This is a genomic window from Burkholderia lata (genome assembly GCF_902499335.1).
In the GTDB taxonomy this organism is placed as follows: Bacteria; Pseudomonadota; Gammaproteobacteria; order Burkholderiales; family Burkholderiaceae; genus Burkholderia; species Burkholderia lata_B.
In genome coordinates this window covers 57,672-115,342 of record NZ_CABVQK010000016.1, presented here as the reverse complement: position 1 = coordinate 115,342, position 57,671 = coordinate 57,672, and the positions used below count along the sequence as shown (strand labels likewise).

Genomic DNA, 57,671 nt, shown 5'->3' with positions numbered 1-57,671 from the left:
TCGCCCGAAGCGATTCCGAACCGGCTCGCGCGCGGTGAGCCCGCCGACGCGGTGATCATGGTCGGCTACGCACTCGACGACCTGATCAGGCAGGGCAAGGTCGTCCCGGGATCGCGGGTCGAGCTGGCGGATTCGCGCATCGGCATGGTCGTGCGCGACGGCGCGGCCAAGCCCGACATCAGCTCCGCCGAAAGCCTGAAGCAGGTGCTGCTGCATGCCAGGTCGATCGCCTATTCGGACAGCGCGAGCGGCGTGTATATCGAACGCGAGCTGTTCAGGAAGCTCGGCATCGAGGAACAGGTGAAGTCGAAGGCGAAGATGATTCCGCGGATTCCGGTGGCATCGGTCGTCGCGAACGGCGACTACGAAATCGGCTTCCAGCAGGTGAGCGAGCTGCTGCCGGTCAAGGGGGCGACCTACGTCGGCAAGATTCCCGAATCGTTGCAGTCCGTGACGCGCTTCGCCGCCGGCATCCCCGTTGGCGCGCAGCATCCGAAGGAAGCGAAGGCGCTGCTCGACTATCTTGCGTCGCCCGACGTGCAGGCGGGCGTGAAGTCGACCGGACTCGATTCCGTTTCCGCTCACTGAATTCCGTCGACGGGAAGGCGTGCGTCAGGCGGCCTTCCCGCTACCGTCGGCATCGGCCGCGGCACTGCCTTCATCGGCCCCGTTCGCGGAGGCCGAACCGGCCACGGCGAGCCTCTGCGCAAGCAGCGCACGATCGCACGCGCCTTCCCACATCGAAACGAAGATGACCGCGCAGGCATTGCTGATCACGCTCGTCAGCGCACGCGCCTCGGACATGAAGCGATCGATGCCGACCAGCAGTGCGACCCCGGCAACGGGCAGGTCGGGCATGACGACGAGCGTGGCGACCAGCGCAACCAGCCCGCTGCCGGAAACACCGGCCGCGCCCTTGGACGTCAGCAGCATGACGGCGAGCAACATCGCGATCTGCGACGCGGAAAGGGGCACGTCGCACGCCTGCGCGATAAACAGCGCGGCGAGCGTCAGGTAGATCGCGGTGCCGTCCAGATTGAACGAATACCCCGCCGGAAGCACGAGCCCCACGACGCCCCGGTCGCAACCCAGCGATTCCAGCTTGACGATCAGGCGCGGCAGAACGGGCTCCGACGAGGACGTCGCGAGGACGATGAGCAATTCTTCGCGCAGGTAGCGCAATAGCCGCCACAGCGCGAAGCCGTGCAGGCGCGCGAGCGGTGCGAGCACCAGCGCGACGAACAGCGCGCATGCCACGTAGAAGGACAGCATCAGCTTCGCAAGCGAGCCGACCGAGCCGATACCGAAGCGGCCCACCGTGAACGCCATCGCGCCGAATGCGCCGAGCGGCGCGAGCCGCATGATCATCGCGAGCACGCGAAAGACAACCTGGGCGACCCCGTCGATCAGTGCAAGAACGGGCCGGCCGGCCGCCCGGTGTGCATTCAGCGAGAAGCCGAACAGCAGCGACAGCAGCAGCACCGGCAACACCTCGCCTTGCTCGAACGCACCGAGCATCGTATCGGGAATCACGCTCAGCCCGAACGCCACGAGCCCGCGTGGTTGCGCATCCTTTGCGTACTGTGCCAGGAGGCTCGAATCGAGATGGTGTACGTCGATGTGCAGGCCGGCGCCCGGCCGCAGCACGAACGCGGTGACGAGCCCGATCGCGAGCGCGATGGCGGTCAGCAGATAGTAGAGCGCCAGCGCCCGAACGATCGTGCGGCCGATTGCCTTCCCGTTCGCGAGCGACGTGATGCCCGAGACGATCGTGCAAAAGACGATCGGCGCGATGGTCATCCGCACAAGGCCGACGAACGCATCGCTGAGGGGCTTGAGCATCGCGCCTGCGTCCGGCCAGACGTGACCGACGGTCACGCCGAGCATCATCGCGAGCAGGACCTGCACATAGAGCGATTTGAGCAGCCTGGCCAACCTCACGGGACGATCATCCTTCGTGTCTTTCCTGTCGTTGTCACACCGATGCACCGCTGCTCGCGATACTGCCACGCTTCGCGTCGATGATCATCCGGTGAAACGCTTCGGCGGCCGGCGTGAGCGGTCGTCCGCGCCGCTTGACGATGCCCACGCGCCGTTTGACGACCGGCTCGACGAGCGGCACGCTCGTGAGAATGGGATGGTCGTGCCCGGGCATCGCCATCGAGGGCACCGCGGCGACGCCGAGCCCCGCCTCGATCAATCCGAGCAAGGTCGTCACGTGGCGCGCCTCGCACACGCTCGGCCCGCGCGGTGCCACGGCGGCAAGCGCCTGGTCGAGCAACAGACGGTTACCGGAAGTCTTGTCGACCGACACATAATCGTGCTCGTACAGTTCGTTCCAGGTCACGCGTTTCTTGCGCGCGAGCGGATGGTCGCGGCGGCAGGCAGCGACGAAGCGCTCCTGGAGCAACACCTTGAACTCGATGTCGGCTTCCTGGCTGCCGATGAAGCTCACGCCGAAATCGGCCTCGCCGCTGATGACGGCGCCCAGCACCTCGTTCGCGCCCGCGTCCAGCAGCTTGACCCGGATGCGCGGAAAGCGCTGATGATAGCGCGCGATGATCGCGGGCAGAAAGTAGTAGGCCACCGAGGGTACGCACGCGATGGTCACATGGCCCAGGCGGCTCGACGACACGTCGCGAATGCCGAGCAGCGCGGCGTCGAGATCGTCGAGCAGTTGTTCGGCACTCTGGGCAAACACGCGGCCGACCGTCGTGAGCGTGACGCGACGCGTGGTGCGCTCGAAGAGGCGCACGCCGAGCGCGTCCTCGAGCTTGTCGATCCGGCGACTCAACGCAGGCTGGGAAATGCTCACCGTCTCCGCGGCCTTTCGGAAACTTCCCGTTTCCACGACCGCGCGAAACGCCTGCAAGTCGTTCAAATCGAAGTTGATTCCCACGGGCTAGTCTCCGCATCACAGATGCGGAGTATTTTCCACGATTCCCGCGATCCTGCCTTGCCGGCGTTGCACGCAGCCGTGCAAGGTCAGTCGAGCCCGCCCTGGCACAGGTACTTGATCGACAGGTAGTCGTCGAGGCCGTAGCGCGAACCTTCGCGGCCATAGCCCGACTCCTTCACGCCGCCGAACGGTGCGGCCTCGCTCGCGAGCGCGCCTTCGTTGATCCCGACGATGCCCGTTTCGAGCCGTGCCGACACGCGCGCGATGCGCCGCACGTCCTGCGTGTAGAAATACGCGGCGAGCCCGAACGGCGTGTCGTTCGCGGCGCCGACGGCTTCGTCCTCGGTGTCGAAGCGAAACAGCGCGGCGATCGGGCCGAACGTTTCCTCGCAGGTCAGTTGCATGTCGGCGGTGGCGTCGGCGAGCACCGTCGGCGCGTAGAAGTTCGGGCCGAGTTCGGGCAGGCGCTTGCCGCCGGTGAGCACGCGCGCGCCGCGCTCGATGGCGTCGCCGACGTGCCGCGCGATCTTGTCCACCGCACGCGCGTTGATCATCGGGCCGATCTGCGCGGCCGGATCGGTCGCCGGCGCGACCTTCAATGCGGCGACGCGCGCCGCGAGCTTCGCGGCGAAGGCGTCGTAGACGCCCGCCTGCACGTACACGCGATTCGGCGACACGCACGTCTGGCCGCCGTTGCGGAACTTGGCGGCCATCAGCCCGTCGACCGCGGCGTCGAGCTCGGCATCGTCGAACACGATGAACGGCGCATTGCCGCCGAGCTCCAGCGACAGCTTCTTCAGCGTGGCGGCCGACTCGCGTGCGAGCAGCTTGCCGACGGGCGTCGATCCGGTGAACGTGATCTTGCGCACGCGGCCGTCGGCGAGCCAGTCGGCCACCGCGTCGATGCCGCGCTCGCGCGACGCGGTAATCATGTTCAGCACGCCGGCCGGCACGCCCGCTTCCTGCGCGAGGAAGGCGAGCGCGAGCGCGGTCAGCGGCGTGTCCTCCGCCGGCTTCGCGACCACCGTGCAGCCGGCCGCGAGGGCAGGCGCGATCTTGCGCGCGATCATCGCGAGCGGGAAATTCCACGGCGTGATCGCGGCGACGATGCCGATCGGCTCCTTGATCGCGGCGAGGCGTTTGCCGCGCTGCTGCTGCGGAATCAGGTCGCCGTACGTGCGCGTCGCTTCCTCGGCGAACCACAGCACGTACGACGCGCCGTAGGCGACTTCGCCGCGCGCTTCGGCGAGCGGCTTGCCCTGTTCGCGCGACATCAGCTTCGCGAGATCGTCGGTATGCGCGAGGATCGCCGCATGCCATGCACGCAGGATCGCCGCCCGTTCGCGAGCGGGCGTCGCGCGCCATCCGGGCAGCGCGCGCGCGGCCGCGTCGGTCGCCGCGCGTGCGTCGGCCGCGCCGCTGTCGGGTGCGTCGGCGGCGGTGTCGAGCGTGGCAGGATCGGTGACGGCGAAGCGACGCCCGTCGAGCGCATCGCGCCAGGTGCCGTCGATCAGGTTGGCGGTGCGCAGGAGTTCGGAGCGGGACAGCGTAAGCGGCATGACAGGTCCTTGGATGAAGCGGTTCGGGGGCGGCGCGCGCGCGGCTGCCCCGCGCGGGCAGCAGGGTGCCGCGCGGGCGGTGGCCGCCGGCGGTCCGTCAATGCCGTTCGCCGAACAGCGATTCGAGCGGGTAGTGCCGTTTGACGAACGGCGACTTGATGATCACGTAACTGAAATACTTCTCGATGCCGATGTTCTGCTCGAGCAGCCCCTCGACGATCGTCTGGTAATGGCTGACGCTGCGCGTGATGAACTTCAGCAGATAGTCGTAGCCGCCGCTCGCGAGATGGCACTCGACGATCTCGTCGACATTGCGGATCGCCGCGACGAAACGGTCGAAGTCCTCGCGCCGGTGGTCGGCCAGTGTGACCTCGGTAAATACGACCTGCACGTCGCCGAGCTTCTCGAGCTGGATGTGCGCGCCGTAACCGCCGATGTAGCCGGCCTTCTCGAGCCGCTTGACGCGGATCAGGCAGGGACTGGGCGACAGCCCGACCGCATCGGCCAGCTCGACGTTGGTCATGCGGCCGCGTTTTTGCAACTGGGAGAGGATGCGCAGGTCGATGCGATCCAGCTTGCTGTCCGTCATGGTCCGGGAGAGGGCAAAAAAATGGAATGTCCGGTTACTTTAGAGTCGAACGGGGGCCGTCACAAGCCCCGCTTTCCCTTGCCGCGCTCACGCCGGCTGCGCGTGTGCGGCGTCGAGCGCGCGCTGCACGCCGGGTTCGGCCAGTACGTCGTCGAGCGTCTTGCGCACGCGCTCGAACAGCAGGTCGAACTCGCCCGCGGTGAAGCTCAGCGCCGGGGCGAAACCGAGCACGCCGTCGCCGAACGCACGGAACACCACGCCGTTTGCATACGCGGCGGCCGCGATCCTGTCCGGCACGTTCAGGGCCGGGTCGAAGCGCGTCTTGCGTGCCTTGTCGGCCACCAGTTCGAGCGCGCCGAGCAGGCCGACCGAACGCGCGTCGCCGACGAGCGGATGCGCGCGCAGCGCGTCGAGGCCCGCGCTAAAGCGGGGCGCCATCGCCTGGCCGTTCGCGAGCAGCCCGCCTTCGTGATAGAGCTTCAGCACTTCGAGGCCGATCGCCGCGCTGACCGGATGCGCGGAATACGTGTAGCCGTGGCCGACCGCGGCCGATTCGGCGCGGCTGCCTGCGATCCCCTCGTAGATTTCGTCGGACATCAGCACCGCGCCCATCGGCGCATAGCCGGCGGTCAACCCTTTCGCGACGGTCATCAGGTCGGGTTCGACGCGCTCGGTTTCGCACGCGAACAGCGGGCCTGTGCGGCCGAAGCCGGTGATCACCTCGTCGGCGACGAACAGGATGCCGAGGCGCCGGCACGCGTCGCGCATCGCCTTCAGCCAGCCGGCCGGCGGCACGATTACACCGCCGGAGCCTTGCACGGGCTCGCAGAAGAATGCCGCGACGTTGTCCGCGCCCAGTTCGGCCACCTTCGCGTCGAGCGCGGCGACCGACGCGGCGATCAGCGCCTGCGAATCGTCGCCGAGCGGATGGCGGTACGGGTAGGGCGACGGGATGTGGTGCTGATCGGCGCGCGGCAGGTCGAAATGGCGATGGAACGCGGGCAGCGCGGTGAGGCCGGCGCCGACCGACGATGAACCGTGATAGCCGCGTTCGAGCGCGATCATCTGCTTTTTCGACGGCCGGCCGGTCGCATTGAAATAGTGCGTGATGAAGCGCACCGCGGAATCGATCGCATCCGACCCGCCGAGCGTGAAGTACACACGGTTCAGCGACGGCGGCGCGAGCGCCGCGAGCCGTTCGGCGAGCTCGATCGCCGGCTGCGACCCGAAATGGAAATAGCCGGTCGCGTAGGGCAGCTTCGCCATCTGGTCGGCGGCGGCTTTCACGATGCTGTCGCGGCCGTAGCCGACGTTCACGCACCACAGGCCCGAGAACGCGTCGAGCAGCGTATGGCCCGCGGCGTCGCGCAGGAACACGCCGTCGGCGGATTCGAGCACGGTGACGCCGCGCGCCTCGTGCGCACGGTAATTGACGACGGGGTGGATCAGGTGTTGACGATCGGCTTCGATCAGCGCGGCTTGGTTCATGGGAAGGCGGGACTCTCGTCAGGTGTCAGCGGTGAGTTCATGCTAACGGGCGAGAAATCCGCATGCGTTTTCAATTTGCGGCCCGAAACGTACGCACGCGGCGTTTGCACGGGGCGCTTCGGCATTTTCTGCTGCGCGCCCCGTGCGGCCGGACATAGACGTCAGTAGCCGCGCGCGCGATCGACGACGCCGATCATCGGCTGTCCAGCGCGATGGCGGGCGAGGTTCGCGAGCACTGCATCGACCGCGGTGTCGGGGCGCGTCGCGCTCGCGATGTGCGGCGTGATGCGAATGCGCGGATGGGCCCAGAACGGATGGCCGGCCGGCAACGGCTCGGGGGCCGTCACGTCGAGGATCGCGCTGTCGAGGCGGCCGCTCGCGAGCGCCGCGAGCAGCGCCGCCGCATCGAGCTGCGGCCCGCGCCCGACCTGCACGAGCGACGCGCCGGCCGGAAGCGCGTCGAACACGCGCGCGCCGAGCAGGCCGCGCGTGCCGTCGGTGAGCGGCAGCAGGCAGATCAGGATGTCGGTGCGCGCCAGGAACGTGTCGAGTGCCGCATCGCCCGCGTAGCAGTCGATGCCGTCGAGCGTGCGCGGCGTGCGGCTCCAGCCGGCGCACGGGAAACCGAAGCGCCGCAGCGTGTCGAGCACGGCCTGGCCGAGCGTGCCGAGGCCGAGCACGCCGATGCGACGCGACGCGGCGGCGCGCACCGGCTTCTCGTGCCACACCTGGTCGCGCTGCTGTGCCGCATAGTCGAACAGGTCGCGATGGATCGTCAGCACGGCCTGCGTCACGTATTCGACCATCCCTTCGACGATGCCCGGCTCGATCATCCGCACGACGGGGATGTGCGAAGGCACGCGCGACAGGTCGAACTGATCGATGCCGGCGCCGACCGAGAACACGACTTCGAGATTCGGCAGCAGCGCGACCGGATCGTCCGGCGGCTGCCATGCGGCGAGATAGCGGACGGCTGCCGCGTCGCCGAGGTCCGGCCAGATCCGGAACGGCAGATCGGGCGCCTGTTGCGCGAAGCGCGCTGCCCACTGCGCGCCGCGCACGGGGTCGGCCTTGTACAGGAAGCTCATCGGTGTGCCCCTCAGCCGAGCGCCTGGCTCACGATCGCGAACGCGCGCAGCGCCGGGTCGCCCACCGGCACGGCGCCGCGCGCCATCGCGACGACGGTATCGACGCGCGGCAGCCCGAGCCCCTCCAGCCAGTCGGACAGCCCGCTGTCGCTCGGCAAGTCGAGCCGCACGAATATCCCTTCGTTCAACGCCAGCCAGTGGCTGATCAGTGCCTGCGCGCGCCGCGCATCCGGCGCGATCACCGGGCCGATCACATGGCCGCGGCCGAAGCGGCGGAACAGCGCGAATCCGAGCAGCTCGCCGTCGCGATCGAGCGCGATGCCGTTTGCGACGTCGAGCAGCGCGTCGGTCACCGCGCCGCGTTCGTAGCCCGCCGCACGCGTCGCGAGCGCGGCGAGGCGCGGCCCGTCGTTGGTGCCGAGCGGGCGCAGGCGCTCGCCGGGCGGCAGCGAGATCAGCGGCGGCCGGAACGCCGCGCCCTGGTGCTGGTCGATCGTATCGATCGGCTCGAATCCGAACGCCGCGTACAGCGGCTCGCGTTCCGGCGTCGCATGCAGAAAGACGGTGCGCGTGCCGAAGCTGTCAAGCGCGTGGGCGAGCAGTTCGCGCTCGATCCCGCCGCCCGCGCGCTCGGGCGACACGATCAGCATGCCGAGCGCCGCGTGCGCTTCGCCGAGACGCCAGCCGAGCGCGGTACCCACGACGCCGGTCTCGCCTTCGGCCACGAAACCGCCGCCGAGCTGGCGCACGAAGCGCCAGTCTTCGAGCCGGTGCGGCCACTTGACCGCCTCCGACAGTCGATGAGCGGCGGGCAGGTCGGTTTCGGCGAACGGGCGATAGGTGAGCGTGCGGGAAGGGTTGAGGTCGGACACGCCGGACTCCGGATGGGTGGAAATGACGCATTCACTCTGCCAGCGCGGTGGCGGCGCGGATAGGACGATTCGCCTGTTTTCCGGCGGCGGCGGGCGCGCCCGCGAGATCGATGCAAACCGGCTCGATCGGCACGAACGAACGCGCGAATCGTGCCGGCGCGGCCGGTCAATCCGACCACGCGTGCTGTGGAATGCCACTACGATCAATGCACGGCATCGCTTCCGCCTGCCGAATACCGCACAGGCCGCGCCCCGCCGCGCCCCGCCGCGCGCGATCGCGCGGCAGATCGTGCTGCATGGGGCCGGCAACACGCGGCGATTCTGCGTTTTGAGCGGCGCCGAACGATGCGCGGACGACTTTTTGCCCTGATTCAATTTCGTCAAACCCAGCCCATCCCCGGCCCTGCCGGGGCTTCACACCGACAGGACGTCACCATGATCCAGTTTGAACCGAAGTACATCACCTTCGACTGTTACGGCACGCTGACCCATTTCCGGATGGCCGAGACGGCGCGCGAAATCTATGCGGATCGGTTGTCGCCGGCCACGATGGAGGCCTTCGTGCGCGCGTTCGCCGCCTATCGGCTCGACGAGGTGCTCGGCGCGTGGAAGCCGTACCGCGACGTCGTCGTCAACGCGGTCCGCCGCACGTGCGCACGGGTCGGCGTGACGTTCGACGAAGCCGAGGCCGAGCTTTTCTATCATGCGGTGCCGACGTGGGGCCCGCACCCGGACGTGCCGGCCGGGCTGTCGCGGCTGGCGTCGAAGTACAAGCTGGTGATCCTGTCGAACGCGATGGACGAGCAGATCATGAGCAACGTCGACAAGCTCGGCGCGCCGTTCCATGCGGTGTTCACCGCGCAGCAGGCGCAATCGTACAAGCCGCGGATGCAGGGCTTCGAATACATGTTCGACAAGCTCGGCTGCAAGCCCGAGGACGTGCTGCACGTGTCGTCGAGCCTGCGCTACGACCTGATGACGGCCGAGGACCTCGGGATCAAGCACAAGGCGTTCGTGAACCGCGGCCACGAGCCGGGCACGCCGTTCTACAACTATTACGAAGTGTCGGACATCGGCCAGCTGGCGACGCAGCTCGGGCTGTAAGCCGGCTGCGCCGGCAGATCCATCGAGTGCCGGGACGCGGCCGTGATGCCGGCGCGTCCCGGCGCGTTCGGTCAGCGCACGAAACGAGGGTAATTACCGATATCGAGTCGTTCAAGGCGGGGCCGCCCGGGTCGATATATGTACCGAACGGTTAATATTTGGAGGCCCCCGCATGAAGTTGTCCACCAAACTGCTGATGCTCGTCGCCGCGGCGCTGCTCGGCGTCGTCCTGCTCGCTGCGTTGTCGCTGCACACGCTGCGCGACGCGCTGATCGACAGCCGCCGCGAAGAGATCGTCATTCTGCTGACCAAGGCCGAGCATCTGGTCGATTCGTATCGCGCGATGCAGACGAACGGCACGCTCACGCAGGAGCAGGCGCAGCAGCAGGCCAAGGCCGCGCTGGCGGCGCTCAATGCGAATTCGAAGAGCTACTTCTGGGTCACGACGTCCGACGGCGTCAACCTCGTGCACCCGAACGCGAAGTTCATCGGCACGCGCGCGAAAGGCAACCGCACGACCAGCGGCATGACCGACAGCGAGGCGTACCGCGCGGGGATGGCGCAGGCGCATTTCGCGCTCGTCGACGTGCTGATCAAGCGCAGCCCCGACGCGGACCTGGAGCCGAAGCTGCAGGGCGTGGTCGCGATCCCGGACTGGAACTGGTGGATCGGCACCGGATTCTTCTACGACGACATCAATGCAGCGTTTGCCCGGCTCGCGACGGTGCTGGGCGCGATCACGCTCGTCATCGCCGCGGCGCTCGCGGCCATCGCATGGGGCGTGCTGCGCAGTGTCAGGCGCACGCTGGGCGGCGAGCCCGCGCATGCGACGCAGATCGCCGCCCGCATCGCCGCCGGCGACCTGGACGTGCAGTTCGATACGGCGCACGCCGCGCCCGGCAGCCTGCTCGTCGCACTGGGCGACATGAAGGCGCGGCTGACCGACACCATCGCCGAGATCCAGACCACGACCCACTCGATCGCCACCGGCACCGGCGAGATCGCGCAAGGCAACCTGGATCTGTCGCAGCGCACGGAGCAGCAGGCCGCGTCGCTGCAGGAAACGGCCGCGAGCATGGAGCAGATCACGTCCACGGTCAAACAGAACGCCGACAACGCACGCCAGGCGAATGCGCTCGTGGCCCAGGCGAAGGAGGCGACCGAACTCGGCGGCGCCGCCGTGCAGGCGGTCGTCGAAACGATGCGGCAGATTTCGGATGGATCGGTGCGGATCGCCGACATTACCGTCGTCATCGAAAGCATCGCGTTCCAGACCAACATTCTCGCGCTCAATGCCGCGGTGGAAGCCGCGCGGGCCGGCGAGGAGGGGCGCGGGTTCGCCGTCGTCGCGTCGGAAGTCCGCTCGCTCGCGCAACGCAGCGCAGCGGCCGCGAAGGACATCAAGGGATTGATCGACGCGTCGGTCGAGCGGGCCGGCAGCGGCAGCCGGCTCGTCGAGACAGCCGGCGAGCGCATGACGGAGATCGTCCGGTCGATCGACCGGGTGGCCGACATCATGGGCGAGATTTCGGCGGCATCGGCCGAGCAATCCACCGGCATCGAACAGATCGGGCTGGCGGTCGCGCAAATGGACGAAGTCACCCAGCAGAACGCCGCGCTTGTCGAGCAGGCGGCTGCGGCCGCTTCGTCGCTGGACGAGCAGGCGGCGCGCCTACGGGCCGCCGTATCGGTATTCCGGCTTGCTGCGTGACGGCTTCGCGCCGTCCGCCGGCGGACGGCGCATCCTCCTGCCCCCTGGGCGCCGCGCCGGCACCCACCCGGCGAGCGCGCCGACATGCCGGTGACGCACACGCCGCCGCACGCGGGCGCGGCGCCTGACGGCTGCACGGTCCCGTTTTCCGGGCAGTCCCGCCATCTTCCCGTCTTCCCGCCAAGCCGTTTCGATCGAGCGGCATTCTTCTGATCTTTCCTGCGCGACGTCCCGTCGCGATCCCCACCGTCGACGCCCGTGGACGCTTGTGCATTCGGCGATCTGCCGCAACGTGCCGCGCGTTGCGGCCGTCGCCGGCAGGCGCGCATGCATTCGACACAAACGTGCGGTTTGCGTGAGCCAAACGCGCACCGGATGCCGAACGGGCAATTTTGTCGGCGCAATCTGCGGCGGCTGCGGCTTTACGATTTCCTGGATCGACACGCGTTCGGCAGCCGCCGCGACACGCCGCCGGGCACAAGGCGACACGCGCGCGCACGCAGCAATTCATGCTGCGCGGGCGGCTCAAAACGATCGATTCGTATCGTGCGGGCCGCCCGAATCGCGACAAACCGCATTTTGGCGATGCTTAAATGAATTGCATGGACACGACGCCACACCCGCTACCAGCAAGCGGGCGCGGCCGGATTGAACAACCACGCTGGACCCTTGGACCCACTTTCCACAGTCAGGAGCAGTTCGGATGAGCGACGATATCGACAACGGCGGCAAGGGCGGCTTCACGCGCCGCGACATGATGAAGGTCATGGCGGCGGGCGGCATGATGGCCGCGGGCGGCGGCGGGCTGCTGATGGGTGCGCAGTCGGCGTTTGCCGCGCCGGCGCCCAAGCGCGGCGGCAAGATCCGGGTCGCGAACGAATCCAGTTCGACGGCCGATACGCTCGATCCGGCCAAGGGCTCGACAGGCGCCGACTACATTCGTTTCTTCATGTTCTACAGCGGCCTCACGCAGCTCGATGCGAGCCTGACGCCGCAGATGAATCTCGCCGAGTCGCTGCAGACGACCGACGCGAAGACGTGGATCATCAAGCTGCGCAAGGGCGTCACGTTCCACGACGGGAAACCGGTCGGGCCGGCCGACGTCGTGTATTCGCTGATGCGTCACAAGAATGCCGCCACCGCGTCGAAGGTCAAGCCGCTTGCCGACCAGTTCGCGGACGTGAAGGCGAGCGGCCCGGACGAAGTCACGCTCACGCTCGCCAGCGCGAACGCCGACCTGCCGGTCATCCTCGCCACGCCGCAGCTCGTGATCGTCAAGGACGGTACGACCGATTTCGCGACCGGCATCGGCTGCGGGCCGTACAAGCTCAAGTCGTTCAAGCCGGGTGTATCGACCGTCGGCGTGCGCAACGACAGCTACTTCAAGCCGGGCATGCCATATCTCGACGAGATCGAGCTGATCGGCATCAGCGACAGCGCCGCGCGCCTGAACGCGCTGCTGTCGGGCGACGTGCACCTGGTCAACGCGATCGACCCGCGCTCGACGCAGCGGGTCGCGTCGACGCCTGGCTACGCGCTGAAGGAAACCAAGTCGGGGCTCTATACCGACCTGATCGTGCGCAGCGAGAACCCGATCACCGCGAGCCCGGATTTCGTCGAAGGGATGAAGTACCTGTTCGATCGCGAGCAGATCCGCACTGCGGTGTTCCGCGGCTATGCGGTGATCGGCAATGACCAGCCGATTCCGCCGGGGCATCGGTACTTCAACGCGTCGGTGCCGCAGCGGCCGTACGATCCGGAGAAGGCCAAGTTCCTGTTCAAGAAGGCCGGCGCGCTCGGCACGGCGCTGCCGCCGATCTACGCGACCTCCGATGCGAACGGGTCGATCGAAATGGCCGTGCTGCTGCAGCAGGCCGGCCAGAAAATCGGGCTGAACCTGCAGGTGAATCGCGTGTCGCCTGACGGCTACTGGTCGAACCACTGGATGAAGCACCCGCTCGGCTTCGGCAACATCAACCCGCGCTCGAGCGCCGACGTGCTGTTCACGCAGTTCTTCAAGTCGGACGCATCGTGGAACGAGTCGGGCTGGAAGAACGTGAAGTTCGACCAGTTGCTGCTCGCCGCGCGCTCGGAAACCGACGACGCGAAGCGCAAGCAGATGTACGGCGAGATGCAGGCGATCGTCGCGCAGCAGGGCCGGGTCGGCATTCCGTCGTTCATCAGCTTCCTCGACGGCTACGACAAGCGGCTCGCGGGCCTCGGCTCGATTCCCACCGGGCCGATGATGGGCGGCATGTTCGCCGAGCACGTGTGGTGGAACGCATGACTTTGTCGCTGGCCGCCGTCGCGCGGCCGGTGCGGACCACCGCGCCGGCCACGCGCGGGCTTTTCAGGAGTGCCGCCCCGTGAACCGAATTCTCATTGGCCTGATCGGCCGGCGCATCGCGGTCACCGCGCTGACGCTTCTGATCGTGTCCGCGATCATCTTCACGATCACGAACCTGTTGCCGGGCGACGCCGCGCAGGCGGCGCTCGGCCAGTCGGCGACGCCGGAGACGGTCGCCGCGCTGCGCCAGCAGTTCGGCCTCGACATGCCGGCCCACGTGCGCTACCTGCACTGGCTCGCGGGGCTCGTGCACGGCGATTTCGGCCGGTCGCTGTCCGGCGACATGCCGGTGTCGGAGATGATCGGCACACGCCTGCCGAAATCGCTCGCGCTCGCGGCCATCACGACCGCCGTGTCGGTGCCGATCGCGCTGCTGCTCGGCATCCTCGCGGCCGTCAAGCGCGAGTCGGTGGTCGACCGCATGATCAGCCTCGGCACGCTGTCGCTCGTCGCGACGCCGGAGTTCCTGATCGCGACGGTCGCCGTGCTCGTGTTCGCGGTGAAGCTGCGCTGGCTGTCCGCGTTGTCGTACAGCGGGCCGATCGACAGCGTGCACGATTTCCTGCGTGCCTATGCGATGCCGGTGCTCACGCTGTGCGCGGTCGTGATCGCGCAGATGGCGCGGATGACGCGCGCCGCGGTGATCGAGCAACTGAGCGCGTCGTATGTCGAGATGGCCGTGCTCAAGGGCGCGAGCCCCGCGCGCGTCGTGCTGCGCCATGCGCTGCCGAACGCGATCGGGCCGATCGCCAATGCGATCGCGTTGAGTCTGTCGTACCTGCTCGGCGGCGTGATCGTCGTCGAGACGATCTTCAACTATCCGGGCCTCGCGAGCCTGATGGTCGATGCCGTCGGCAACCGCGATTTCCCGCTGGTCCAGGCGTGCACGCTGATCTTCTGCGTTGCGTACCTGACGCTCGTGCTGTTCGCCGACCTCTGCTCGATCGTGTCGAACCCGCGACTGCGAACCTGAGCGTTCCGTCCACCTTCCGAGATGCCGCCCATGCACCCGACCGAACCCGTTCAACGCAGCAGCGCGCTGCCGCCGCCCGGCGATCCGCACCCACCGTGGGGGGCGCCGACGCCGCCCGCCGCGCCCGCTCCCGACGAGCCGCGCAAGCGCCGCGGTGTACGCGTCGCATTGACGACCGGCGGCCGCGTCGGCCTGTCGATGGTCGGCCTGATGCTGTTCGTCGCGGTGTTCGCACCGCTGCTCGCGCCGCACGACGTCGGCACGATCGTCACGCCGGACGTGTTCGCGCCGTTCAGCGCGAAGCTGCCGTTCGGCTCGGACTTCCTCGGCCGCGACATGCTCAGCCGCATCCTGTACGGCACGCGCCTCACCGTGCTGCTCGCGCTCGCCGCGGTGCTGCTCGCCGCGCTGACCGGCACGACGCTCGGGCTGCTCGCGACCGTGTCCGGCCGCGCGGTGGACGAGACGATGAGCCGGCTGCTCGACGCGCTCACGTCGATTCCGTCGAAGATGTTCGCGCTGATGTTCGTCGCCGCGTTCGGCTCGTCGCTGCCGCTGCTGGTGCTCACCGCCGCGGTCAGCTACATGCCGGGCTCCTACCGGATCGCGCGTGCGCTGGCCGTCAACATCAGCACGCTCGAATTCGTGCAGGTGGCGAAGGCGCGCGGGGAAAGCGCGCTGTACATCGCATGCGTCGAGATGCTGCCGAACATGATCCATCCGATGCTGGCGGACACCGGGCTGCGCTTCACGTTCGTCGTGCTGCTGCTGAGCGGCCTGAGCTTTCTCGGGCTCGGCGTGCAGCCGCCGTATGCGGATCTCGGTTCGCTCGTGCGCGAGAACATCGCGAGCCTCGGCGACGGGTCGGCCGTCGCGATCATGCCCGCGGTCGCGATCGCGATCCTGACGGTGGGCGTCAACCTGTTGATCGACGGCCTGCCGCATCGCGGCCGCCGCAAGGGCGCGGCCACGGCCGCGGGAGAACACTGATGCGAGATGAATCGACTCCGCTCGTCCAGGTGCGCGGGCTGCGCGTGGTCGGCGGCCGCCCGGGCGGCGAGGAAACGACAATCGTCCACGGCGTCGACTTCGACATCGGGCGCGGCGAGGTGCTCGCGCTGATCGGCGAATCGGGCTCCGGCAAGACGACGATCGCGTTGTCTCTGATGGGCCATGCGCGCACCGGATGCCGGATCGCCGGCGGCTCGGTGAAGCTCGACGGCACCGACGTGTGCGCGCTTTCCGCAGCGGCGCTGACCGCGCTGCGCGGCCGCAAGGTCGCGTATATCGCGCAGAGCGCCGCCGCTGCCTTCAACCCGTCGCGCACGATTCTCGACCAGGTGATCGAGAGCGCGCTGATCCACAAGACGATGACAAAGCGCGACGCGCAGGCGAAGGCGATCGAGCTGTTTCGCGCGCTCGCGCTGCCCGAGCCGGAGACGATCGGCAAGCGCTATCCGCACCAGGTATCGGGCGGTCAACTGCAGCGGCTGATGGCTGCGATGGCGCTGATCACCGACCCGGAGCTGGTGATCCTCGACGAGCCGACCACCGCGCTCGACGTGACCACGCAGATCGACGTGCTGCAGGCGTTCAAGAGCGTGATCCGGCGCTACGGGATGAGTGCGGTGTACGTGTCGCACGACCTGGCCGTGGTCGCGCAGATGGCCGACCGGATCGTCGTGCTGAGCGACGGCGTGATCCGCGAGGCGGGCGCGACCGAACAGATCCTGCATGCGCCGACGCACCCGTACACGCAGAGCCTGATCGCGGCGGTCACGCCGAACGATGCCGAACGCGACGTAGAAGCACAACGACCGGCCGCGCCGGCGCCGCTGCTCGACGTGCGCGGCGCGATCGCGGGCTACGGCGGCCGCACCGCGAACGGCTGGCCCGCGAAGGTGATCCTGCGTGAAGTCGACCTGCGCATCGGGCGCGGGCAGACGGTCGGCGTGATCGGCGAATCGGGCTCCGGCAAGACGACGCTCGCGAAGGTGATCGCGGGCCTCGTGCCGGCGACCGGCGGCGAGATCCTGCTCGACGGCGAGCCGCTCGCGCGCGATATCGGCAAACGGACGAAGGAGCAGCATCGCCGCGTGCAGATCGTGTTCCAGAACGCCGATACCGCGCTCAACCCGGTGCATACCGTCGAGCGCACGCTCGCACGGCCGCTGGCGTTCTACCACGGGATCAAGGGCGCGCGTGCACGCCAGCGCGTCGCGGAACTGCTCGAGCTCGTGCGGCTGCCGCCCGCGGTGGCCGCGCGGCGTACCGGCGAGCTGTCGGGTGGGCAGAAGCAGCGCGTGAACCTCGCGCGCGCGCTCGCGGCCGAGCCCGACCTGATCCTGTGCGACGAGGTCACGTCCGCGCTCGACACCGTCGTCGGCGCCGCGATCATCGAGCTGCTGCGCGACCTGCAGGCGAAGCTCGGCGTGTCGTACGTGTTCATCACGCACGACATCGCGAAGGTGCGCGCGATCAGCGACGACATCGTCGTGCTGTATGCGGGCCGTCGCGTGGAGACCGGCAGCCGCGACGCGCTGTGCGCGCCGCCTTATCACCCGTATTCGCACTTGCTGGTGTCGTCCGCGCCGGAGCTGCGGGCGGGCTGGCTCGACGATGCGGCCGAGCGTTGCCACCGGCCGCTGGTGCCGATCGGTGAGCGCGAGAACGAGGCCGAGCTGTGTCCGTTCCTGTCGCGCTGCGCGATGCGCGTGGACGGCGTGTGCAACCGGACGGCCCCGTCGCTGCGCACGCTCGGGAACGGCGCGCAGGTGCTGTGCCATCGCAGCGAGGAAGATCTCGCGCGCTTCCAGGCGGAGCCGATTCCCGCCGGTGTCACGCCGGTGCAGCTGTAGTGCGTGGCGCGCGAATCGTTCATCGCGTGGTGCGGTGAACGGCCCGCGGCATAGTCTGCCGCGGCGGTCGCGCAAAACGGCAATTTGTACGCGTGCCGCGCGCGAATACGCGGCAACTGCGGTTATTGACGGTGATTAAATGATTCTCATTGAACGGTCGCCGATCGTCGTCGCCGGAATGCTCGAGAAGAACTCGATGAAACTGGAATCGTACTGGCTGGATACCCGCCCCGCGTTTCGCGCCGCAAGCGTTGGCCCCGTCGAAGGGCGGGCCGACGTCGTCGTGATCGGCGGCGGCTTTACCGGCTTGTCTGCGGCACTCGCGCTCGCGCAGCGCGGCGTGTCGGTGGTCGTGCTCGAAGCCGCGCAGGTTGCCGGCGAAGCGTCCGGCCGCAACGGCGGCCAGTGCAATACGGGCGTCGCGCAGGACTACGCGTCGCTGGCCGCGCGCATCGGCGCCGCGCAGGCGAAGCAGTTCTATCGCGCGTACGAAAGCGCGGTGAAGAGCGTCGAGACGATCGTGACCGAACAGGCGATCGACTGCGATTTCCGGCGCGCCGGCAAGCTGAAGCTCGCCGCGAAGCCGCAGCATTTCGCCGGTCTCGAAAAGACCTTCGACGCATTGCGGCGCGACGTCGATCCGGACATCGAACTGATCGAGCCGTCGCGCATCAGCGATGAAATCGCGTCCGACGGTTTCTATGGCGGGCTCCTGCAGCGCAACGGCGCGCAGATGCACATGGGCAAGTTCGGCGTCGGCCTCGCGCAAGCGGCCGTGCGTGCCGGCGCACGCGTGTACGAGCACGCGGCCGTTACGCAGCTCGACCGGCTCGACGGCGAGCGCCACCGGATCACCTCCGCCCGCGGCACGATCGTCGCCGATCGCGTGCTGGTCGCGACCGGCGCATCGCAGCACGGGCCGTTCGCGTGGTTCCGGCGGCGCATCGCGCCGGTCGGCAGCTTCATCGTCGTGACCGAGCCGCTGCCGGACACGCAGCTGAACCGGCTGTTCCCGCATCGGCGCGCATACGTCACGTCGCGTCAGATCGGCAACTACTTCCGCGTGACGCCCGACAATCGGCTGCTGTTCGGCGGCCGCGCGCGTTTCGCGATGTCGAGCCCGCGCTCCGACGCGAAAAGCGGCGACGTCCTGCGCGCCGGCATGGCCGGCTATTTCCCGGAACTGGCCGGCGTGCGGCTCGACTACTGCTGGGGCGGCCTCGTCGACATCACCGCCGACCGGCTGCCGCGCGCGGGCCAGCACGACGGGCTCTATTACTCGATGGGCTACAGCGGCCACGGCGTGCAGATGTCGGTGCACATGGGCCGCGTGATGGCCGACGTGCTGTATGGCGCGGCCGCGTCGAACCCGTGGCGCGAGCTCGACTGGCCGGCGATACCCGGCCATTTCGGGCACGCATGGTTCCTGCCGCTCGTCGGCGCGTATTACCGGATGCAGGATTTCCTGCATTGAAGCGAGCGCCGGGAGAATTCGATATGACAGTGCAATTCGTTGGCTCGCCGCGTGTCGCGCAGCCCGTGTCGCCCGCGATCGGCGACGTGCTGCGCACGATCGACGCGTCGTTTGCGCAGCCGCTGAACCTCGACACGCTCGCGGCCGTGGCCGGGTTGAGCGTGTCGCGTTTCACCGCGCGCTTTCGCAGCGAAACCGGGCTGTCACCGCACCGGTATCTGTGTCTCGTGCGGATACGGCGGGCGCAGGACCTGTTGCGCGCTGGTCTCGCGCCGTCGGTCGTCGCGACCGACGTCGGCTTCTTCGATCAGAGCCATCTGTGCCGGCATTTCCGGCGCGTGCTCGGGATCACGCCGCGCGATTACGTGGTCGCCCGCGCGGGCGGCGCACCGGTGCGAGCGCCATCGACGCGCCTGCGCAGCGAACGCCGCGATGCGTCGTGTCACGCGGCGTAAGCACAGGCATGGACGACACGCCCCGCTGAGGATGTCCGGCAGCAGAGCCGGCGAACGACGATTTCCGATATCGCGTGACCGATTTCGAACGAATCCGTCACGCACTGCACAGGAGCAGAAATGACCGCAGTTTTCGTGTTGCACCGGGCCGACGGTGCGCCGTCTTCCACCGCGTTCCGCAAAGAGGCGTTCGGCGCGAGCGATCCGTTCGCGTTGCATCGCGAGGTCGCGTGGGAAGGCCCCGACGCGATGGCCGCGGGGCGCATCGGCTTCATGGGCGAACTGGACGTGGCGAGCTTTCCGCACATCGAAACCCTCGTCGTCGTCCAGGGCGAGCTGACGCTCGAAGCGGCCGGGGCCGCACCGCTGGTGGTCGGCCCGGGACAGGGCGCCGTCATCGGCGGCGGCACGGCGCTGCGCATCGCCGCGCAATCGCCGGTGCGGCTGATGTTCTGCGCGGCAGCGTGCGCGCAACCGACGAAACGCGGCGTTTTCGCGCTGCACGCCGACGCGGACTTCAAACCGTCCGCCACGCTGCCGGCCGAGGTGCTGCTCGGCCCCGCGCCGCAATGCCGCAGCGACAACGTGTTCACCGACGACGGCGCCGGGTACTGCGCGGGCACGTGGGATTCGACGCCGTATCACCGGATCGTCCGGCCGCATCGCGCGAACGAGTTCATGTTCCTGCTGGACGGCGGCGTCCGGTTCGCGGCGCCCGACGGCAGCGTGCTGTCGCTCGGTGCGGGCGACGCGCTGTTCGTGCCGCGCGGCGCGTCGATGGGGTGGGAAAGCAGCGAACGCGTGGCGAAGTTCTACGTGATGCAGAACGTCAAACCCTCCACCGAACGAGACTGAGCATGTCCCCTCCGCTGCGCCATATCGAAACCTTGTCCACGCCGCCGGCCGCGGCCGACGTCGTCGTGATCGGCGGCGGCATCATCGGCGTCTTCACCGCCTACTATCTGGCCCGGCGCGGCGTATCGGTCGCGCTCGTCGAGAAGGGGCGCATCGGCGCCGAACAGTCGAGCCGCAACTGGGGCTGGTGCCGGCAGCAGAACCGCGACGAACGTGAATTGCCGATGGCCAGCAAGAGCATCGACCTGTGGGAGCGCTTCGCCGCCGAATCCGGCGAAGACACGGGCTTTCATCGCTGCGGACTGCTCTATCTCAGCAATGACGAAGCCGAATTGTCACGCTGGGCGAGCTGGGGCGAATTCGCGAAGACGGCGGGCGTGACCACCTACATGCTCGACAGCAAGCAGGCCGCCGAGCGCGGACGGGCAACCGGGCGGCAGTGGAAAGGCGGCGTCTTCTCGCCGACCGACGGCACGGCCGATCCAGCGAAGGCCGCACCGGCCGTGGCCGCCGCACTGATGAAGCTGGGCGGCAGCGTCCATCAGCACTGCGCGGCGCGTGGCATCGAACTCGAAGGCGGCCGCGTCGCGGGCGTCGTCACCGAGGCGGGCGTTATCAAGACGCGAACGGTCGTGATGGCCGGCGGCGCCTGGGCGTCGTCGTTCTGCCGCCAGCTCGGCATCCGGTTTCCGCAGGCGTCGATCCGTCAGTCGATCCTGAGCGTGTCGCCCGTCGAAACGCCGCTGCCCGATGCGATGTACACGTCCGGCGTGTCCATCACGCGCCGCAGCGATGGACGCTACGCATTGGCGATCAGCGGCCGCGCGCGCGTGGACCTGACGCCGCAGTTCCTGCGCTTCGCGCCGCAATTCGTGCCGATGTTCGCGAAACGCTGGCGCAACCTGCTGCCGGGCGGCCTCGAAGGCGTGCGCGGCGGCCACGAAACGTTGAAGCGCTGGCGCCTCGATGCGCCTACGCCGATGGAAGCCGTGCGCATTCTCGATCCGAAGCCCGACATGCCGACGGTCGCCGAAACGTACCGCCGAGCGTCCGAACTGTTGCCCGAACTGCGCGAAGCGAAGATCACGCACGCGTGGGCCGGGTTTGTCGACAGCACGCCGGACGGCGTGCCGGGCATCGGCGAAGTACCGGGCGTGCCGGGGCTGATCCTCGCGGCGGGTTTTTCGGGTCACGGCTTCGGGATCGGCCCGGGCGCCGGGCACCTGATCGCCGATCTGGCGTCCGGTGCGCAACCTTTCGTGGACCCGGCGCCGTACCGGCCCGGCCGGTTCAGCGAGTCCGCCTGGGGCAAGGTCGCGGATTTCTGATGCAACGCCGTCACATGGATGAGAGGCCGCCTGCATACGACGCGCATCGAGCCGGACCGCCCGCGAGCGGCCGGATCGGTGCGGTGAACGTTCGCCGGCCCGGCCGTGCGATGCGACAGCTTGGGAGTGCCTGATGCGTTTCAGTTCGTACTGGCTCGATACGTCGGAGCCATTCGTGAGCCACTCGCCGGAATTGCACGGCGGCAGTTGCGACGTGCTGGTGGTGGGCGGCGGAATCACGGGTTCGGCCGCCGCGCTGGCGCTGGCCAAGAAAGGCGCGCGCGTGATCGTCTGCGAGGCGGGCGCCGTCGGGCAGGCGGCCTCGGGACGCAACGGCGGCATGTGCAACAACGGCTTCGCGCAGGATTATGCGTCCCTGTCGCAACGTCTCGGCACGGAACTGGCGAACCGGCTCTATCTCGCGTTCGACGCGGGCGTCGACACGGTCGAGCGGCTGGTCAGGGAGGAGTCGATCGATTGCAATTTTGCCCGCACCGGCAAGCTGAAGCTCGCGGCGAAGCCCGAGCACTATGACAAGCTCGCGCGCAGCCAGGCATTGCTCGCGGCGAGCGTGGACCCCGACACGCGCCTCGTGACGAAGGCCGAACTGCGCGACGAGATCGGCTCGAACCGTTATCACGGCGGGTTGCTGTTCGGCAAGAGCGCGGGGATGCATGTCGGCCGATATGTGCGCGGCCTGGCGAGCGCCGCCCAGGCGCGCGGCGCACACATCGTCGAGCATGCGCCGGTGCTGGGATTGAAGCGGGACTCGCGTGGCAGCTATGCGGCGCGGACCCCGCTTGGCGAGATCCGTGCGCGCCAGGTCCTGCTCGCGAGCGGCATTTCGCACGTCGGGCCCTTCGGCTGGATTCGCCGCCGGATCGTGCCGGTCGGCGCATTCATCATCGTCACCGAGCCGTTGCCGCGCGAACTGCTCGACCGCTTGCTGCCGACGCGCCGGATGGTCACCGACACGAAGAATTTCGTGAATTTCTTTCGCGTCACGCCCGACAACCGGATGCTGTTCGGCGGGCGGGCGCGTTTTGCGGCGTCGAACCCGCGCTCCGACGAAAAGAGCGGCGCGATCCTGCGGCAGCAGATGGCCGCCGTGTTTCCGGAGCTGGCCGACGTACGCATCGACTACTGCTGGGGCGGGATGGTCGACATGACGGCCAACCGGCTGCCGCGCGCGGGCGAGCGCGACGGCGTTTACTACTCGATGGGCTATAGCGGCCACGGCACCCACATGGCGACGCTGATGGGCACGCTGATGGCGGAAATCATGGACGGACGCGCGGAGCTCAACCCGTGGCAGGGCTTCGACTGGCCGGCCATTCCCGGGCACTTCGGCAAACCGTGGTTCTTGCCGTTCGTCGGCGCCTGGTATCGACTCAAGGACACCCTCTCATGAATTCACCTGTTGATCACCTGCTGCAAGCCGGCAGGCTGGAGCGCTTCTTCATCGACGGCGACTGGGTAGCGCCCGACGGCGGCGACCGGTTCGCGGTCGTTTGCCCGTCCACCGAACACGCGTTGTGCGAAATCCCGCTCGGCAGCGCGCGCGACGCCGACCGGGCCGTCAGCGCCGCGCGCCGCGCGTTCGAGCGATGGTCCGCGACTTCACCGGATGAACGCGCCGCGCTGCTCGACCGCGTGCATGCGTTGATGGTGGAGCGCGCCGAACTGTTCGCGTTGGCGCTCGCGATGGAAATGGGCGCGCCGATCGGCTATGCGCGCGGCGCGCACGTACCGCTCGCGGCCGAACATATCCGGGTTGCACGCGACAACCTGGCGAGCTACGCGCTCGTCAGGCAGCGCGGCACGACCGCGGTCGTGCGCGAGCCGATCGGCGTATGTGCGCTGATCACGCCGTGGAACTGGCCGATCTACCAGATCACCGCGAAGGTCGGGCCGGCGCTCGCGGCAGGCTGCACGGTCGTGCTGAAGCCGAGCGAACTTTCGCCGCTCAGCGCGCTGCTGTTCGCGGAAGTGATGGCCGATGCGGGCGTGCCCGCCGGCGTATTCAACCTCGTGAGCGGCAGCGGCGATACGGTGGGCGCCGCGCTGTCGTCGCACCCGGAGGTCGACATGGTGTCGATCACCGGATCGACGCGCGCCGGCGTGCTGGTCGCGCAGGCGGCGGCGCCGACCGTCAAGCGCGTCGCGCAGGAACTGGGTGGCAAGTCGCCGAATATCGTGTTGCCGGATGCGGACCTGTCGCGTGCGATCCCGCCCGGCGTGGCTGCCGCGTTCCGCAACATGGGGCAATCGTGCAGCGCGCCGACCCGCATGATCGTGCCGCGCGCCGTGCTCGGCGCGGTGGAGGCGCTGGCCGTCGCGACAGCGCAAACGCTCGTGGTCGGCGATCCGTTCGACGAGGCCACGACGCACGGGCCGCTGGCCAATCGCGCACAGTTCGGGCGGGTTGCGCAGATGATCGACGTGGGCATCGACGAACGCGCGAAGCTGATCGCCGGCGGTCCCGGCCGGCCCGCGGGCCTCGAACGCGGCTTTTATGCGCGGCCGACGATTTTCTCCGAGGTGCGCACCGACATGGCGATCGCACAGCAGGAGATCTTCGGTCCGGTGCTCGCGATCCTGCCTTACGACACCGTGGACGAAGCGGTCGCCATCGCGAACGACACGGTCTACGGGCTCGGCGCCCACGTGCAGGGTACCGACATGGAACGCGTCCGCGCGGTGGCCGCCCGCATCCGGGCGGGGCAGGTACATCTGAACTACCCGGCATGGGATCCTCAGGCGCCGTTCGGCGGATACAAGCAGTCGGGCAACGGCCGCGAGTACGGGATCGAAGGCATGGAGGAGTACATGGAGATCAAGTCGATCGTCGGCTTTTACGACTGACCCGGCCGCTGCGCACGAGCGCACCGGCAATGCAGCCGGAAGCCCGCTACTTTTCGAAGGTGCCGAAATTGAACCACCCCGTCATCCCCGATACATCGCTGCAAGCGCATCACGCGCACTGGGCGAAATTGCGTCGCGACCTGCATGCGCATCCCGAGTTGCGCTTCGAAGAACACCGGACGGCCGACGTCGTCGCGAGCGAGCTGGAAGCGCTTGGCTATGCGGTGTCGCGCGGGCTGGGCGGCACGGGCGTCGTCGCGAGCCTGCCCGGCACCGATCCGGGCCGCGGCATCGTGCTGCGCGCCGATCTGGACGCGCTGCCGATCCACGAAGCCAACGATTTTGCGCATGCGTCGTGCACGCACGGGATCATGCACGCGTGCGGCCACGACGGCCATACCGTGATGTTGCTCGGCGCCGCACGCGTGATGAAGGCGCTGCCGCAGCTGCCCGGCAGCGTCCACCTGGTGTTTCAGCCGGGGGAAGAGGGCGGAGCAGGCGCGCGCAGGATGATCGACGACGGGCTGTTCGAGCAATACCCGACTGAGGCGGTATTCGGGATGCACAACTGGCCCGGCCTGCCTGCCGGCCAATTCGGGTTGCGCACCGGCCCGATCATGGCCGCCGGCTCGCGCTTCAGGATCACGGTGACGGGCAAGGGCGCGCACGCGGCGCAGCCGCATCTGGGCATCGATCCCGTCCCGCTCGCGTGCTCGATGGTGCTGCAGTGCCAGACCATCGCCGCGCGCCACAAGGATCCGGTGGACCCCGCCGTCATTTCCGTCTGCATGTTTCATGCGGGCACCACGGACAACGTGATTCCCGACACCGCCGAGCTGCGCGGCACGATTCGCACGCTGTCGTCGGCATTGCAGCAGCAATTGCAGCGCGACGTCCGGCTCACGTGCGAGGCGCTGGCGAGTGCCTATGGCGCGCAGGTCGACGTGGAGTTTTTCCAGTATTACCCGGCGACGGTCAACACGCCGGCCGAGACCGCGCTGTGCGAGACGGTGATTCGCGACACGTTCGGCGACGAACGCGTGGCCCGCGACGTACCGCCGAACATGACGTCCGAAGACTTCGGATTCATGCTGGAAGAACGGCCGGGCGCTTACGTGCTGATCGGCAATGCGCGGGCCGGCGCGGCCGCGCCGGCGCTGCATCACCCGAAATACGATTTCAACGACGACATCATTCCGGCCGGCGTCCGGTACTGGGTCGCGTTGGCGCAGCATTACTTCGCGCGCTCGCCATGATGCGCGAAGCCGGCGTTGACGTGGTGCCGTGGCGCACGACGACACCTTTATGAGGATTGCTTGATGAAACGGGAAAACGAGATGAACGATTCCGACACGTTGCCGGCGCTTCGCTACCGGCGCTTCACCGCGGCGGACGTCCCCGCGGCCCATGCCCTTTCCATCGCGCTCCGCTGGCCGTTCAGGGCGGAAGACTGGCAGTTTTCCGCCGACACGTCGACCGCGTTCGCGGCAGAGGAAAACGGCGTGGTCATCGGCACGGCGATGTGCTGGAAGTACGGTGTGGATCGCGCCGCGATCGGGCATGTGATCGTCTCCGACGCGCATCAGGGCCGAGGCATCGGCCGCAAGCTGATGGAGATGCTCATCGACGAGCTGGGGACGCGCATCACGTTTCTGCATGCGACGCCGGCCGGCCGGCCGCTGTACGAGAAGCTGGGCTTCAACGTGTGCGGATCGCTGAGCCAGTATCAGGGGAACGTGGTGCGGCCGGCCAACGTGGTCCTGCCCGATGGCGTGCGGCTGCGGGCCGGATCGCCGGCCGACTGGCCGCGCCTCGTCGAGCTGGACGCGCGTGCTTCCGGTCTCCAGCGCGATGAGTTGATGTCGGCGCTGTTCCAGCGTGGTGAAAGCGTCGTGCTCGAACGCGACGGCGAGGTGGTCGGGTTCTCGGTGCTGCGGCGCTTTGGCCGCGGGTACGTGATCGGCCCGGTGGCGGCGCCGCGCGCGAGCGACGACGCGTATGCGAAGGCGCTCGTCAGCCATTGGCTGACGCAACGGGAAGGCGAATTCGCCCGCATCGACGTGCCGGACGGGACCGGTTTGCCGGACTGGCTGGCCGAGCAGGGTTTGGCGCGGGTCGATACGTGTTCGAAGATGGTGCGCAACGCGCCGGCTTCGGCGCACGAAGGGCCGGCCGACCCCGTCTGCGGACAGTACGCGCTCGTCAGTCAGGCGATGCTGTAGCCCTCGGCGACACGCGCGGGCTTGCCTCGCGCGTGCGGTGACGTCAGTGCGCCCGGCGCGGTTGTTCGTCGATCGTGCGGGCCAACGGTGACCGGAACACGGGGCGTGCAGGCCCGATAGCGCTCCGCCTGGCGGCGCCCCATGCTAGCCGTCAGGATGCCTGCGTGGCGGCCCGGCGTTGCCGGGCCCCGGTAGCGATCGCGCTACTTCACCGGTGTCAGGACCGGCGCGCCCTTGTTCTTGATCAGAACCACGATGAATTTCGCCGGCTTCGTGCTGCTGGCGTTTCGTCCGACAGTGTGCACGTCGTCCGGTCCTTCATGAAACGTGTCGCCGGCATGGAGCGTGACCGTTTTCCCGCCGTTCAGGCCCATCACGATGCTGCCGTCGAGCACGTAGACGAATGCGTGTGCATCGTGGCGATGCACGGGATCGACGGCGCCGGGCGGATAGTTCACGGCGATCATCTCCACTTCCTTGCCCGGATACTCGGGCAACGGCTCCGTGGTCAACTGCGTCACCGTCGCCTGCGGTGCGGCGGCCGCCGGTTGAACGGGAATCAGGAGCGACAGCGCGAGCGGGGCAAGCGCCAGCATGATGCGTTTCATGTCGTTACTCCAGGTTGGCCTTGTCGAGCCCGAACATCTTGTCGAACGAGCCGGGCACGATGCGGAAGGCGACGTTCAGCCGGTTCCAGCAGTTGATGGCGCCCACGAGGAAGGTGAGATCCGACAGCTCCTTCTCGGCATAGTGGGCCCGCACGCGTTCGTAGAGATCGTCGGGCACGCCATGCGTCGGGAGATGCGTCAGTGCTTCGGTCCATTCGAGCGCGGCGAGAACAGCGTCGACTCGCGCCAGATCGCGACGTGATGCAGGCGCAGCTCGCGCTCGCCGTGGATTTTCGCCATCTTGGTGTGCATGTCGACGCAGAACGCGCAGCCGTTGAGTTGCGATGCGCGAATCTCGACGAGCTCGCGGATCGGCATCTCGATCGTCGTCTTCTGAAACAGCCCGTCGAGTTCGACGAGCTTCTTGGTCAGCTCCGGCGATTGCTGGAAGTAGTTGATACGTTGCGTCATGATCCGTTCTCCTGATCGGTGGAAGCAGTGCCGCTGGCCCGGCACATGCCGATTCATTGCGGGACCTGCCTGGCGATCATCGTAAGCGCGGGCCTCACAGGTCAGTAGTGCCGGGAGCGTGCGCACTCTGTTGCCGCTTCGGCACCAATCGCCCGGCGGATGCGTCGGTGCGTCGGCACACCGTTGACGTTGCGTCACGCCGACACGACGACGACACTGCAGATTCCTTGCCGGGCCATCTTCGTATAAGGGCACAGGCGCTCCGTGTCGCGCACAAGACGTTCCGCGACGTCTCGCTCCACACCCGGCATGCGGACGGTGACGTTGGCAATCAGCGCATATCCGCCATCGACGGGATCTCGGCCGAACGACACTTCGGCCGCCACGGTCGCTTGCCGGATGTCGATGTTCTCGCGTTGCGCGAGCAGGCTCAGGGCACCGTGAAAACACGCGGCATAGCCGGCTGCAAAAAGCTGTTCGGGATTGGTGCCGCCGCCCGGGCCGCCAAGTTCGGTGGGCAACCGCAGATCGAGGATCAGACACCCGTCGTCGGATCGCACGATGCCCGATGCACGGCCGTGGCCTGTTTCGCCGCCGGACACGGTGACGCGCGCCGTGTGGAGCGGCTGAAACGCGTGGCCCCGATACCGGTCGAGAAGGGAGAGCGGAGGGGCCTGGAGCTTAGGGGCGTTCATGATGCGTGCTCGAATGCGGCGCCGCTTCGATTCCCGGTCATGCATGTGTCGAAGCGTGTGGCGAATGGGGTTGCGCGGCCCGGGGTGGATTTCGTCTTCAAGGACGGGCGGCGCGAACGATCGCATGCGGAACGCGGCGATCCTCCGGTGCAGCCCGATCCGTGGTGGCTCTACGGAGCAAGACGCTTCCATGCTAGAGGCGCGCAGATGGCGACGGTATGGCCGCCCGGGGCGATTCAATGTTTCCCGTCGGACACCAATCGGGATCGTGACGCGACACCCGGCCGGCGCGAGCCGTGCGTCAGCGGCCCAGGCAGGCGCGCAACGTTCGTGCGTGACGTTGCGCTTCGTCCGCGTCGGCGATGTTCGCGAACCCGATGACGAGGCCGCGCGGCGTTTGCTGCGTGTGGCTGTTCGCGTACCAGATCGACAGCGGCAGGACCGCGAGGCCCGCGTCGCGTGCGCGTGCGGCGACGGCGACGTCGTCGACCGGTCCGTCGGGCCCGTCGGTGAACTGCACCGCGAACTGGATACCGCCCACCGGCAATTCGACGATCAGCCGCTCGCCGAACGCCTGCCGCAACGCGTGCACGATCAGCGTGCGGCGCTCAAAGTACAGCGCGCGCATCCGCTTCAAATGCCGGGCAAAGTGCCCCTGTTCGATGAAGTCGGCCAGGGCCGCCTGCAGGAGCGTCGGCGATCCGGCATTCATGCTGCATGCGACGCGTTCGACACGCTCCACCGCGCGCTCCGGCACGACCGCGTAGGCGAGCCGCAAGCCGGGGTACATCGCCTTGCTGAAGGTGCTGCAATAGATCACGTGATCCCGCCGGTCGAGACTCTTCAACGCGGGCAGCGGGCGGCCGAGATAACGAAACTCGCTGTCGTAGTCGTCCTCGACGATCCACCCGGACGTCTTGGCGGCCCAATCCAGCAGCGCAATGCGGCGGGACAGCGACAGCGTATGCCCGAGCGGGCTCTGGTGCGACGGCGTCACCATCGCGAAGCGTGCCTGCGGGTCCAGCTGCATGCCGCGCTCGACGTCGATCCCTTCGGTGTCCACCGGCACCGGAACGAGTTGCACGCCGGTCTCGGACAGGAAACTGCGCGCGAGCAGATAACCGGGATCCTCGAACCACACGCGGTCGTTCGGACGTGCGAGGCTGCGCAGCACGAGTTCCAGCGTGGCGCGGTAGCCGCCGGTGATGAATACCTGTTCCGGCATGCAGGTCACGCCGCGCGACAGCGCCAGATAGGTCGCGATGTGTTCGCGCAGGGGCCGGTAGCCGGCCGGATTCGGGTAGCCCAGCAGTGCGCGTTCGCTGCTGCGCGCGCGCAGCGACACGAGCCGGTGCCAGACCTTGCGTGGAAACGCATCGAGCGCAGGGAGGCCCGGTTGCAGCGGGCGCGGCTCGCCGCTCAGCGCGACGGCGATCGGCTGTGGACGCAGCGGCGGCGGGTTGTCGCCCGGTGCGGCCGACGCCCGATGCGGATCCGCCTGTTCGGCGTGCCGTGCCGGTGCGTCGGCACGTGCGGGCATCGGCCGCGTCACCGATTTCGGCAGGGACGGCGATACGAACGTGCCTGCCGCGCCGCGCATTTGCAGGTATCCCTCGTCGACCAGGATCGTGTAAGCCTGTTCGACGGTGCCGCGCGCCGTGTTCAGTTGCGTCGCGAGGCCGCGCAATGCGGGCACGCGGTCGCCGGGACGCAGATGGCCCGCGGCGATCGCGGTTCTGAACCGCTCGCAAATCTGCAGATAGATCGGCAACTGTTGCTGCCGGTCGATCTCGATGGTCAGTGGGGGCGTTTGCTCAGGCATCACGGTCTCGTGGGTCACGGAGAGCGGACAGGGCATGGACCAGTCCGATCGACGATTCTTGGCACTTATGGATAGGACATGATTCTTCCACAATTGCGCCACGTGATGCGACGGCCATCGCTGCCTCCATCGGATCCGGTACCCTTCACGTCGGCCTCGCATTCCCGTCACACCCAATCGTCAGGAGATTTTGCGATGAAGATCGTTGTCATCGGTGGTTCGGGCCTCATCGGCTCGCGTGTCGTCACGCTGCTCGGCGAAGCCGGCCACCAGGCGCTGGCCGCGTCGCCGCGCACCGGCGTCAATACCATCACGGGCGAAGGCCTGACCGACGCATTGACGGGCGCGGACGTCGTCGTGGACGTGGCGAATGCGCCGTCGTGGGAACCGCAGGCGGTACTGGACTTCTTCCGCACGTCGGCACGCAATCTCGGCAAGGCCGAAGTGGCCGCGGGCGTGCGCCATCACGTCGCGCTGTCGATCGTCGGCTGCGACCGGATGCCGGAGAACGGCTATTTCCTGGCCAAGGTCGCGCAGGAACAGGCGATCGAAGCAGCCGGCGTGCCGTACACGATCGTGCGTGCGACGCAGTTCATGGAATTCATCGGCGGCATCGCGGATTTCGGCACGCAAGACGGCACGGTCCGCATCGGCGACGGCCTGTTTCAGCCGATCGCCGCGGAAGACGTGTCGGCACTCGTCGCGCAGGTCGCGCTCGCCGGGCCGCAGAACGGCACGGTCGAGATCGCGGGCCCGGACCGCGCGCCGTTCGCGGAGATCGTCGCGCGGTATCTGAAGTCGGTCGGCGATACGCGTACGGTCGTGACCGATCGCGACGCCCGTTACTACGGCGGCCGCGTCGAGGAGAAATCGCTGGTGCCGCTCGGCGACGCGCGGCTCGGCCGTATCGGTCTCGACCAGTGGCTCGCACGAAGCTGAGTCGCGTTCGCACGTGCAGCGGTTCGCCGGCGCAGGCCGGCGACGGGCAACCGGAGCGAGCGACATGTCTGGGGAAGCGGAAATGAATCAATCGGATACAGCGGAGCACGGTGTTCGTCGCGACCTGGCCGGTCGTGCCGATGCACTCTCGGCGAGCTTCGGTGCGAGCTACGCGGGCATCCTTGCGTTCGTCGCGGTGGCGAGCGAGGGCAGTTTTACCAAGGCCGCCGAGCTTCTCGGCGTCGGCCGGCCTGCCGTGAGCCGGAACGTCCAGAAGCTCGAGGCGCAGTTGAGTACGCGGCTGTTCCAGCGGACCACGCGCATGACCGAACTGACGTGCGAAGGCCAGCGATTCTTCGAGAACTGCCACCAGGGCGTCGCGCAGATCGTCGAGGCCATGAACGACATGCTGGAACTGCGGCAGGGGCCGCCGCGCGGCCTGATCCGGATCAGCTCGGCGGTGGGATTCGGCCGGAAAATCGTTGCGCCGTTGCTGGAAACGTTTGCACAGGCATACCCCGACATCGTCTTCGATCTGCTGCTCGACGACCGGCCGATCGACCTGGTGTCGGAACGGATCGACGTGGCGTTTCGCAATGGCCGCATCGAGGACTCCAGCATCATTGCGCGGCAACTGATTCCAATGCAGATGGCGCTTTGCGCGGCACCGTCTTACGTGGCGAGGCACGGGCTCCCGCAGAGCCTGGAGGAGCTCGACCGGCACGCGTGCATCAACTTCCGTTTTGCGAGCGGCCGCATCTTCGAATGGGAATTCAACGTCGATGGCCGAGTACAAAAGTACCTGCCGGCCTCACGCCTCACGTTCAATGACGCCGATCTGGTATTGCAGGCGGTTCTGAATGGGGCGGGTATTGCACAGATGGCGGGCTATCAGATTCGCGACCATCTCGCCTCGAACGAGCTGGTCGTCGCGCTGGCGAAGCATGTGCCGGAAGATCGCGGCCACTATATCTGCTATCTCAGCCGGCAACATCTTCCGACGCGCATTCGCACCTTCGTCGATTTCATGACCGAGCAGATACGCGCACTTGACCTGAACTGCATGACCCGGTTCAACCAGGATCTCACGGTTGCTTCGTCGACGGGATTGGCTGCCTGAAGAATTCGTTAGCGAAGACGCTCAGGGCCAGCGGTGAATCTGTCGGGCATCACGCTCGGCGGATCAGATGAAAATCCGGAAGCGTTCGGCACACGAACGGAATGATGAGGCCTGGCGAGAGAAATGCCGCGCCTGAAGTGACGGCTGGCGGGGTGGTTCGCCCAGGTTCTCTGCAATCCGTCCACGCCCCGTCGCAATATTCGAAAACGAGCCCCGAAACGCAAAACCGCCTGCCGAACGATCGCTAACGGTGTTTTAAATGAATTGGCGGTTTATTCAATGCCGCAATTTAAGTCGAGTCAAAATCGGGTTGAAATGGAAAATGATTCGCGAATTTGATTAAAATTAAAAAACTATCAATGCGGGACGTTTATTTTTCCGATTTTTGCGGATAAGGTTCGGTTCGGTGAAAGTGATTTGTCAGGAAGCGTGGCGATCAATCATCGCCCGCCACGGTTTCATTTGACCGCCGCTTTTGCCGATCAGTGTGCGCGACGACGTGTCGGCAGGAATCCCTGCCAGGGATCTTGCGGGAGGCTCGAAGTGCGCATCTCCGTTCCGACATCAATGTCATGAGGGCTCATGAAAAAGATCATCCGCAGATACGTTGCTTCCGTGATGCCATGCTCGTTGGCCGGCGTGGCACTGCTGGTCGCGGCGGCCGGTGCTCACGCGCACGGTCGTTTGACCGAACCGCCTTCGCGCATCGTGCTGTGCACGCAAGGCCAGAATCCGAACTGCCCGGTCGACGCCTGGCACGCGAACGCGATGGAGAACGGCAAGTTCTTCCCTGCGACGCAAAGCGGCCTGTCCGATCCGTTCGCGCCGGCCGACGCGAAGAATGCCGCACCGCCAGCGGACGGTGAAATCGCCGGCGCCAGCACGAATGGCCCGCTGCCCGTGCTGAACGAGCAGTCGCCGAGCCGCTGGCAGAAGATCCCGTTACGTCCGGGCGCATTGCAGAATTTCAAATGGGAATTCAGCGCGGTCCACAAGACGCGTCGCTGGAACTACTTCATTACACGCGCCGACTGGAACCCGTCGGAAAAGCTGACGCGCGCGCAGTTCGAGCCCACGCCGTTCTGCACGATCCAGAATCCCGGCCAGCCATACTGGGACCCGAACGCGAACCTGGTGCCGCAGCAGCCGACCATTCACCAATGCCGGCTGCCGGTGCGTAGCGGCTACCACGTCATCCTTGCGGTCTGGGAAGTCGCGGATACGGCGATGGCGTTCTATCAGGTCGTCGACGCGACGTTCACCAATGGCGATACGACACGCAGCCCGTTCTGATACTGCTGCGACATGACGCGCCCGGCGATGGCCGGGGCGTCATGAATTGAAGAACGCCCGCCGGCGGCGCGGCGGACGGCACTGACACGGCAGCCGGCTACCCGGCGACCACCTGGTTGCGACCGAGATGCTTCGCGCGGTACAGGCGTTCGTCCGCCTTGCGCAGGATCGCGTCGATCGTCTCGCCGTCCCTGCCGAATTCGGAGGCGCCGACACTCACGGTGACCTTGATCGGTGCGCCGATGCCTGCTTCGAACGGCGCGCCCGCGACCGCCGCGCGGATGCGCTCGCCGATCGACTGGGCGGTGTCCAGCGCGGCTTGCGGAAGCAGCACCATGAATTCCTCCCCGCCCACCCGCGCGACGCCATCGTACGGCCGGATCGCATCGGCGCATTTGTCGACGAAGCGTTGCAACACCTGATCGCCGGCCTGATGCCCGTAACTGTCGTTGATCGCCTTGAAGTGGTCGAGATCGAGCGCGAGCAACGAGAACGGCGCGCCATTGCGCTTGGCCCGGTTGATTTCCGCTTCCACGCTTTCGATGAATTGCCGCCGGTTGGTCGCGCCCGTGAGCGGGTCCGTGGCCGCCAGGTGCTCGAGCTTTTCGTTGGTCCGTTGAAGTGCCTGCAGGGCGCGCTCCGTCCTCGCCATCGCTTCCCTCAACCGGGCAAACAGTTCTGCCTGGCTGTAGATCTTCGAAAACGAACGGGTCGTATGAAAGGCCTGCACCACGCCGAAACTGAGCAGGAAGAAGCCGGCCGCGAAAATTGCATGCGCCAGCCACCACATGTGATTCCACGGCCGCCCGAGGATGAAGGCGAGCGAGGAGAGCGCGAACGACGTCACCGAAATGCCGTAGATCGTCATCAGCGGCGAGCGGATGCGGCGCACGACCAGCGCAACGACGTTCACGATCGAGAGCAGCAGTGCGCCGCCCTCCATCGACAGGCGTACCCACGGGTTGCCGGCCACCGGCGAGAAGGCGATCACGGCGACCGCGGCGTCGACGAGCCCGAACAGGGCGAGCCAGGGTAACCAGGTGCGGGGATCGGCGCGGGTTGCCGCGCTGTCTGCCTTGTGACTGTAGGTGAGCTGCCCGACAAGGATCAGGATCGACATGGCCAGGCGCGACGCCGGCCCGTACAGCAGGAACAGCCAGATATTGTGATGCGCCATGCCGGTGAACAAGCCATGCAGCGCATAGATGAGGGAAAAGCCCAGAAAGCCCAGCGTGAGCCAGCGCAGCAACGGTTCACCCGACAGGCGATAGCAGCGCCAGCAGACATAGGTGACGAACGCGCCCTCGAGCGTGGCGATCGCGATCGCCAGTTCGTGAAAGGCGTGGTTCTCGAATTTCAGCGATGGATCCTGGAAGACGTACAGGTAGGCGATCAGGTACGCAGGCACCAGCGCGAAGCCGACCAGCAATAACCTCGCGTACATCCGGGTGACCAGTTGGGCGGTGCGGGCCGACTCTTGGGCGGCGACATTGACGGTCATGATCTGCCTCCGGTTTCGGTGGATGCATCAAGGATGAGAACGGCAACCACGACGTCATGGCGGGTCGGTCGCCAATAAAATGAAGCACGATCGCAGCGCCTGAATTTCGTCACCTTGAACAATAATCCAGATGGCTGCGAGATATCCGTTTGAATTATCGAATGGCGACAATTTCAATATCGCAATGCAATTGCATGAGTATTTCGGGTTTCGACATTGATTGAAATAGTCGATTCCAGGGTTGATGCCGGATGATTATGTAGTATAACAAATCGAAGCGCGGATGCCGGACTGAAACATCACTACAACGGCCGTCGAAATACCGGTATCCGCCACCGTGCGGCGGGCGCACCCTCTCGGGCTTCACCAGCATCGACTGAAGTCGTGGTGTTTTCCGTTGTTGATATAAAAACATAATCAATATCGAAGTTTGTCTTCAAGTGACAATTTGTAAGGTTGATTTCTTTTGAATTCGACCTGGGCGGAGCTTTGTCAATCGAAAGGGGAAACCATGAACCAGATCGGAATTGAGGGCATGAAAATGAAGAAGAACCAATCCGGAATGATGCGGCGATCGACCTTGAGAGGCGCGCTGGCGCTTCTGTTGGCATGGTCGTCTTTCGGCACCGGCGCTGCCGCGGCGGGCGGGACGGCCACCGGCACGGCGCCGGCATTCGTTTATAGCCCGTACAAGGACGCGACGATTTCGATGAACTGGAACACGAACGTCATCTCGTCGAACGTCACGGGGCAGATGAGCCCGGTGCTGTCGGTGCTGCCAACCGGTGTACGTACGCTGACGCTCGCGTTTGCGACCGGTGAATGCGGCAGCGAGAACTGGGCGGGCGTCGACGGCGGCGCGATGGCGGCCGCCAACGTGCCGCTTTTCACCGCGGCCAATGTGAATTACGTGATTTCCACCGGCGGCGCGGCCGGCATGTTCACGTGCGGGACCGATGCCGGCATGACGGCCTTCATCAATCGTTATGCATCGAACAACCTGATCGGGATCGATTTCGATATCGAGGGCGGGCAGACACAACAGGTGATCAACGATCTCGTCCAGCGCGTGGCAGTTGCCCAGCAGAATTATCCCGGCCTGCGCTTCAGCTTTACGCTGGCGACACTGGCTCCTTCCCAGCAGGGCGCGACCACGGCCAGCTCCTGGGGCGCCAGCGCCCCCGACAGCTTCAACGTGTATGGCGACTGGGTCATGCAGGCGATTCAGACGTACGGCCTGAAGAACTACACCATCGACCTGATGACGATGGACTACGGGTCGGCCGGGGCGGGGAACTGCGTGGTCGCGAACGGCACCTGCCAGATGGGACAGTCGGCGATCCAGGCGGCGATGAACCTGCACGATCACTGGGGTGTACCGTACAGCCAGATCGAGCTGACGCCGATGATCGGCGGCAACGACGTGGCCGGCGAAACCTTTACACCGGCGGATGCAGACACCGTTGCGCAGTTCGTGAAACAGAATGGTCTCGTGGGTGTCCACTTCTGGTCGTTCGACCGTGACGTCGATTGTCCGCCGGGCGCCGCCTCGTCGACGTGCAATTCGATCGGCGGTGTCGGTACGCTCGGTTATACGAACCGGTTTGCCAACGCCCTGGCGCCCGGCAATTGAACGAAGCCGGGCAGGGTGGAGACCATGCGGGTCGCCCGTATCATCGCGACGCAGTTTCGCATGGTCTCCGGCTTCCGCGACCGGCAACCGGAGGCATTGCCGAGTGCATGCCTTGAACGGCAACTGCCGCTCGAATGCGAGCCGATCTGCAGGATCGTGGCCGCCGTGCCGACAAAAATCGACAAATCGGAACAGATGGGCGTGGTGTTCCCGCCTACCATCCGGACGTGCCTCGCGCATTCCCGCACCGCTGCAGCATCGGCAGATACATCGCCCGCCTCCCGCTGCACGTGTCTTCCTCGCTTCCTCGCTTCCTCGCATCCTGACAAGCCGCCCAACAGGCAAAGGATTCGCCATGTCCGCCAGATCGTTCGCTTCATTCGTGCTGATGCTGCTGCTTGCCGCGTGCGGAGGCGACTCGGATTCGTCCGTGCCCGGCACCTCCGTCGCGGCGGCCTCGGCGCGCGCGTCGCAAGCCGCCGCGTGGAAACCGCTCGTGCCCGGCACGAGCTGGCAATGGCAGATCGACGGCAACCGGATCAACGAGACGGTGCTGGACGGCGTGAACAACCCCCGCAAGATGTTCGACGTCGACATGGAGCTGACCGATGCCGGCACGATCCAGCGCCTGAAGGCGAAGGGCATCTATGTCGTCTGCTACATGGAGGTGGGCGGACGCGAAGATACCCGAGGAGACGCCGGCAAGTTTCCCGACAGCGTGCTCGGCAACCCGGTGGAAGGCTACGAGGATCACGAACGCTGGCTGGACATTCGCCAGACCGCGATCCTGATGCCGCTGATGCTGGCGCGTCTCGACCAGGCGAAGAAAAAGGGCTGCGACGGCATCGAGCCGGACCTCGACGACAGCTATCGCCAGGAAACGGGCTTTCCGCTGACGCGCGACGATCAACTGCGCTACAACACGGCGCTGATCGCCGCCGCGCACGATCGCGGGATGTCGATGGGCCTCAAGAACGGCTCGGGCATCGCGACCGCGATGGCGAAAGTGGCCGACTGGGCGCTCAACGAACAATGCAACAGGTTCCACGAGTGCGACGGCTACGCGAGCTTCATCGCACTGAACAAGGCCGTGTTCAATGTCGAGTACACGCGCCCGGACGGCATGAAGCTCGCGGATTTCTGTCCGGCGGACAACCAGGCCAATTTCGACGGCATTCTGAAACTGTCGAGCGACACGCTCTCGGCGCTGCCGCGCGCGGCCTGCCGGTTCGAGTAAGCGGCGGGGAGGCGGCGCGTGCGAACGCGGTGTGCCGCCCGGGCGAAGCGTGCCGTTCTCGCATGCCGAGATGGCAAAATATGCCAATTCATGCTGTTTTGTGGCTTTTCATGCGGATGTCATCTCGCGCCGGGATAGTGCGGTATCGGGCGACGGTTCCGGGCATGAACGGTGCGAGCCGGCCCGCTTGCCCGGGTCCCGGGGATCCGTTCATGCGACGCAGCGAGCGGCACCCCATGCGCACGGCTGCCGGAGCGGCGGCGTGCATCATCTCGACAGAAGGAACGTGCAATCGTGAACGCCACCGCAGCGGCAGATGCTTATGACGTGATCGTCGTAGGCGCTGGAATCGTCGGCCTCGCACATGCGTATACGGCGGCACTCAAGGGGCTGCGCGTCTGCGTGATCGAGCGCGATGCCGCCTGCGTGGGCGCGTCGATCCGCAATTTCGGCTTCGTCACCGTCACCGGGCAGCACGCCGAACACAGCTGGCGGCGTGCGCGGGCGAGCCGCGAGGTCTGGGCGGACGTCGCGCCGCAAGCCGGCATCGACGTGCTGCACGAGGGCCTGCACCTGATTGCGCGTCGCCCCGAGGCGATGCATCTGATCGACGCCTTCATGCAGACCGCCATGGCCGACGGCTGCCGGGTCATGACACCCGGCGAAGCGGCGGCCGCGGCGCCGGAGTTGCGGCTGGACGGCGCGCAAGGCGTGCTGCACAGCCCGCATGAACTGCGCATCGAGCCGCGTACCGCGATCGGGTTGCTGGCGTCGTGGCTGGCGGAACGCTTCGGCGTGCGGTTCCGCTATGGCGAGATGGTGCACGAGGTGCGCACGCCGTCCGTACGGACGTCGCGCGGCGTACTGCATGCGGAGCGCGTGATCGTCTGCGGCAATGCGGACAGCCGTCACCTGTACGGTGACTGGTTCGCGCGGCACGCAGTCCGGCTGTGCCAGTTGCAGATGCTGCGCGTACGGCCGCGCCGCCCGCTGGCGCTGCGCGCCGCGGTGATGAGCGACCTGAGCCTGCTGCGTTACGCGGGTTTCGCGGCGCTGCCCGCGGCCGGTGCGTTGCGCACGCGCCTGAACGCGGAGGAGCCCGTGAGTCTCGCTTACGGCATCCACCTGATCGCGGTGCAGAGCGCCGACGGCAGCCTCGTGGTGGGCGATTCGCACGAATACGGTGCCGCGCCGCTGCCGTTCGCGACGCAGGAGATCGATGCGCAGATCCTGCGCCTGCTGCACGAGACGCTCGATGTGCCGGAACTGGACATCGTCGAACGCTGGACCGGCAGCTATCCGTCGGCAGCCGATGCCGATTGCGTGATCGAGGCGCCGGACGACGGCACGCGCGTCGTCGTCGTGACGAGCGGCGCCGGGATGAGCACGGGCTTCGGGATCGCGCAGGACGTGTTTGCCGCGTGGTGATGGCGTGGGTATGTGCGTCGCGCAGTCGCAGGGTGCGCGGGATTTGCGCTGCCGATGACCGGCGGGGCTGTCCGCGCCGTGCTGATTGGTCTTGTCGATAACGCATGCGCCTGTCATGCAGGCTTGTCTGCGTGCCGGTTATCCGCGATACGGCACACAAGCCTGCGGCGATGACCCCGGCCGCTTGGCGGCGGGGTGTGCCTTCATCGCATGACCCGCTCAATCCGCGTACAGGTTCGGAAACTGCCCCGTCGTGCTGATCACGGTGGTCCGCGTTTCCAGGTACGGGTCAAGCGCATCGATGCCGTTTTCACGTCCCCAGCCGCTGGCCTTGAAACCGCCGTAGGGCGTCGACCAGCGCAGGAACGAGTAAGTGTTGACCCAGACCATGCCGGCGTCGATGCGGTTCGACACGCGATGCGCGCGTCCGACATCGCGCGTCCAGAGGCCGGCAGTCAGCCCGTACGGCGTATCGTTCGCGATCGCAATGGCCTCGTCCTCGCCGTCGAACGGAATCAGCGCGGCAACGGGCCCGAAGATTTCGTCGCGTGCGATCCGCATCTGGTTGGTGACGCCCGCAAACACCGTCGGCTCGACGAAATAGCCGGCGGCCAACTCCGGCGTCGCGATGCGCCGGCCGCCGGCGATCAGCTCGGCGCCGTCCTGCTTGCCGGCTTCGACGTAGGACAGCGTCTTGTTCAACTGCGTTTCATGCGACTGCGGGCCCATGTGATTCGAGTCGATCGACGGCATGCCGACGCGCACCGCCTTCGCGCGGGTTCGAAACGCGTCGACGACGCGATCGTAGATCGGCCGCTCGACGAGCACGCGCGAGCCGAGTGCGCAGCTCTGTCCGGTGAGCCGCCAGGCCGATGCGGTGGCGGCGTTGATCGCGTTGTCGAGATCGGCATCCGCGAAGAGGATATGCGGCGCCTTGCCGCCGAGTTCGAACGTGAAACGCTTCAGGTTGTCGGCACCGTCGCGTACCATGTGCTTCGCGGTCTGGCTGGCACCCGTGAACGAGATCTTGTTGACGTCGGGATGCTTGACCAGGTGCGCGCCGGCGGTGCGCCCGTAGCCGGGTACGACGTTGAACACGCCGGGCGGAAAGCCCGCTTCGTGAACCAGCCGTGCGAGCTCCAGCGCCGACACGGGGGTCTGCTCGGCGGGCTTCACGACGACGGTGCAACCGGCCGCGAGCGCCGCACCGACCTTGAGACAGGTGGCGAGCAGCGGGGCATTCCACGGAATGATCGCGCCGACGACGCCGATCGGGACTCGCGTCGTATACGCATGGACACTGTCGTCGATCGGGATGGTCGCACCTTGCGCCTTGTCCGCGAGCGACGCGAACCACTGGTACCACTGCACCTGTGCCGTGAGGCTCGCGCGATGCTCGCGCACGAGATTGCCGTTATCGCGCGATTCGATGACCGCGAGCTCGGGGATCGCGGCGCTGAACAACTCCGCCAGGCGACGCAGCAGCGCCGCGCGGACATGCCCCGGCGTGCTGCGCCAGGTGCCGTGGAACGCGGCGCGTGCCGCTTCGACCGCCCGATCGATGTCCCGGGGGCCGCCCATCGGCGCGATGGCCCAGGGCCGGCCGGTAGCCGGATCGATGCTCTCGGCCAGTTCGCCGTCGATCGGCTCGACCCACGCACCGTCGATGTACAGATGCTCATGGCGCCTGAGCGGCGCATGATCTGTCGTGGCGAGCGATTCATTCAACATTCGATACTCCGGATAAGTCGTACGTCGTTCGGGAACACCTGCTGCGATGTACCGGCTCGGGCCGAACGCGCGATCCGGTCCCCGGTGGTGCCGCTGGCCGCTGTCGCAGCGTCGATGCGTTGCGCCGCGGTTGCTCGATAGACGTCCGTGTATCGCGACCGGTGTCGAGCGCCGCAGCGCGGTTGCGTGCTCAGATGGGCGTGTCGGCCACGCCGCCATCCGCGCGCAGCGCCGCACCGGTGGTGGCCGACGCGAGCGGAGAGCAGGTGTAGAGCACGAGGTTGGCCACTTCATCGACCGACTGGAAGCGCCGCGTGATCGACGACGGGCGCAGCGCGTTGACCAGCTCCGCGCCCTGTTCCTCGATGGTCTTGCCGGTGCGGCGGATCTCCGCCTCCAGGAAGGTCTTCACCCCTTCGCTCAACGTCGGCCCCGGCAGCACCGCGTTCACGGTGACGCCGGTGCCGGCCATGCGTTTCGCGAGGCCGCGCGAGATGCCGAGCAGCGCGGTCTTGGTCATCGTGTAGTGCAGCATGTCGGGCGGCGTGCTGATCCCGCACTCGGAACTGATGAACACGACGCGGCCCCAGTCGCGCTTGCCCATTGCGGGCAGGTAAGCGCGCGACAGGCGGATCCCGGACATCAGGTTGACGTCGAAATACCGTTGCCAGGCGGCGTCCGGAATGTCGAAGAAATCGGCGGTTTCGAAAATGGCCGCGTTGTTGACGAGGATGTCGCAGTCCGGCACTTGCGTGACGAGCCGGTCGCAGCCGGCGGCGGTTGAAAGATCGGCAGCCGCGCCGCGCACCTTTGCAGCGGGAATCTCGGTCTTGATGGCCGAGACGGCCGCCGCGATCCGCTGCTCGTCGATGTCGTTCACGACCACGTCGGCACCGCACGCCGCGAGCTGCTTCGCAATGGCACGGCCGATGCCCTGTGCCGCGCCGGTCACGACGGCAACCTTGCCGGTCAACGTTATCTGCATGATGTCTCCTGGTGTTTTTTTGCGTTGGCGCGTATGCGAAGCAGTCGGCGGGCGCGATGTGCTCGCCCTGTTCCGGCGATCGTTCGTGCCGAACGTCATGCCTGAATACGTAGCTTTGATCTCTGTCCGATCTCGATCGCGAATCCGTCGACAGGATTCCGGAGCGGCTGCCGCGTCGTCGGAAAATCGCGCCGCATTGGATCGTAAGTGAAGGGTGCCGAACCGGGCATGCTGCTGCGTCCGCATTTATTGCTAGATCGTACAAATCGGTATCGCGTGCATCTTGCGCATGAATACCGGCGTGCGGATCTCGGAATCGATCGAGGGCGCCATCCATCGCGCGTGTCGCGTCGTGTCGCCGGACCGCCGCGGTCATGTTTTCAAAGTACGGAATGCTCGTGTGGCTCGAATTGACTTTGCCGCGACGCACGAATCATCCTGACAACGCGCAATTCGCTGCAGATCCGGCATGACGTTTCACGTCGCCGGCCACAATACATTTGCGTGACGTGCCGCCATCATCCATTCGCGCATCGGGCAACGCACTCGACGCCGCGGTGTGAATCGATCGACCGGCACGTCACGGCAGGAGACAGGCAATGAAGTTCGAGAGCGGCGCGGTTGCGTCGGCACCCGAATCAACCGATGTCACCGCAACGCTCGCCGCGCATGTCGCGCACGTTGCGAACGGACACCTCACCGACGCCGACACCGAAGCGTTGCGCCGGCTTTTCCTCGACAACTTCATCGTGTCGCAATGGGGCGTGACGCGGCCGTGGACCGGCCAGATCGCGGAGTGGACGCGCCGCTTCGCCAACACCGGGGCGAGCCCCGTGCCGGGCTGCGAATGGACGGCGGAGGCTTCCATTGCCGCATTGGTGCATGGCACGGCATCGCACAGCTACGAACTCGACGATACTCACAACGCCACGCTCAGCCATCCCGGCGCGGCCGTCATTCCCGCGGCGCTGGCCGTGGCGGCGGACACCGATGCGTCGCAGGAACAGTTGTTCCGTGCGGTGGCGGCGGGCTACGAGGCGATGGCACTGGTCGGTATCGCGGCGGGCGGCCTCGAAACCGTGCATCGCGGTTTCCATCCCACGGCGATTTTCGGTGCCTTCGGCGCTGCCACGGCGTGCGCGGCGCTGCACGCCTTTCAACGCGGCGAACCGGTGACCGATGCGCTACTGATTCGCGCATGGGGGCACGCGCTGTCGCAGGCCAGCGGATCGATGCAGTTCTCCGCGGAAGCATCCGGCGGGGAGGTGAAGCGGGTGCATGCGGGCTTTGCGGCCCGCAACGGCGTACTGGCCGCGGCATTCGCGTTGATGGATGCGGTCACGGCGCCGCGGCTCTCGGTCGAAGGCGTCTACGGGCTGGCCGCGTTGTTCGGTGGTCCGCTGCAGGCGGTCGTGCCGTCGGAGCGGCTGCAGATTCACGAGATCAGCTTCAAGCCGTACGCGTGTTGCCGCCTGTTCCATTCGACCATCGACGCGCTCGGCGAACTGACCGGCAACTTCAGCGTACCGACCGCCGGCCTTCGCGAGATCGTCATCAGCGGCCCGCAACTGATCGCCGATCAGCACATGCTCGCGCGGCCCACGTCGACGATGGCCGCGCAATACAGCTGCCCGTACATCGTGGGCGCGACGCTCGCTTACGGCGCGTATCGCTACGACGTCTACGACGACGCGTTTCTCGACGACCCGCAGATCCGCCGTATCGCGGAGCGCGTGCGCTTCGAATTCAGCGAATCGCTCACCCGTTATTACCCGACGCGATTCGCCACCGGCGCCGCGATCCGCTTCGAGGACGGCACGACACGCTCGGCGATCGTGCTCGACAGCGTCGGCACACCCGCAAGGCCACTGACCGTCGAGCAGATTCTCGCGAAGGGCGACGGGCTCGCGTCGCGGGCCCCGGCATCGGCGGCCGGCAAGCAACTGGCCGCGTTGCTGTGGGATGGCGCCCAGGGCAGCCGTGCGCTGGCGCGGGCATTCGCACGAGCGTCGTACGAAACCAGCCTGCAATGGAGGCAAGCATGAGCGTCGAGTCGACCGCCGCATCGACGCCGGGCGTGACCCGCGAGCCGCTCCATACGAGGCACATTTCGTTCGAGGGGTTCCGGCGCAGCGACGGCCTGTTCGAAATCGAAGGGCAGGTCACGGACCGCAAGCCGCAGGACTTCACCCCGCCGAGCGGCCTGCGCGTGGTGCCGGCGAACGAGTCGATCCACGATATCGGCTTGCGGATCGTATTCGATCTCGACATGATCGTGCGGGAGGTCGGCACGTTCATTCGAGCGTATCCGTATCGCGAGTGTCCGGGCGGCGGCGAATCGTTGCAGGCACTCGTCGGGCTGCGGATCGGCGCGGGCTGGAGCGGCGAAGTGCGCAAGCGCCTGCCGCCCGGCGACACCTGCACGCATTTGCGGGAAATCCTGATCCCGCTCGCGACGGCGGCCATTCAGGCCGTCAATCCGTTGCGCTCGCAAACGTTGCTGGATGCGACCGATGCCGGCGGCAAGCCGCTCAAGATCGACAGTTGCTATGCGTACGGTGCGTCGCGGGAACTCGTGATGCAACGCTGGCCCGCGTTTCACCGGCCGGCGCGGGATTGACCTCGCCGTGCGATGCATGACCTGACTCGATGCTGCCGGACGGCATTCCCCATGGACCCGCTATCGGACATTCTTTCCCTGCTGAAGCCCGGCAGCCAGTTCTACGCCGGGCTCGATGCCGCGGGCGCGTGGTCGTTCGCTTTTCCCGAATACGAAGGCATCAAGTTCGCTGCTGTGCTGCAAGGCGGCTGCTGGGCGATCATCGACGGCGTGGACGCGCCCATCCGTTTCGAGAAGGGGGACTGCTTCCTGCTGAACCGCGGGCGCCGGATCGTGCTGTCCACCGACCTCGCGCTCGAGCCGCAAGACTCGACGGCGGTGATGGAGGCGGTCGCGCGCGAAGGTATCGCGGTTCATGACGGTGGCGGCGAAGTCCTGCTGATCAGCGGGTTCTTCGGGTTTTCCGACCGGCATGCCGCGATGCCGTTCGATGCACTGCCGCCGCTCATCAGCACGCCGAGGACGTCCAGTCACGCGGAGGTGCTGCGCTGGTCGCTCGACCAGCTGACGTCCGAGCTGCGCGATCCGCAGCCTGGCGGCGCACTGGTGTCGAATCACCTGATGCATCTGATGCTCGTGCAGGTGCTGCGGCTTCATCTGGAGACGTCGCCCCCCGGCGCATCGGACGGATGGTTCATGGCGTTGTCCGACCGGCGCATCGGTGCGGCCATCGGCGCGATTCACTCGAATCCGGCACACCACTGGACGCTGGAGGAACTGGCCCGCGTCGCCGGACTGTCGCGGACGATCTTCGCGCAGCGCTTCAAGGATCTGGTGGGCGCCACGACGATCCATTACCTGACGCGCTGGCGCATGCTGACGGCGGCGAATCGGCTGCGCAGCGGCGACGACACCATCGCGTCGATTGCCTTCTCCCTCGGTTACGAATCGGAAAGCGCCTTTTGCACGGCATTCAAGCGAACGATGTGCTGTTCGCCGACGCAATATCGCCGGCAGCCGTAGGGTGCAGGTGCCGCCGCGGGTGCCGCCCGCGCAATTCCCCACTCAACCTGTCAGGCGGCGCGCAGCGCGCAGGCCGTCGGGCAAGTCACGGCCGTCATCGAGAAACCCGGCGCGGCTCCTGAGCGAAGGCCGCGGAAATTCGTACGATCGGAAAACAGAAGCGGACTATCGAGCAATGCCCGCGGGCCCCGCAAAAAATAACATCATGGTGTGTTCGATCAGGCAAGCCGGCGGCAGCCGGGAATCGGACGCTGGCTGACCGGCTTCGACATGCGTGCCGAAGTCGGGGCAACACACAAAAGTACAGATCAGGAGACAGCGTATTGGCAAGCAAGGATATGAGCCTCGAGGCGAAGATCGGCCGGCTCGTCGACGGCCACGAGATCAGGACGTTGATGTCGAAGTACTGCCACGGAATCGACAAGAAGGACGAAGCCACCTTCATGAGCATCTGGGCCGACGACGGCGTGTACGAGCTGCCGCGCGGGCAGACCACCGGCATCGACGGGATTCGGCAGCTCGTCCACAAGGTGTGGCGGGAAGTGCCGAAATGCCACCACCACATCACCAATCCGCTGATCGATATCGACGGCGACCGCGCGACGGCGAAAACCGACGTGATCTACTACCGGCAAACAGACGACGGCGTGCTGCAGCTGCTCTCCGGGACGTATGCGTTCCGCTTCGCGAGAATCGCCGGCGAATGGAAGACAACCTATCTGAAGTTCACGAGTTTCGACACGGTCAGCCCGGTCTTCAAGGAAAACATCGGCGGGTGACGCGCTGATTCGACGACAGCGCCGGCGCCTGTCGGTGCTGCCGGAACGGGTCATGAACTCGTTAAATAATTAGGAATCCATTTCGAAGTGCCGGCGTCGACATATCGATGTCGGACTGCAATCAGTCCTGACTCAGCGAAGACAGAACGAGGAGGAGCTTGATGAATCACGATGCAACACCCGATTCGGGCCATTTGCCGCAAGGTTTCGAGGATCTTGAGCCGTTCCTCGCCGCGTGGAGCACACCGACGTCGCACGAGCGATGGATACGCCGCGCGGCGATGCCGTACGACGAGATCGTCAGGTTCTACGACGCGATGTTCGCGCGGGCAGAGGAAGCGACAGTCTACCTGGAACAGTTCCCGCTGGACGACATGCCGGAGCCGGCCCGGAACCTGTTTCGATTGCTGCTTTCGCTGTGCCACGCATCCGTTGCGGTCGAGATGCACCAGGCGCCCGGTATCAAACACGCGCCGCCGGAGCATGCATTGCAGATCGTGACGGGCTTCCAGCCTCACGGATGATTCCAGGCCTTCGCCGACGGGAATCTCGTTGCACAAAAAACAGGAAGGATTGCAAATGAATAATCCGATGGATTTCAACGGAAGTTTCACCGAATCGGTCGGTCTGGAAACGGGCGCCGTGCCGACATCGCTCTATACCGACGCCGCACAGTACGAAGTCGAGCGCGAGCGGATCTTTCGTCGCGCGTGGCTGATGGTCGGGCGCGTCGAGCGCATCCCGAAGCCGGGCGATTTCTTCGTGAAGCCGCTTGCGGTGCTCAACGCATCGGTCATCATCGCGCGCTCGGAGGACGGCGGGATTCGCGCATTTCACAACGTCTGCGCGCACCGCGCGAACATCGTCGAACACCGCGCGTCCGGCAATGCGAAGCGCTTCGTGTGCCGATACCACAGCTGGGGGTACGACAATGCCGGGCAACTGGCGCACGTGCCCGACGAATCCGGGTTCTTCGGCCTCGACAGGAAGAAATGCGGGCTGACACCGGTCGCACTCGAGATCTGGGAAGGCTGGATCTTCATCAACCTGGCGACGCAACCGGAAGTCAGTCTCGCGGAATTCCTCGGGCCGATTGCCGACACGCTGGCCGGCATCGAGTACCAGAACCCCGATCACCCGATCGTGCTGCGCGGTGAATTCAACGCGAACTGGAAGGCGGTTGCCGAGAATTTCAGCGAGGCCTATCACGTGGCGTCGATCCACCCGAAGACGCTGGCGCCGTTCTACATCGGGCAGCAGAACCCGTTCGGCAGGCCGATCAGCGTCCGGCTTCACGGCCCGCATCGCTCGATGTCGTGGTGGCTCAACCCGATCGCGCAGCCGTTCGCGAAATCGAAAGTCGCGCAATGGCTGTTCTCGGCCGACCACTCGGTGACGGGTACCCGCAAGGCGGGGCAGGTCAACTCGGTCGTCGAGCACAAGGGCGTGAACCCGACGAAGCACGAGCACTGGGCGAGCGACGTCAACTGGTTCTTCCCGAACTGGCACCTGCAGATCTCGGCCAATCAGTTCTGGACGCACGAGTTCTGGCCGACGTCGGCGTCGACGACCGTCTGGGAGGCGCGTTTCTACTACAAGAAGGCGACGACGGTCCGCGAGCGCCTGCAGCTCGAACATTTCACGTCCCATATCACCGATTCGATGCTCGAGGACCTGGGCAACATCGAGAGCATGCAGGTTGGCATGTCGTCCGGCGCGAAGCCGGTCATCTACTTCAACGAGAGCGAAGTCCTGTGCCGGCACGGGATCGAGCAGGTCGTCAAATGGTCGGCGGCGCCGACGGCGAAGGGCGCGCTCGGCTGACGGGCGCAGCGGCCGGCCTCGTCGATCTCGCGCACGGCAACGGATCGGGCGAGGGGCGGGGCGGCCGGCGAGCGCGTGGCGTCGCATCGTCGGCCGGCCGGCTGAACGATTGCGCCATCAATCGGGCAAGAAAAAACATGGCGAAGGGGCGGGCCTGTTCGCTCCGGAAGGCGGGGCCGTCGGCCGCGCCGGACGGGCGCGTGCTCGCGCTCGCCGTTCCAGGAGGAGGCATGACGAGTGGGGTGGGCGGGCTGAAAGTCCGCGTGGCGGCGAAACGTGAGGAAGCCGTCGGCATTTGCAGCTTCGAGCTGGTCAGCACGGCCGGCCGGCCGATGCCGGCATTTTCCGCCGGCTCGCATATCGACGTGGCGGTACCGGGCGGGCCGACGCGACAGTATTCGCTGTGCAACGCGCCCGAAGAAGGGCATCGCTATCAGATCTCGATACTGCGCGACCCGAACTCGCGCGGCGGATCGGCGGGCATGCATGATCGCGTGCAGGTCGGCGACGAGCTGGCGATCAGTGTTCCGAAGAACAATTTCCCGCTGGCGCACGATGCGACGCACAGCCTGTTGATGGCGGGCGGCATCGGCGTGACGCCGATTCTCTGCATGGCGGAGCGGCTGGCGGCAATCGACGCGCCGTTCGAGATGCACTACTGCGCGCGTTCTCGCGCACGCACGGCCTTTCTCGATCGCATTTCCCGCGCAACGTATGCGCGGCACGTGCAGTTCCATTTCGACGATCAACCGGAAAGCCCGACATTCGACGTTGCCACGCGGCTTGCACGGCCCGAGCGGGGAACTCATCTGTACGTGTGCGGGCCGGCCGGGTTCATGGACGCGGTGCTGGGCGCCGCCCGCGCGGCCGGCTGGCCGGAAGCGCAACTGCACTACGAGTTCTTTGCGGCCGGCGAACGCCCGGCGGCCGGCAGTGAACGCTTTGAAGTCGAGGTGCCGAGTTCGGGGCAGGTGGTGGTGGTCGAGGAGGACGAATCGATCGTGCAGGCCCTCGCGAGAGCGGGAATCGAGATCGAGACGTCGTGCGGGCAGGGCGTCTGCCGGACGTGCGAGACGCGCGTACTGGCCGGCGAGCCGGACCATCGCGACGTATGCCTCACGCCTGCGGAGCGGGCGGCCAACGATCGACTGATGCCGTGCTGCTCCCGTTCGAAATCGGCACGGCTGGTGCTCGATCTGTAGGCCCGGGCGATCGCCGATCGCCCGGCAGGTTGATCCAAGGAGGAGACACGTATGGGAATCAGGATCGTATGGCAGGCGGAGAACCGTTCGAACGACGCGGACTTCGGCGGCGTGCGCGAGACCTATGGCGCGATGCTGAAGTTCGCGCAGCAGATTGCGCGGCCCGACACCGAGATCACGTTGCGCTACATGGAGGGCGCGCCGCGGTCGTTCGCGAATAACCTGCTTTACCCGCGCGCCGTTACGAAGGTTCAGGTGGTGAACAGGATCGTCGATGCGGAGAAGGAGGGCTTCGATGCCGCGCTGGCCGGCGTCTGCATCATCGATGCGTATTCGCAGGAATGCCGGCAGGCGGTCAGGATGCCGGTGCTGGGCGGTGCGGAATCGACGATGCTGATGGCGCAGCTGGTCGGCAAGAAGTTTGCGTGGGTGACGATCGCACCCGCGTTCATCGAGCCGTTCGAAGCGCACATCCGGCTGCATGGTTGGGAACACCGGGCTATCCGGAATCAGCCGGTGCGGGCGCTCGATCCGTCGTGCTGGCCCGCCATCGTCGATGCCGCGAACGGCAGGCCGGATCGCTGGATCGAGATGTTCGACGAAGCCGCGCAGGCCTGCGTGCGGGACGGCGCCGATACCGTGCTGTGCGGGTGCAATCCCGGCGGAGCGCTGCTTGCGCTGGCCGGCTACACCGAGGTGCGAGGGACGGGCGTGCCCGTGATCGTCGGGCCGGCGGCGATGGTGAAGCTGGCGGAGTCGATGGTCGACCTGAGGCGGAGCATCGGCCTGACCAAGTCGGAAGCGGTTGCCGGTGCGTATCGAACGACGCCGCCGCACATTCTCGAGGAACTCCAGGCGATGGGGAAAAAGCTGCTGGCATGAGGCCGGGGCGGCACGGGCCGAAGCCGCGGAGACGGCGTCGCGGATGACTTCCGCGCCAGGCCATGTGCCGCTTCTTGAGCGTGAGAGAGGGCCGGCCATGACGCCCGGCCCCGTGGACGCCCGCCATCGGCCGTCCGGCAGAATCCGGGTCGCTCATGTGTGGCCCGGGCCTGACCGGTGAGGCAATGGCAGGCGGCAGGAAGCAGGACGGGATACAGATCGATTCGGCTTTACCTTACACAACCGATTTATTTCGGATATCAAAATGATTAAACGGTTCGGAGATCGTCACTTTTCGTCGACGCAGAAGCTGTTCGCGTTCGGCATCGCGATGCTGCCTGCCTGCGCATGCGCGCAGAGCAGCGTCACCCTTTACGGAACGCTGGATGTCGGTCTTCTGTTCACGAGCAGGACAATGGATTCGACGACCCACGGCAATGCTGGCAAGCAGTTCAGTCTCGTCAACGCGGGGCTGGAGCCGTCCGCCTTCGGTCTGCAGGGGCGGGAAGACCTCGGCGGCGGGCTGAAGATGTCGTTCAAGCTGGAGAGCGGCGTCAGCCTCGTCAATGGCGGTTTCGACAACAGCAACGGCAATTTCTTCGGTCGCCAGGCGTGGCTCGCGCTCGATGGCGCATTCGGCCAGTTGAAGGCCGGCGTGCAGTATTCGCCTTTCGTTCTGGCGATCTATGAGTCGGATCCGCGCAACGCGGGACAGTTCGGCACGGCGTTCTCGGTGTATGCCGACCAGATATTCTCCGGCACGTTCAATTCGAATGCCGTCACCTATACGAGCCCGCGGATCGCCGGTTTCTCCACGAGCGTGATGGTTGCGCCCGGCGGGATGCCGGGAGACTTCCGCGCGGGGCTGCAGTATTCGGTCAGTGTTCGCTACCAGTATCAGGGGCTGGTCGTGAATGCGGCGATGTATGACTCGAGCGAAGGAAAGAACAACGCCGGATTGACGACGTTCCAGCAGCCGTTCTCCGGGCGCATGATCGGCATGCTCTACAACTTCGGTTCGTTCACGGCGAAGGGGTCGTTCACCAGCTACAAGGTCCCGACCACCGTCGCCGGTGGTGCCGTGAGCGGTGGCGGCAACAATGTATGGAACGTGGGGTTCGACTGTTACGTGCTCCCGCAACTGAATATCAACTCCGGCGTGTGGTATGTCCGGGATCCGCACGATTCGGCCAACCATGGTCTCGTCACGGCGCTGACCGCGCGATACTTCCTGTCGAAATCGACGTCGCTTTACGCGCAGGTCGGTGCGGCGAACAATCACGGCCGCGAGCGCCTCGGCCTGTCGATCGACAATGCGCTGTACGGCGTACCGGGCACGACGGTCGGCGCGATTCTCGGGATCAACAAGCGTTTCTAGTCGAGCATGGCGTGGTCGCGATGCACTGCTACGCGTGATGCAGGATCCGGCGGCTAGCGGCCTTGGCCGGTTCGCATGCCAGGGCGCACCGCTACCCGACGCCATTGCCGCATCGCTGTCATAATCCGCGCTTCCGGCGGCAACGGGTGCCGTCGGAAGCGCGTGCCCGTCCATACCCATGTCCGACCTGTTTTCCGCTGAACCACACCGCCCGCTGGCGGATGCGCTGCGCCCCACGTCGCTCGACGACGTGATCGGGCAGGCGCATCTGCTCGGCGCGGGCATGCCGCTGCGTCGGGCGTTCGAATCGGGCCAGCCGCATTCGATGATTTTCTGGGGCCCGCCCGGCGTCGGCAAGACCACGCTTGCGCGGCTCACGGCGCAGGCGTTCGACTGCGAGTTCGCCGCGTTGTCCGCGGTGCTCGGCGGCGTCAAGGACATTCGCGCCGCTACGGCTCGTGCGCAGCAGGTGTTCGACGAAGCGGGGCGCCGTACGATCGTGTTCGTCGACGAAATCCACCGTTTCAACGAAACACAGCAGGCCGCGCTCTTGCCGTCCGTCGCGTCCGGCGCCGTCGTCTTCATCGGCGCGACGACTGAAAACCCGAGTTTCGAAGTCAATCGCGCATTGCTTTCACGTGCACGCGTCTATGTGCTGAAGCCGCTGGACGACGACGCGTTGCGCGCGCTGTTCGCGCGGGCGCACGAAACCGCGCTCGGCACGCTTTCGTTCGACGATGCTGCGCTCGACAAGCTGATCGACCAGGCGGACGGCGACGCGCGACGCTTCCTGAATTTGCTCGAACAACTTCGGACAGCGGCTGCATCGGCTGGCGTGACGACAATCGACGGCAGCTTCGTCGCGCGCGCCACGACAACCGGCGCGCGTCGCTTCGACAAGGGTGGCGAGCACTTCTACGATCAGATTTCCGCGCTGCACAAGTCGGTGCGCGGTTCGAACCCGGACGCCGCGTTGTACTGGCTGTGCCGGATGCTGGACGGCGGCACCGACCGCCGCTATCTCGCGCGCCGGATCGTCGCGATCGCGTACGACGATATCGGCCTTGCCGACCCGACCGGGCTGCGGATCGCCGACGATGCGGCCAAGACCAGCGATCGGCTCGGCGCACCCGATGGCGACCTCGCGCTCGCGCAGGCCGTGCTGTATCTCGCGTGCGCGGCGAAAAGCAATGCAGGCGGGATGGCGCTGATGCAGGCGCGGGCGTTCGTGCGGCAGGACCAGCCTCGCGACGTGCCGGTGCATCTGCGCGACGTGCGCGCCGAATTGACGCAAGCGCTCGGGCATGCGTACCGGAATCCGCATGACGAGCGTGACGGCTACGCGGCAGGCGAACGCTACCTGCCGGACGGCATGCGGGAACCGTCCTGGTACCAGCCGGCGCCGCGCGGCGTCGAGGCCAGGATCGCGGAGCGGCTCGACGCGTTGAGCCGGCTTGACCGGGACGCTCGCAAGCGACGCTGACGGGCGGCGCACGCTGCTGCCGCGAATGCCCGATTTCTCCAAGATGCTTTTGCGAGCGATACGCCTGCAGGCATGACTGCAGGATTCGGCTGGTTGTTTTAGTTTGTTTAGCGAAACAGGCGAATCATGAATTTGTCTAGTCATCCTGATCGAAAGATCGTATGAAATGCACCATGTTCGTGCCGCGTATCACCACCACGAGGCACGTCAGAGCCCATGAATTAGGGGATTTCCCGCGTTTACCCGGTTTTTATTGATCAGCGCTTGTCGCTCCATTTTTCTTCTTGCATGCTTGTATAGACAAATTCCTGAGGCCGCTTGCATGACCGAAGGGATGACGAACTTCAACGCAAGGAGAAATCTCGTGAACGGCAAGCGCATCAAGTGGGCAGTCAGGACGATCGGCATCATGGCGGCGGTTGCGGCCACGCTTTCCGCGCCGGTGCAGGCGAAGGAATGGAAGACGGTGACGGTGGCGCTCGAAGGCGGCTACGCGCCGTGGAACCTCACGCTGCCGGGCGGCAAGCTCGGCGGCTTCGAGCCCGAACTGCTCGCCAACGTGTGCGAGCGCATCAAGGTGCAGTGCAACATGGTCGCGCAGGACTGGGACGGGATGATCCCGGGGTTGCAGGCCGGCAAGTTCGATGTCCTGATGGATGCGATCTCGATTACGCCGGAGCGCGAGAAGATCCTGCTGTTCTCGCGTCCTTATGCGGCCACGCCCGCGACGTTCGCCGTCACCGATACGAAGATCCTGCCGAAGGCGGCGCCGGGCACGCCGATCGTCAAGCTGTCGGGCGACGCGAACGCCGACAAGCCCACCGTCGACGCGCTGCGCAAGCAGCTGAAGGGCAAGACGATCGGCATCCAGTCGGGCACCGTCTACACGAAGTTCATCAACGACAGCTTCAAGGACATCGCGTCGATCCGCGTGTACAAGACCTCGCCCGAGCGAGATCTCGACCTCGTCGCCGGTCGCATCGACGCGTCGTTCGACGATGTCACCTACTACGCGGCGAACAACGCGAAGAAGGACAACGCATCGATCGTGCTCGCGGGCCCGAAGCTCGGCGGACCGATCTGGGGGCCGGGCGAAGGGCTTGCATTCCGCAAGCAGGATGCCGACCTGAAGACGAAGTTCGATACGGCGATCGGCGCCGCGCTCGCGGACGGTACCGTGAAGAAGCTCGCCGACAAGTGGTTCAAGACCGACGTCACGCCGTAAGCGCACGTCCGGCCGCCGCCGCGCAAGCGGCATGAGCCGCGCGCGGCGGCGCACATCCTGCCGATCCTATCAACGCTTGCCGGGAGGCACGCATGGCGATCCTTGAAATGCTGGGCTTCGGAACCGAAGGCTGGGGCAGCGTGCTGCTGCTCGCCGCGCTGATGACGATTGCGCTGACGCTCGCCGCGCTCGCGGTCGGCGCCGTGATCGGCGCGGGCATCGCGGCCGCGAAGCTGTCGCGCTACCGCAGCGCCCGCCTGCTCGGCGACCTGTACACGACGGTGTTTCGCGGCGTACCCGAGCTGCTGGTCATCTACCTGTTCTATTTCGGCGGCTCGACGCTCGTCACGGCCGTCGGCCAGTGGTTCGGCGCGGAAGGCTTCATCGGCGTGCCGCCGTTCGTGATCGGCGCGCTCGCGGTGGGGATGATTTCCGGTGCGTACCAGGCCGAGGTGTATCGCGCGGCCGTGCTCGCGGTGTCGAAGGGCGAGCTCGAAGCGGCGCGCTCGATCGGCATGCCGAGCAGCATGGTCCTGCGCCGTATCCTGATTCCGCAGGTCCTGCGCTTCGCGTTGCCCGGCATCGGCAACGTGTGGCAGCTGAGCCTGAAGGATTCGGCGCTGATCTCGGTCACGGGGCTCGCCGAGCTGCTGCGCACGAGCCAGATCGCGGCGAATTCGACCCATCAGTATTTCGTGTTCTTCGTCGCGGGCGGCGCGCTCTACCTGGTCATGACGGGGCTGTCGAACCGCGTGTTCAACCGGGCCGAAGCGATCGTCGGCCGGTCGTTCCGCCGCAACTTCGCACGCAACTGACGGAGCGCACATGTCACTCGATTTCGACTTCCTGTTCGACACGCTGCGCCAGCTGCTCGCGGCGGTACCGACCACGCTCGGCCTGTTCTTCGCATCGCTGGTGCTCGGCGGCCTGCTGTCGCTCGTGATCGTCACGATGCGCGTGTCGCCGCGCTGGCTGCCGAACCGCTTCGCGCGGGCGTACATCCTCGTGTTTCGCGGCTCGCCGCTGCTGATCCAGATGTTCCTCGTGTACTACGGGCTCGGCCAGTTCGGCGTGATCCGCGAGAGCTTCATGTGGCCGCTGCTGCGCGAGCCGTACGTGTGCGCGGTGCTGTCGCTCGCGCTGTGTACGGCCGGCTACACGGCCGAGATCCTGCGCGGCGGGCTGATGGCCGTGCCGGTCGGGCAGATCGAGGCAGGCTATTCGATCGGCCTGTCGGGCTTCGCGCTGCTGCGCCGCGTGATCGGCCCGATCGCGCTGCGCCAGTGCCTGCCCGCGTATTCGACCGAAGCCGTGCTGCTGGTCAAGTCGACCGCGCTCGCCAGCCTCGTGACCGTGTGGGAGGTGACGGGCGTCGCACAGCAGATCATCCAGCAAACCTACCGGACGACCGAGGTGTTCGTGTGTGCGGCCCTCATCTACCTGGGCCTGAACTTTATCGTCGTCCGCCTGCTCGGCGCGCTCGAATGGCGGCTGTCGGGCCACCTGCGCGCGCCGAAGCCGTCCGGCCCGCGTGCCGCCGACGCACGCAATGCGCGGCGTGTCGCATCCTGACCGCATCCTTCCTTCCAGGAGAATCCGATGAACACCGCTGCTCCCGTCGCCCTGTCGGTCAGGAACATCCACAAGTCGTTCGGCGATCACCACGTGCTGAAGGGCATCTCGCTCGATGCGCATGAAGGCGACGTCATCTCGATCCTCGGTGCGAGCGGATCGGGCAAGAGTACCTTCCTGCGCTGCCTGAACCTGCTCGAAACGCCCGACGACGGCTCGGTCGCGCTTGCCGGCGAGGAGCTGAAGATGAAGCGCGCGCGCGACGGCAAGCTGCATCCGGGTGACCGGCGCCAGGTCGATCGCATCCGCTCGCAGCTCGGGATGGTGTTCCAGAACTTCAACCTGTGGTCGCACATGACCGTGCTCGACAATCTCGTCGAAGGGCCGCTGCGCGTGCAGAAGCGCAGTCGCGCGGAAGCGGTCGAGGAGGCCGAGGCGCTGCTCGCGCGCGTCGGCCTCGCGGACAAGCGCGGCTACTATCCGGCGCACCTGTCGGGCGGCCAGCAGCAGCGGGTTGCGATCGCACGCGCGCTCGCGATGCATCCGAAGGTGATGCTGTTCGACGAACCGACGTCGGCGCTCGATCCGGAGCTGGTCGGCGAGGTGTTGCGGGTGATGCGCTCGCTCGCGGAGGAAGGGCGCACGATGCTGGTCGTCACGCACGAAATGGGCTTCGCACGGCATGTGTCGAACCGCGTGATGTTCCTGCATCAGGGCGAGGTCGATGCGGACGGGACGCCCGGCGAACTGTTCGGCGGCCAGTGTTCCGAACGCTTCCGGCAGTTCGTGTCGAGCCATCATGACCGCGCCGCGAACTGAGGCTGCCATGACCGTATTCCGTTCGGCACGGCCGCTCGACTGGCGGCAGGTTGCGGCGGTGGCGGCCGGCGCGCCGCTCGCGTTGACCGACGACGCACGTGGCCGCGTCGTCGCGGCGCGCGAACTCGTCGACGCAATCGTCGCACGCGGCATTCGCGCGTATGGCGTCAACACGGGCGTCGGCGCGTTGTGCGATGTGATCGTGTCGCCGGCCCAGCAGGGCGCGCTGTCGCGCAACATCCTGATGAGCCACGCGGTCGGCGTCGGCGCGCCGCTCGGTGCGGCGGAAACGCGCGCGATCATCGCGGCCGCGATCAACAACTATGCACACGGGCATTCCGGTGTCCGAGCGGACATCGTCGACCAACTGGTCGCACTGCTCGAACACGATTGCCTGCCGGAAGTGCCGGCGCACGGTTCGGTCGGCTACCTGACCCACATGGCGCACGTCGCGCTCGTCTGTATCGGGCACGGCCACGCGCGTCATCGCGGCGAACGCGTGCGCGGCGACGAAGCGCTGCGCCGCATCGGCCGCGAGCCGCTGGCGCTCGGTGCGAAGGAGGGGCTGAGCCTCGTCAACGGCACGCCATGCGTGACGGGGCTCGCCGCGCTCGCGCTGGCGCGTGCGGAGCGGCTGCTCGACTGGGCCGACTGGATCGCGGCGACGAGTTTCGAGAATCTCGGCGGCCAGCTCGCCGCGTTCGATCCGGCGTCGCTGGCGCTGCGCATTTCGCCGGGCATCGGGCACGTCGGCGCACGCCTGCGCGCGATGCT

50 protein-coding genes and 1 pseudogene (2 of these 51 cut by a window edge) are annotated in these 57,671 nt (G+C 66.6%); 37 read left to right on the top strand and 14 right to left on the bottom strand.

The window, feature by feature from the left end; all coding sequences use genetic code 11:
* Positions 1-588: the 3' portion of a substrate-binding domain-containing protein gene (locus BCO18175_RS32565; protein WP_174987029.1), read on the top strand. 195 nt of this gene lie to the left of the window's left edge; only the last 588 of its 783 coding nucleotides appear in the window; its start codon lies off the left edge, out of view; it ends in the stop codon at positions 586-588.
* A 24-nt stretch (positions 589-612) separates the two neighbouring features.
* Here the strand turns inward: BCO18175_RS32565 and dctA are convergent, their stop codons facing one another.
* The 7 genes from dctA to BCO18175_RS32530 all read right to left on the bottom strand — a co-directional run bounded on the left by dctA (position 613) and on the right by BCO18175_RS32530 (position 8,495).
* Positions 613-1,941, bottom strand: coding sequence for a C4-dicarboxylate transporter DctA (gene dctA, locus BCO18175_RS32560; protein ID WP_174987027.1), 1,329 nt, complete (start codon positions 1,939-1,941; stop codon positions 613-615).
* 34 nt (positions 1,942-1,975) lie between these two features.
* Entirely contained in the window at positions 1,976-2,899 is a 924-nt protein-coding gene (locus tag BCO18175_RS32555; RefSeq protein ID WP_174987025.1) for a LysR family transcriptional regulator, read from the bottom strand.
* A gap of 86 nt (positions 2,900-2,985) precedes the next feature.
* On the bottom strand, positions 2,986-4,458 hold the full coding sequence (locus BCO18175_RS32550; RefSeq protein ID WP_174987023.1) for an NAD-dependent succinate-semialdehyde dehydrogenase: 1,473 nt from the start codon (positions 4,456-4,458) through the stop codon (positions 2,986-2,988).
* Between the two features lie 97 nt (positions 4,459-4,555).
* Entirely contained in the window at positions 4,556-5,047 is a 492-nt protein-coding gene (locus BCO18175_RS32545) for an Lrp/AsnC family transcriptional regulator (protein WP_006749694.1), read from the bottom strand.
* Between the two features lie 87 nt (positions 5,048-5,134).
* Entirely contained in the window at positions 5,135-6,535 is a 1,401-nt protein-coding gene (locus BCO18175_RS32540) for an aspartate aminotransferase family protein (protein ID WP_174987021.1), read from the bottom strand.
* 161 nt (positions 6,536-6,696) lie between these two features.
* A complete protein-coding gene (locus BCO18175_RS32535) occupies positions 6,697-7,623 on the bottom strand; it encodes a 2-hydroxyacid dehydrogenase (RefSeq protein WP_174968713.1) in 927 nt (308 codons plus the stop codon).
* 11 nt (positions 7,624-7,634) lie between these two features.
* Complete coding sequence (locus BCO18175_RS32530; protein ID WP_174987019.1) at positions 7,635-8,495, bottom strand: GNAT family N-acetyltransferase; 861 nt, start codon at positions 8,493-8,495, stop codon at positions 7,635-7,637.
* A gap of 22 nt (positions 8,496-8,517) precedes the next feature.
* On the opposite strand from BCO18175_RS32530, the gene BCO18175_RS32525 reads away from it, so the two are divergent.
* The 15 genes from BCO18175_RS32525 to BCO18175_RS32455 all read left to right on the top strand — a co-directional run bounded on the left by BCO18175_RS32525 (position 8,518) and on the right by BCO18175_RS32455 (position 26,687).
* Positions 8,518-8,865, top strand: coding sequence for a hypothetical protein (locus tag BCO18175_RS32525; RefSeq protein ID WP_174987017.1), 348 nt, complete (start codon positions 8,518-8,520; stop codon positions 8,863-8,865).
* Between the two features lie 65 nt (positions 8,866-8,930).
* On the top strand, positions 8,931-9,599 hold the full coding sequence (locus tag BCO18175_RS32520) for a haloacid dehalogenase type II (RefSeq protein ID WP_124648630.1): 669 nt from the start codon (positions 8,931-8,933) through the stop codon (positions 9,597-9,599).
* A gap of 172 nt (positions 9,600-9,771) precedes the next feature.
* On the top strand, positions 9,772-11,310 hold the full coding sequence (locus BCO18175_RS32515) for a methyl-accepting chemotaxis protein (RefSeq protein ID WP_174987015.1): 1,539 nt from the start codon (positions 9,772-9,774) through the stop codon (positions 11,308-11,310).
* Between the two features lie 703 nt (positions 11,311-12,013).
* Positions 12,014-13,597, top strand: coding sequence for an ABC transporter substrate-binding protein (locus tag BCO18175_RS32510; RefSeq protein WP_174987013.1), 1,584 nt, complete (start codon positions 12,014-12,016; stop codon positions 13,595-13,597).
* A gap of 79 nt (positions 13,598-13,676) precedes the next feature.
* Complete coding sequence (locus BCO18175_RS32505) at positions 13,677-14,630, top strand: ABC transporter permease (RefSeq protein ID WP_174987011.1); 954 nt, start codon at positions 13,677-13,679, stop codon at positions 14,628-14,630.
* A 30-nt stretch (positions 14,631-14,660) separates the two neighbouring features.
* Positions 14,661-15,620, top strand: a complete 960-nt coding sequence (locus BCO18175_RS32500; protein ID WP_174987009.1) for an ABC transporter permease — start codon at positions 14,661-14,663, stop codon at positions 15,618-15,620.
* Positions 15,620-17,488: an ABC transporter ATP-binding protein gene (locus BCO18175_RS32495; protein WP_174987007.1), complete on the top strand. Its 1,869-nt coding sequence runs from the start codon at positions 15,620-15,622 to the stop codon at positions 17,486-17,488. Before BCO18175_RS32500 ends, BCO18175_RS32495 begins: the two co-directional genes overlap by 1 nt.
* 196 nt (positions 17,489-17,684) lie before the next feature.
* Positions 17,685-18,962, top strand: a complete 1,278-nt coding sequence (locus BCO18175_RS32490; RefSeq protein WP_438820522.1) for an NAD(P)/FAD-dependent oxidoreductase — start codon at positions 17,685-17,687, stop codon at positions 18,960-18,962.
* A 23-nt stretch (positions 18,963-18,985) separates the two neighbouring features.
* Positions 18,986-19,417, top strand: coding sequence for a helix-turn-helix domain-containing protein (locus tag BCO18175_RS32485; RefSeq protein ID WP_174968707.1), 432 nt, complete (start codon positions 18,986-18,988; stop codon positions 19,415-19,417).
* 120 nt (positions 19,418-19,537) lie between these two features.
* Complete coding sequence (locus tag BCO18175_RS32480; protein WP_174987003.1) at positions 19,538-20,272, top strand: cupin domain-containing protein; 735 nt, start codon at positions 19,538-19,540, stop codon at positions 20,270-20,272.
* A gap of 2 nt (positions 20,273-20,274) precedes the next feature.
* Positions 20,275-21,600: an NAD(P)/FAD-dependent oxidoreductase gene (locus tag BCO18175_RS32475; RefSeq protein WP_174968705.1), complete on the top strand. Its 1,326-nt coding sequence runs from the start codon at positions 20,275-20,277 to the stop codon at positions 21,598-21,600.
* A gap of 133 nt (positions 21,601-21,733) precedes the next feature.
* Positions 21,734-23,011 carry an NAD(P)/FAD-dependent oxidoreductase gene (locus tag BCO18175_RS32470; protein WP_174987001.1) on the top strand — a complete coding sequence of 426 codons (1,278 nt, stop codon included), beginning with the start codon at positions 21,734-21,736 and terminating at the stop codon, positions 23,009-23,011.
* A complete protein-coding gene (locus BCO18175_RS32465; protein ID WP_174986999.1) occupies positions 23,008-24,465 on the top strand; it encodes an aldehyde dehydrogenase family protein in 1,458 nt (485 codons plus the stop codon). Before BCO18175_RS32470 ends, BCO18175_RS32465 begins: the two co-directional genes overlap by 4 nt.
* Positions 24,466-24,533: 68 nt before the next feature.
* Positions 24,534-25,721 (top strand): M20 aminoacylase family protein, encoded by a 1,188-nt coding sequence (locus BCO18175_RS32460; protein WP_174986997.1) that lies wholly within the window; start codon positions 24,534-24,536, stop codon positions 25,719-25,721.
* Positions 25,722-25,784: 63 nt separating this feature from the next.
* Positions 25,785-26,687 carry a GNAT family N-acetyltransferase gene (locus tag BCO18175_RS32455; RefSeq protein WP_174986995.1) on the top strand — a complete coding sequence of 301 codons (903 nt, stop codon included), beginning with the start codon at positions 25,785-25,787 and terminating at the stop codon, positions 26,685-26,687.
* A gap of 203 nt (positions 26,688-26,890) precedes the next feature.
* On the opposite strand, the gene BCO18175_RS32450 is transcribed toward BCO18175_RS32455, so the two are convergent.
* The 4 genes and pseudogenes from BCO18175_RS32450 to BCO18175_RS32435 form a co-directional block, all read right to left on the bottom strand.
* Positions 26,891-27,295, bottom strand: coding sequence for a cupin domain-containing protein (locus tag BCO18175_RS32450; RefSeq protein WP_174986993.1), 405 nt, complete (start codon positions 27,293-27,295; stop codon positions 26,891-26,893).
* A 4-nt stretch (positions 27,296-27,299) separates the two neighbouring features.
* A pseudogene (locus tag BCO18175_RS32445) lies at positions 27,300-27,766 on the bottom strand (carboxymuconolactone decarboxylase family protein).
* A 194-nt stretch (positions 27,767-27,960) separates the two neighbouring features.
* Entirely contained in the window at positions 27,961-28,461 is a 501-nt protein-coding gene (locus BCO18175_RS32440) for an Ohr family peroxiredoxin (protein ID WP_174987208.1), read from the bottom strand.
* Positions 28,462-28,762: 301 nt separating this feature from the next.
* The gene (locus BCO18175_RS32435) at positions 28,763-30,283 is read right to left on the bottom strand and encodes a PLP-dependent aminotransferase family protein (RefSeq protein WP_174986991.1); all 1,521 of its coding nucleotides are present in this window, start codon (positions 30,281-30,283) and stop codon (positions 28,763-28,765) included.
* 195 nt (positions 30,284-30,478) lie between these two features.
* Between BCO18175_RS32435 and BCO18175_RS32430 the strand changes: the two genes are divergently transcribed.
* The 3 genes from BCO18175_RS32430 to BCO18175_RS32420 all read left to right on the top strand — a co-directional run bounded on the left by BCO18175_RS32430 (position 30,479) and on the right by BCO18175_RS32420 (position 33,635).
* Positions 30,479-31,222, top strand: coding sequence for an SDR family oxidoreductase (locus BCO18175_RS32430; protein ID WP_174986989.1), 744 nt, complete (start codon positions 30,479-30,481; stop codon positions 31,220-31,222).
* An 82-nt stretch (positions 31,223-31,304) separates the two neighbouring features.
* A complete protein-coding gene (locus tag BCO18175_RS32425; RefSeq protein ID WP_174987206.1) occupies positions 31,305-32,342 on the top strand; it encodes a LysR family transcriptional regulator in 1,038 nt (345 codons plus the stop codon).
* Between the two features lie 618 nt (positions 32,343-32,960).
* Entirely contained in the window at positions 32,961-33,635 is a 675-nt protein-coding gene (locus tag BCO18175_RS32420) for a lytic polysaccharide monooxygenase (protein WP_174968798.1), read from the top strand.
* A 97-nt stretch (positions 33,636-33,732) separates the two neighbouring features.
* On the opposite strand, the gene BCO18175_RS32415 is transcribed toward BCO18175_RS32420, so the two are convergent.
* The gene (locus BCO18175_RS32415) at positions 33,733-35,136 is read right to left on the bottom strand and encodes a diguanylate cyclase (RefSeq protein ID WP_174986988.1); all 1,404 of its coding nucleotides are present in this window, start codon (positions 35,134-35,136) and stop codon (positions 33,733-33,735) included.
* 511 nt (positions 35,137-35,647) lie between these two features.
* On the opposite strand from BCO18175_RS32415, the gene BCO18175_RS32410 reads away from it, so the two are divergent.
* The 3 genes from BCO18175_RS32410 (at position 35,648) to BCO18175_RS32400 (ending at position 39,434) form a co-directional block, all read left to right on the top strand.
* Complete coding sequence (locus BCO18175_RS32410; RefSeq protein WP_254608212.1) at positions 35,648-36,769, top strand: chitinase; 1,122 nt, start codon at positions 35,648-35,650, stop codon at positions 36,767-36,769.
* A 355-nt stretch (positions 36,770-37,124) separates the two neighbouring features.
* Positions 37,125-38,006, top strand: a complete 882-nt coding sequence (locus tag BCO18175_RS32405; protein ID WP_174986986.1) for an endo alpha-1,4 polygalactosaminidase — start codon at positions 37,125-37,127, stop codon at positions 38,004-38,006.
* 291 nt (positions 38,007-38,297) lie between these two features.
* Positions 38,298-39,434, top strand: a complete 1,137-nt coding sequence (locus BCO18175_RS32400; RefSeq protein WP_438820521.1) for a TIGR03364 family FAD-dependent oxidoreductase — start codon at positions 38,298-38,300, stop codon at positions 39,432-39,434.
* A 219-nt stretch (positions 39,435-39,653) separates the two neighbouring features.
* On the opposite strand, the gene BCO18175_RS32395 is transcribed toward BCO18175_RS32400, so the two are convergent.
* Both BCO18175_RS32395 and BCO18175_RS32390 read right to left on the bottom strand, forming a co-directional pair.
* Entirely contained in the window at positions 39,654-41,165 is a 1,512-nt protein-coding gene (locus BCO18175_RS32395) for an aldehyde dehydrogenase (protein ID WP_174986982.1), read from the bottom strand.
* 190 nt (positions 41,166-41,355) lie between these two features.
* Positions 41,356-42,150 (bottom strand): SDR family NAD(P)-dependent oxidoreductase, encoded by a 795-nt coding sequence (locus tag BCO18175_RS32390; protein ID WP_174986980.1) that lies wholly within the window; start codon positions 42,148-42,150, stop codon positions 41,356-41,358.
* 599 nt (positions 42,151-42,749) lie between these two features.
* Here BCO18175_RS32390 and BCO18175_RS32385 point away from each other — a divergent pair.
* The 15 genes from BCO18175_RS32385 to BCO18175_RS32315 all read left to right on the top strand — a co-directional run.
* Positions 42,750-44,195 (top strand): MmgE/PrpD family protein, encoded by a 1,446-nt coding sequence (locus BCO18175_RS32385; protein WP_174986978.1) that lies wholly within the window; start codon positions 42,750-42,752, stop codon positions 44,193-44,195.
* Positions 44,192-44,770, top strand: a complete 579-nt coding sequence (locus BCO18175_RS32380; RefSeq protein ID WP_254608211.1) for a DUF2889 domain-containing protein — start codon at positions 44,192-44,194, stop codon at positions 44,768-44,770. Before BCO18175_RS32385 ends, BCO18175_RS32380 begins: the two co-directional genes overlap by 4 nt.
* A 51-nt stretch (positions 44,771-44,821) precedes the next feature.
* Positions 44,822-45,733: an AraC family transcriptional regulator gene (locus BCO18175_RS32375; protein ID WP_174986974.1), complete on the top strand. Its 912-nt coding sequence runs from the start codon at positions 44,822-44,824 to the stop codon at positions 45,731-45,733.
* Positions 45,734-46,056: 323 nt separating this feature from the next.
* Positions 46,057-46,512: a nuclear transport factor 2 family protein gene (locus BCO18175_RS32370; RefSeq protein ID WP_174986972.1), complete on the top strand. Its 456-nt coding sequence runs from the start codon at positions 46,057-46,059 to the stop codon at positions 46,510-46,512.
* A 161-nt stretch (positions 46,513-46,673) separates the two neighbouring features.
* The gene (locus BCO18175_RS32365; protein ID WP_174986971.1) at positions 46,674-47,036 is read left to right on the top strand and encodes a hypothetical protein; all 363 of its coding nucleotides are present in this window, start codon (positions 46,674-46,676) and stop codon (positions 47,034-47,036) included.
* Between the two features lie 55 nt (positions 47,037-47,091).
* Positions 47,092-48,336, top strand: coding sequence for an aromatic ring-hydroxylating oxygenase subunit alpha (locus BCO18175_RS32360; RefSeq protein ID WP_174986969.1), 1,245 nt, complete (start codon positions 47,092-47,094; stop codon positions 48,334-48,336).
* Between the two features lie 230 nt (positions 48,337-48,566).
* A complete protein-coding gene (locus BCO18175_RS32355) occupies positions 48,567-49,538 on the top strand; it encodes a PDR/VanB family oxidoreductase (RefSeq protein ID WP_174986967.1) in 972 nt (323 codons plus the stop codon).
* 51 nt (positions 49,539-49,589) lie between these two features.
* Positions 49,590-50,420 carry an aspartate/glutamate racemase family protein gene (locus BCO18175_RS32350; RefSeq protein ID WP_174986965.1) on the top strand — a complete coding sequence of 277 codons (831 nt, stop codon included), beginning with the start codon at positions 49,590-49,592 and terminating at the stop codon, positions 50,418-50,420.
* A 265-nt stretch (positions 50,421-50,685) separates the two neighbouring features.
* Positions 50,686-51,798 (top strand): porin, encoded by a 1,113-nt coding sequence (locus BCO18175_RS32345; RefSeq protein ID WP_174986963.1) that lies wholly within the window; start codon positions 50,686-50,688, stop codon positions 51,796-51,798.
* A gap of 178 nt (positions 51,799-51,976) precedes the next feature.
* Entirely contained in the window at positions 51,977-53,281 is a 1,305-nt protein-coding gene (locus BCO18175_RS32340; RefSeq protein WP_174986962.1) for a replication-associated recombination protein A, read from the top strand.
* A 364-nt stretch (positions 53,282-53,645) separates the two neighbouring features.
* Positions 53,646-54,506 (top strand): transporter substrate-binding domain-containing protein, encoded by an 861-nt coding sequence (locus BCO18175_RS32335; RefSeq protein WP_174987202.1) that lies wholly within the window; start codon positions 53,646-53,648, stop codon positions 54,504-54,506.
* Between the two features lie 92 nt (positions 54,507-54,598).
* Entirely contained in the window at positions 54,599-55,321 is a 723-nt protein-coding gene (locus tag BCO18175_RS32330) for an ABC transporter permease (protein ID WP_174986960.1), read from the top strand.
* A gap of 10 nt (positions 55,322-55,331) precedes the next feature.
* A complete protein-coding gene (locus BCO18175_RS32325) occupies positions 55,332-56,078 on the top strand; it encodes an ABC transporter permease (protein ID WP_174968652.1) in 747 nt (248 codons plus the stop codon).
* A gap of 27 nt (positions 56,079-56,105) precedes the next feature.
* Positions 56,106-56,897 (top strand): ABC transporter ATP-binding protein, encoded by a 792-nt coding sequence (locus BCO18175_RS32320; RefSeq protein ID WP_039353363.1) that lies wholly within the window; start codon positions 56,106-56,108, stop codon positions 56,895-56,897.
* A gap of 7 nt (positions 56,898-56,904) precedes the next feature.
* On the top strand, positions 56,905-57,671 hold the 5' portion of the coding sequence (locus tag BCO18175_RS32315) for an HAL/PAL/TAL family ammonia-lyase (RefSeq protein WP_174986958.1). 727 nt of this gene lie beyond the right edge of the window; the window shows 767 of its 1,494 coding nt (coding positions 1-767); the start codon lies at positions 56,905-56,907; its stop codon lies off the right edge, out of view.

Coding starts and splice junctions, on each gene's coding strand:
- BCO18175_RS32525 (WP_174987017.1), top strand. CDS start 8,518: ATGACGCATTCACTCTGCCAGCGCGGTGGCGGCGCGGATAGGACGATT.
- BCO18175_RS32340 (WP_174986962.1), top strand. CDS start 51,977: ATGTCCGACCTGTTTTCCGCTGAACCACACCGCCCGCTGGCGGATGCG.
- BCO18175_RS32550 (WP_174987023.1), bottom strand. CDS start 4,458: ATGCCGCTTACGCTGTCCCGCTCCGAACTCCTGCGCACCGCCAACCTG.
- BCO18175_RS32455 (WP_174986995.1), top strand. CDS start 25,785: ATGAAACGGGAAAACGAGATGAACGATTCCGACACGTTGCCGGCGCTT.
- BCO18175_RS32495 (WP_174987007.1), top strand. CDS start 15,620: ATGCGAGATGAATCGACTCCGCTCGTCCAGGTGCGCGGGCTGCGCGTG.
- BCO18175_RS32405 (WP_174986986.1), top strand. CDS start 37,125: ATGTCCGCCAGATCGTTCGCTTCATTCGTGCTGATGCTGCTGCTTGCC.
- BCO18175_RS32420 (WP_174968798.1), top strand. CDS start 32,961: ATGCCATGCTCGTTGGCCGGCGTGGCACTGCTGGTCGCGGCGGCCGGT.
- BCO18175_RS32425 (WP_174987206.1), top strand. CDS start 31,305: ATGAATCAATCGGATACAGCGGAGCACGGTGTTCGTCGCGACCTGGCC.
- BCO18175_RS32485 (WP_174968707.1), top strand. CDS start 18,986: ATGACAGTGCAATTCGTTGGCTCGCCGCGTGTCGCGCAGCCCGTGTCG.
- BCO18175_RS32395 (WP_174986982.1), bottom strand. CDS start 41,165: ATGTTGAATGAATCGCTCGCCACGACAGATCATGCGCCGCTCAGGCGC.
- BCO18175_RS32325 (WP_174968652.1), top strand. CDS start 55,332: ATGTCACTCGATTTCGACTTCCTGTTCGACACGCTGCGCCAGCTGCTC.
- BCO18175_RS32475 (WP_174968705.1), top strand. CDS start 20,275: ATGTCCCCTCCGCTGCGCCATATCGAAACCTTGTCCACGCCGCCGGCC.
- BCO18175_RS32450 (WP_174986993.1), bottom strand. CDS start 27,295: ATGAAACGCATCATGCTGGCGCTTGCCCCGCTCGCGCTGTCGCTCCTG.
- BCO18175_RS32365 (WP_174986971.1), top strand. CDS start 46,674: ATGAATCACGATGCAACACCCGATTCGGGCCATTTGCCGCAAGGTTTC.
- BCO18175_RS32500 (WP_174987009.1), top strand. CDS start 14,661: ATGCACCCGACCGAACCCGTTCAACGCAGCAGCGCGCTGCCGCCGCCC.
- BCO18175_RS32385 (WP_174986978.1), top strand. CDS start 42,750: ATGAAGTTCGAGAGCGGCGCGGTTGCGTCGGCACCCGAATCAACCGAT.
- BCO18175_RS32545 (WP_006749694.1), bottom strand. CDS start 5,047: ATGACGGACAGCAAGCTGGATCGCATCGACCTGCGCATCCTCTCCCAG.
- BCO18175_RS32440 (WP_174987208.1), bottom strand. CDS start 28,461: ATGAACGCCCCTAAGCTCCAGGCCCCTCCGCTCTCCCTTCTCGACCGG.
- BCO18175_RS32355 (WP_174986967.1), top strand. CDS start 48,567: ATGACGAGTGGGGTGGGCGGGCTGAAAGTCCGCGTGGCGGCGAAACGT.
- BCO18175_RS32470 (WP_174987001.1), top strand. CDS start 21,734: ATGCGTTTCAGTTCGTACTGGCTCGATACGTCGGAGCCATTCGTGAGC.
- BCO18175_RS32430 (WP_174986989.1), top strand. CDS start 30,479: ATGAAGATCGTTGTCATCGGTGGTTCGGGCCTCATCGGCTCGCGTGTC.
- BCO18175_RS32345 (WP_174986963.1), top strand. CDS start 50,686: ATGATTAAACGGTTCGGAGATCGTCACTTTTCGTCGACGCAGAAGCTG.
- BCO18175_RS32375 (WP_174986974.1), top strand. CDS start 44,822: ATGGACCCGCTATCGGACATTCTTTCCCTGCTGAAGCCCGGCAGCCAG.
- BCO18175_RS32415 (WP_174986988.1), bottom strand. CDS start 35,136: ATGACCGTCAATGTCGCCGCCCAAGAGTCGGCCCGCACCGCCCAACTG.
- BCO18175_RS32540 (WP_174987021.1), bottom strand. CDS start 6,535: ATGAACCAAGCCGCGCTGATCGAAGCCGATCGTCAACACCTGATCCAC.
- BCO18175_RS32330 (WP_174986960.1), top strand. CDS start 54,599: ATGGCGATCCTTGAAATGCTGGGCTTCGGAACCGAAGGCTGGGGCAGC.
- BCO18175_RS32510 (WP_174987013.1), top strand. CDS start 12,014: ATGAGCGACGATATCGACAACGGCGGCAAGGGCGGCTTCACGCGCCGC.
- BCO18175_RS32320 (WP_039353363.1), top strand. CDS start 56,106: ATGAACACCGCTGCTCCCGTCGCCCTGTCGGTCAGGAACATCCACAAG.
- BCO18175_RS32435 (WP_174986991.1), bottom strand. CDS start 30,283: ATGCCTGAGCAAACGCCCCCACTGACCATCGAGATCGACCGGCAGCAA.
- BCO18175_RS32380 (WP_254608211.1), top strand. CDS start 44,192: ATGAGCGTCGAGTCGACCGCCGCATCGACGCCGGGCGTGACCCGCGAG.
- BCO18175_RS32390 (WP_174986980.1), bottom strand. CDS start 42,150: ATGCAGATAACGTTGACCGGCAAGGTTGCCGTCGTGACCGGCGCGGCA.
- BCO18175_RS32480 (WP_174987003.1), top strand. CDS start 19,538: ATGACCGCAGTTTTCGTGTTGCACCGGGCCGACGGTGCGCCGTCTTCC.
- BCO18175_RS32350 (WP_174986965.1), top strand. CDS start 49,590: ATGGGAATCAGGATCGTATGGCAGGCGGAGAACCGTTCGAACGACGCG.
- BCO18175_RS32360 (WP_174986969.1), top strand. CDS start 47,092: ATGAATAATCCGATGGATTTCAACGGAAGTTTCACCGAATCGGTCGGT.
- BCO18175_RS32520 (WP_124648630.1), top strand. CDS start 8,931: ATGATCCAGTTTGAACCGAAGTACATCACCTTCGACTGTTACGGCACG.
- BCO18175_RS32515 (WP_174987015.1), top strand. CDS start 9,772: ATGAAGTTGTCCACCAAACTGCTGATGCTCGTCGCCGCGGCGCTGCTC.
- BCO18175_RS32465 (WP_174986999.1), top strand. CDS start 23,008: ATGAATTCACCTGTTGATCACCTGCTGCAAGCCGGCAGGCTGGAGCGC.
- BCO18175_RS32410 (WP_254608212.1), top strand. CDS start 35,648: ATGAACCAGATCGGAATTGAGGGCATGAAAATGAAGAAGAACCAATCC.
- BCO18175_RS32490 (WP_438820522.1), top strand. CDS start 17,685: ATGAAACTGGAATCGTACTGGCTGGATACCCGCCCCGCGTTTCGCGCC.
- BCO18175_RS32535 (WP_174968713.1), bottom strand. CDS start 7,623: ATGAGCTTCCTGTACAAGGCCGACCCCGTGCGCGGCGCGCAGTGGGCA.